53 protein-coding genes (1 of these 53 running past the window's edge) are annotated in these 56,321 nt (G+C 70.1%); 22 read left to right on the top strand and 31 right to left on the bottom strand.

Annotation, left to right across the window (positions count from 1 at the left end):
- The 3 genes from ACYVD1_RS18965 to ACYVD1_RS18955 form a co-directional block, all read left to right on the top strand.
- On the top strand, positions 1-421 hold the 3' end of the coding sequence (locus ACYVD1_RS18965) for a glycosyltransferase family 4 protein (RefSeq protein WP_460774420.1). 608 nt of this gene lie to the left of the window's left edge; the window shows 421 of its 1,029 coding nt (coding positions 609-1,029); its start codon lies beyond the left edge, outside the window; it ends in the stop codon at positions 419-421.
- Positions 422-636: 215 nt separating this feature from the next.
- Entirely contained in the window at positions 637-2,256 is a 1,620-nt protein-coding gene (locus ACYVD1_RS18960) for an MDR family MFS transporter (protein ID WP_460774462.1), read from the top strand.
- An 8-nt stretch (positions 2,257-2,264) separates the two neighbouring features.
- Complete coding sequence (locus tag ACYVD1_RS18955; protein WP_460774417.1) at positions 2,265-3,077, top strand: SAM-dependent methyltransferase; 813 nt, start codon at positions 2,265-2,267, stop codon at positions 3,075-3,077.
- Positions 3,078-3,450: 373 nt separating this feature from the next.
- On the opposite strand, the gene ACYVD1_RS18950 is transcribed toward ACYVD1_RS18955, so the two are convergent.
- Both ACYVD1_RS18950 and ACYVD1_RS18945 read right to left on the bottom strand, forming a co-directional pair.
- The gene (locus ACYVD1_RS18950; protein ID WP_460774414.1) at positions 3,451-3,666 is read right to left on the bottom strand and encodes a DUF397 domain-containing protein; all 216 of its coding nucleotides are present in this window, start codon (positions 3,664-3,666) and stop codon (positions 3,451-3,453) included.
- Entirely contained in the window at positions 3,663-4,526 is an 864-nt protein-coding gene (locus ACYVD1_RS18945) for a helix-turn-helix domain-containing protein (protein ID WP_460774411.1), read from the bottom strand. The genes ACYVD1_RS18950 and ACYVD1_RS18945 overlap by 4 nt, the downstream gene beginning before the upstream one ends.
- 429 nt (positions 4,527-4,955) lie before the next feature.
- On the opposite strand from ACYVD1_RS18945, the gene ACYVD1_RS18940 reads away from it, so the two are divergent.
- Complete coding sequence (locus ACYVD1_RS18940) at positions 4,956-5,810, top strand: SAM-dependent methyltransferase (protein ID WP_460774409.1); 855 nt, start codon at positions 4,956-4,958, stop codon at positions 5,808-5,810.
- Entirely contained in the window at positions 5,807-6,793 is a 987-nt protein-coding gene (locus ACYVD1_RS18935; RefSeq protein ID WP_460774407.1) for a lysylphosphatidylglycerol synthase transmembrane domain-containing protein, read from the top strand. The genes ACYVD1_RS18940 and ACYVD1_RS18935 overlap by 4 nt, the downstream gene beginning before the upstream one ends.
- Here ACYVD1_RS18935 and ACYVD1_RS18930 read toward each other — a convergent pair.
- On the bottom strand, positions 6,704-7,417 hold the full coding sequence (locus tag ACYVD1_RS18930) for a creatininase family protein (RefSeq protein ID WP_460774404.1): 714 nt from the start codon (positions 7,415-7,417) through the stop codon (positions 6,704-6,706). The genes ACYVD1_RS18935 and ACYVD1_RS18930 overlap by 90 nt on opposite strands.
- A 473-nt stretch (positions 7,418-7,890) precedes the next feature.
- On the opposite strand from ACYVD1_RS18930, the gene ACYVD1_RS18925 reads away from it, so the two are divergent.
- Positions 7,891-9,378, top strand: coding sequence for an MDR family MFS transporter (locus tag ACYVD1_RS18925; protein ID WP_460774402.1), 1,488 nt, complete (start codon positions 7,891-7,893; stop codon positions 9,376-9,378).
- 85 nt (positions 9,379-9,463) lie between these two features.
- Here the strand turns inward: ACYVD1_RS18925 and ACYVD1_RS18920 are convergent, their stop codons facing one another.
- The 9 genes from ACYVD1_RS18920 to ACYVD1_RS18880 all read right to left on the bottom strand — a co-directional run bounded on the left by ACYVD1_RS18920 (position 9,464) and on the right by ACYVD1_RS18880 (position 22,305).
- Positions 9,464-11,728 carry an FtsX-like permease family protein gene (locus tag ACYVD1_RS18920; RefSeq protein WP_460774400.1) on the bottom strand — a complete coding sequence of 755 codons (2,265 nt, stop codon included), beginning with the start codon at positions 11,726-11,728 and terminating at the stop codon, positions 9,464-9,466.
- Positions 11,725-12,516 carry an ABC transporter ATP-binding protein gene (locus ACYVD1_RS18915; RefSeq protein ID WP_460774398.1) on the bottom strand — a complete coding sequence of 264 codons (792 nt, stop codon included), beginning with the start codon at positions 12,514-12,516 and terminating at the stop codon, positions 11,725-11,727. Before ACYVD1_RS18915 ends, ACYVD1_RS18920 begins: the two co-directional genes overlap by 4 nt.
- Positions 12,517-12,688: 172 nt before the next feature.
- On the bottom strand, positions 12,689-14,641 hold the full coding sequence (locus ACYVD1_RS18910) for a serine hydrolase domain-containing protein (RefSeq protein ID WP_460774395.1): 1,953 nt from the start codon (positions 14,639-14,641) through the stop codon (positions 12,689-12,691).
- Positions 14,642-14,757: 116 nt separating this feature from the next.
- A complete protein-coding gene (locus ACYVD1_RS18905) occupies positions 14,758-17,925 on the bottom strand; it encodes a BTAD domain-containing putative transcriptional regulator (RefSeq protein WP_460774393.1) in 3,168 nt (1,055 codons plus the stop codon).
- Between the two features lie 93 nt (positions 17,926-18,018).
- Entirely contained in the window at positions 18,019-18,684 is a 666-nt protein-coding gene (locus ACYVD1_RS18900) for a LysE family translocator (protein ID WP_460774390.1), read from the bottom strand.
- A gap of 25 nt (positions 18,685-18,709) precedes the next feature.
- Complete coding sequence (locus ACYVD1_RS18895; protein ID WP_460774387.1) at positions 18,710-19,297, bottom strand: hypothetical protein; 588 nt, start codon at positions 19,295-19,297, stop codon at positions 18,710-18,712.
- A 13-nt stretch (positions 19,298-19,310) separates the two neighbouring features.
- On the bottom strand, positions 19,311-20,213 hold the full coding sequence (locus ACYVD1_RS18890; RefSeq protein WP_460774385.1) for a dioxygenase family protein: 903 nt from the start codon (positions 20,211-20,213) through the stop codon (positions 19,311-19,313).
- Positions 20,214-20,230: 17 nt separating this feature from the next.
- Positions 20,231-21,043, bottom strand: a complete 813-nt coding sequence (locus tag ACYVD1_RS18885; protein ID WP_460774382.1) for a citryl-CoA lyase — start codon at positions 21,041-21,043, stop codon at positions 20,231-20,233.
- Positions 21,040-22,305, bottom strand: coding sequence for a CaiB/BaiF CoA transferase family protein (locus ACYVD1_RS18880; RefSeq protein ID WP_460774380.1), 1,266 nt, complete (start codon positions 22,303-22,305; stop codon positions 21,040-21,042). Before ACYVD1_RS18880 ends, ACYVD1_RS18885 begins: the two co-directional genes overlap by 4 nt.
- A gap of 254 nt (positions 22,306-22,559) precedes the next feature.
- On the opposite strand from ACYVD1_RS18880, the gene ACYVD1_RS18875 reads away from it, so the two are divergent.
- The 4 genes from ACYVD1_RS18875 to ACYVD1_RS18860 all read left to right on the top strand — a co-directional run bounded on the left by ACYVD1_RS18875 (position 22,560) and on the right by ACYVD1_RS18860 (position 27,833).
- The gene (locus ACYVD1_RS18875; RefSeq protein ID WP_460774460.1) at positions 22,560-24,002 is read left to right on the top strand and encodes an amidohydrolase family protein; all 1,443 of its coding nucleotides are present in this window, start codon (positions 22,560-22,562) and stop codon (positions 24,000-24,002) included.
- 83 nt (positions 24,003-24,085) lie between these two features.
- Positions 24,086-24,889 (top strand): IclR family transcriptional regulator domain-containing protein, encoded by an 804-nt coding sequence (locus ACYVD1_RS18870; protein ID WP_460774379.1) that lies wholly within the window; start codon positions 24,086-24,088, stop codon positions 24,887-24,889.
- Positions 24,890-24,914: 25 nt separating this feature from the next.
- Positions 24,915-25,874, top strand: a complete 960-nt coding sequence (locus ACYVD1_RS18865) for a quinone oxidoreductase family protein (RefSeq protein WP_460774376.1) — start codon at positions 24,915-24,917, stop codon at positions 25,872-25,874.
- Between the two features lie 123 nt (positions 25,875-25,997).
- On the top strand, positions 25,998-27,833 hold the full coding sequence (locus ACYVD1_RS18860; RefSeq protein ID WP_460774373.1) for a translation initiation factor IF-2: 1,836 nt from the start codon (positions 25,998-26,000) through the stop codon (positions 27,831-27,833).
- Here the strand turns inward: ACYVD1_RS18860 and ACYVD1_RS18855 are convergent.
- Positions 27,767-29,947, bottom strand: coding sequence for an NB-ARC domain-containing protein (locus ACYVD1_RS18855; RefSeq protein ID WP_460774370.1), 2,181 nt, complete (start codon positions 29,945-29,947; stop codon positions 27,767-27,769). The two genes, ACYVD1_RS18860 and ACYVD1_RS18855, sit on opposite strands and share 67 nt — an antisense overlap.
- Positions 29,948-30,139: 192 nt before the next feature.
- Complete coding sequence (locus ACYVD1_RS18850) at positions 30,140-31,054, bottom strand: UTP--glucose-1-phosphate uridylyltransferase (protein WP_460774367.1); 915 nt, start codon at positions 31,052-31,054, stop codon at positions 30,140-30,142.
- Positions 31,055-31,263: 209 nt separating this feature from the next.
- On the opposite strand from ACYVD1_RS18850, the gene ACYVD1_RS18845 reads away from it, so the two are divergent.
- Both ACYVD1_RS18845 and ACYVD1_RS18840 read left to right on the top strand, forming a co-directional pair.
- Positions 31,264-31,902, top strand: coding sequence for a TetR/AcrR family transcriptional regulator (locus ACYVD1_RS18845; RefSeq protein ID WP_460774365.1), 639 nt, complete (start codon positions 31,264-31,266; stop codon positions 31,900-31,902).
- Entirely contained in the window at positions 31,902-32,510 is a 609-nt protein-coding gene (locus tag ACYVD1_RS18840) for a GNAT family N-acetyltransferase (protein WP_460774362.1), read from the top strand. Before ACYVD1_RS18845 ends, ACYVD1_RS18840 begins: the two co-directional genes overlap by 1 nt.
- A 77-nt stretch (positions 32,511-32,587) precedes the next feature.
- Here the strand turns inward: ACYVD1_RS18840 and ACYVD1_RS18835 are convergent, their stop codons facing one another.
- The 9 genes from ACYVD1_RS18835 to ACYVD1_RS18795 all read right to left on the bottom strand — a co-directional run bounded on the left by ACYVD1_RS18835 (position 32,588) and on the right by ACYVD1_RS18795 (position 39,985).
- On the bottom strand, positions 32,588-32,917 hold the full coding sequence (locus tag ACYVD1_RS18835; protein ID WP_460774360.1) for a hypothetical protein: 330 nt from the start codon (positions 32,915-32,917) through the stop codon (positions 32,588-32,590).
- 200 nt (positions 32,918-33,117) lie between these two features.
- Positions 33,118-34,068 (bottom strand): serine hydrolase, encoded by a 951-nt coding sequence (locus tag ACYVD1_RS18830; RefSeq protein ID WP_460774357.1) that lies wholly within the window; start codon positions 34,066-34,068, stop codon positions 33,118-33,120.
- A 235-nt stretch (positions 34,069-34,303) separates the two neighbouring features.
- Positions 34,304-35,182, bottom strand: coding sequence for a VOC family protein (locus ACYVD1_RS18825; protein WP_460774354.1), 879 nt, complete (start codon positions 35,180-35,182; stop codon positions 34,304-34,306).
- A gap of 242 nt (positions 35,183-35,424) precedes the next feature.
- Positions 35,425-35,586, bottom strand: coding sequence for a hypothetical protein (locus ACYVD1_RS18820; RefSeq protein WP_460774352.1), 162 nt, complete (start codon positions 35,584-35,586; stop codon positions 35,425-35,427).
- Positions 35,568-36,386 (bottom strand): hypothetical protein, encoded by an 819-nt coding sequence (locus tag ACYVD1_RS18815; protein ID WP_460774349.1) that lies wholly within the window; start codon positions 36,384-36,386, stop codon positions 35,568-35,570. Before ACYVD1_RS18815 ends, ACYVD1_RS18820 begins: the two co-directional genes overlap by 19 nt.
- A gap of 173 nt (positions 36,387-36,559) precedes the next feature.
- Complete coding sequence (gene fmdA / locus ACYVD1_RS18810; protein WP_460774346.1) at positions 36,560-37,807, bottom strand: formamidase; 1,248 nt, start codon at positions 37,805-37,807, stop codon at positions 36,560-36,562.
- A gap of 88 nt (positions 37,808-37,895) precedes the next feature.
- Positions 37,896-38,522, bottom strand: coding sequence for an AmiS/UreI family transporter (locus tag ACYVD1_RS18805; RefSeq protein WP_460774343.1), 627 nt, complete (start codon positions 38,520-38,522; stop codon positions 37,896-37,898).
- A gap of 10 nt (positions 38,523-38,532) precedes the next feature.
- A complete protein-coding gene (locus ACYVD1_RS18800) occupies positions 38,533-38,808 on the bottom strand; it encodes a transcriptional regulator (RefSeq protein WP_460774341.1) in 276 nt (91 codons plus the stop codon).
- Between the two features lie 91 nt (positions 38,809-38,899).
- Positions 38,900-39,985 (bottom strand): substrate-binding domain-containing protein, encoded by a 1,086-nt coding sequence (locus ACYVD1_RS18795; RefSeq protein WP_460774338.1) that lies wholly within the window; start codon positions 39,983-39,985, stop codon positions 38,900-38,902.
- A 145-nt stretch (positions 39,986-40,130) separates the two neighbouring features.
- Here ACYVD1_RS18795 and ACYVD1_RS18790 point away from each other — a divergent pair, with 145 nt between their 5' ends.
- Positions 40,131-40,577, top strand: a complete 447-nt coding sequence (locus ACYVD1_RS18790) for a MarR family winged helix-turn-helix transcriptional regulator (RefSeq protein WP_460774334.1) — start codon at positions 40,131-40,133, stop codon at positions 40,575-40,577.
- Here ACYVD1_RS18790 and ACYVD1_RS18785 read toward each other — a convergent pair.
- A complete protein-coding gene (locus ACYVD1_RS18785) occupies positions 40,543-41,028 on the bottom strand; it encodes a hypothetical protein (protein WP_460774331.1) in 486 nt (161 codons plus the stop codon). The genes ACYVD1_RS18790 and ACYVD1_RS18785 overlap by 35 nt on opposite strands.
- Before the next feature lie 245 nt (positions 41,029-41,273).
- The gene (locus ACYVD1_RS18780) at positions 41,274-41,822 is read right to left on the bottom strand and encodes a M23 family metallopeptidase (protein ID WP_460774329.1); all 549 of its coding nucleotides are present in this window, start codon (positions 41,820-41,822) and stop codon (positions 41,274-41,276) included.
- Positions 41,823-42,372: 550 nt separating this feature from the next.
- On the opposite strand from ACYVD1_RS18780, the gene ACYVD1_RS18775 reads away from it, so the two are divergent.
- Entirely contained in the window at positions 42,373-43,053 is a 681-nt protein-coding gene (locus ACYVD1_RS18775; RefSeq protein WP_460774326.1) for a glycoside hydrolase family 11 protein, read from the top strand.
- A 180-nt stretch (positions 43,054-43,233) separates the two neighbouring features.
- Positions 43,234-43,662 (top strand): DoxX family protein, encoded by a 429-nt coding sequence (locus ACYVD1_RS18770; protein WP_460774324.1) that lies wholly within the window; start codon positions 43,234-43,236, stop codon positions 43,660-43,662.
- Positions 43,663-43,737: 75 nt separating this feature from the next.
- On the opposite strand, the gene ACYVD1_RS18765 is transcribed toward ACYVD1_RS18770, so the two are convergent.
- The 3 genes from ACYVD1_RS18765 to ACYVD1_RS18755 all read right to left on the bottom strand — a co-directional run bounded on the left by ACYVD1_RS18765 (position 43,738) and on the right by ACYVD1_RS18755 (position 46,703).
- Positions 43,738-44,421, bottom strand: coding sequence for a TetR/AcrR family transcriptional regulator (locus tag ACYVD1_RS18765; protein ID WP_460774321.1), 684 nt, complete (start codon positions 44,419-44,421; stop codon positions 43,738-43,740).
- Between the two features lie 118 nt (positions 44,422-44,539).
- Positions 44,540-45,772 carry an NAD(P)H-binding protein gene (locus tag ACYVD1_RS18760; RefSeq protein WP_460774317.1) on the bottom strand — a complete coding sequence of 411 codons (1,233 nt, stop codon included), beginning with the start codon at positions 45,770-45,772 and terminating at the stop codon, positions 44,540-44,542.
- Between the two features lie 127 nt (positions 45,773-45,899).
- Positions 45,900-46,703, bottom strand: a complete 804-nt coding sequence (locus ACYVD1_RS18755; protein WP_460774314.1) for an SAM-dependent methyltransferase — start codon at positions 46,701-46,703, stop codon at positions 45,900-45,902.
- A gap of 186 nt (positions 46,704-46,889) precedes the next feature.
- Between ACYVD1_RS18755 and ACYVD1_RS18750 the strand changes: the two genes are divergently transcribed.
- The 7 genes from ACYVD1_RS18750 (at position 46,890) to ACYVD1_RS18720 (ending at position 53,331) form a co-directional block, all read left to right on the top strand.
- Positions 46,890-47,594, top strand: coding sequence for a GntR family transcriptional regulator (locus ACYVD1_RS18750; RefSeq protein ID WP_460774312.1), 705 nt, complete (start codon positions 46,890-46,892; stop codon positions 47,592-47,594).
- Positions 47,595-47,616: 22 nt separating this feature from the next.
- Positions 47,617-48,705: an ABC transporter substrate-binding protein gene (locus tag ACYVD1_RS18745; protein WP_460774308.1), complete on the top strand. Its 1,089-nt coding sequence runs from the start codon at positions 47,617-47,619 to the stop codon at positions 48,703-48,705.
- A gap of 1 nt (position 48,706) precedes the next feature.
- Positions 48,707-49,876: an ABC transporter ATP-binding protein gene (locus ACYVD1_RS18740; RefSeq protein WP_460774305.1), complete on the top strand. Its 1,170-nt coding sequence runs from the start codon at positions 48,707-48,709 to the stop codon at positions 49,874-49,876.
- Positions 49,877-50,038: 162 nt separating this feature from the next.
- Positions 50,039-50,713: an RraA family protein gene (locus tag ACYVD1_RS18735; protein WP_460774301.1), complete on the top strand. Its 675-nt coding sequence runs from the start codon at positions 50,039-50,041 to the stop codon at positions 50,711-50,713.
- 10 nt (positions 50,714-50,723) lie between these two features.
- Positions 50,724-51,611 carry an ABC transporter permease gene (locus ACYVD1_RS18730; protein WP_460774296.1) on the top strand — a complete coding sequence of 296 codons (888 nt, stop codon included), beginning with the start codon at positions 50,724-50,726 and terminating at the stop codon, positions 51,609-51,611.
- Between the two features lie 18 nt (positions 51,612-51,629).
- Complete coding sequence (locus ACYVD1_RS18725) at positions 51,630-52,487, top strand: ABC transporter permease (protein ID WP_460774293.1); 858 nt, start codon at positions 51,630-51,632, stop codon at positions 52,485-52,487.
- A gap of 28 nt (positions 52,488-52,515) precedes the next feature.
- Positions 52,516-53,331, top strand: coding sequence for a carbon-nitrogen hydrolase family protein (locus tag ACYVD1_RS18720; RefSeq protein WP_460774290.1), 816 nt, complete (start codon positions 52,516-52,518; stop codon positions 53,329-53,331).
- 71 nt (positions 53,332-53,402) lie between these two features.
- Here the strand turns inward: ACYVD1_RS18720 and ACYVD1_RS18715 are convergent, their stop codons facing one another.
- From ACYVD1_RS18715 to ACYVD1_RS18705, 3 genes are all read right to left on the bottom strand, one after another.
- Positions 53,403-54,194 (bottom strand): SAM-dependent methyltransferase, encoded by a 792-nt coding sequence (locus tag ACYVD1_RS18715; protein WP_460774288.1) that lies wholly within the window; start codon positions 54,192-54,194, stop codon positions 53,403-53,405.
- 132 nt (positions 54,195-54,326) lie between these two features.
- Positions 54,327-55,820 (bottom strand): xylulokinase, encoded by a 1,494-nt coding sequence (locus ACYVD1_RS18710; protein WP_460774285.1) that lies wholly within the window; start codon positions 55,818-55,820, stop codon positions 54,327-54,329.
- 85 nt (positions 55,821-55,905) lie between these two features.
- The coding region (locus ACYVD1_RS18705; protein ID WP_460774281.1) for an MDR/zinc-dependent alcohol dehydrogenase-like family protein at positions 55,906-56,321 on the bottom strand (416 nt) is incomplete at its 5' end.

The following is a 56,321-nucleotide window of genomic DNA, read 5'->3' as shown; positions in this document are numbered from 1 at the left end:
CGTGTGCGCCGGGCCCGGTACCCCTCCCCCGTACCCGGGTCTGGCGGACCGGATCCGGTTCACCGGCCCTGTGGTGGGCGCGGAGCTGGCGGGGGTGTACGACTCCGCCGACCTGCTGGTGCTGGCCTCGCGCGCGGAGACCTACGGCATGGTCGTCACCGAGGCGCTGGCCCGGGGTGTGCCGGTGGTGGCCTCCGGGGTGGGCGGGGTCCCCGCGGCCTTGGGGCGCACCGCGGACGGGCGGGTACCGGGGCTGCTGGTACCGCCGGAGGACTCGGAAGCGTTGGCCTCCGCGCTGCGCGGATGGCTCAGCGAACCGCGTCTGCGGGAGGAGTTGCGCGGTGCGGCCCGGCAGCGCCGCGAGGAGCTGACGGGGTGGCCGGAGGCCGCACGCGCGCTCGCCCAGGCACTCGGGCTCTAGCCCTGTTTCTTGGGTCATTCCGCGCGCCTGGTGTGGCGCGCTTCTCCCCCTGACCGCCTCGCCTCGCCCTACCTCCGATGTTATCGTGCACGGAGTGCAAAAATTCGTTCCCTGTATTTTTGCTCCCGCAGCAGGCTTTCCGCTCCTGCACGTTCTTCTCCAGAGGTCAGCCCTTGAGTACTCCTCCGCCCCAGGACGCGGCGCGCCCTCCGGTCCTGCGCAGCCTGAGCGGGCTGCTGATCGTCCTCGGCGTGACGATGCTCAGCGGCACGATCGTCTCGGTCGCCCTGCCCCAGATCGTCGGCTCCCTCCAGGGGACCCAGTCGCAGTACACCTGGGTGGTGACCGCGACCCTCCTGGCGTCGACGGCCTCCACCCCGATCTGGGGCAAGCTCGCCGACCTCTTCCCCAAGAAGCGGCTGCTCCAGATCTCCATCGTGCTGTTCATCGTGGCCTCGCTCCTGTGCGGGTTCGCGCAGACCACAGGACAGCTCATCGCCTTCCGCGCCGTGCAGGGACTGGGCATGGGCGCCTCCCAGGTCCTGGTCCAGGCGACCATCGCCGCCCTGGTCAGCCCCAAGGAGCGGGGCCGCTACAACGGCCTGATCGGCGCCATCATGGCCGTGGCCACCGTCGGGGGCCCGCTCATCGGGGGCGCCCTCACCGACATCTCCTGGCTGGGCTGGCGCTGGTGCTTCTTCATCGGTGTGCCGTTCATGCTGGTCGCACTGGTCGTGCTCACCCGCACCCTGAACCTGGCGGAGGAGGGCCGCGAGGACGTGCGCATCGACTACGTCGGGGCCACGCTCATCGCCGCTGGCGTCAGCACGCTCCTGCTGTGGGTGACCTTCGTCGGGGGAAGCTTCGCCTGGATCTCGTGGCAGTCCGGCGCCATGGTCGTCGGCGGACTCGTACTCCTCGCGCTGGCCGTGTGGGTGGAGGCGCGGGTGGCCGAGCCGGTCATCCCGCTGCGGCTGATCGTCCGCAAGGAAGCCGCGATCGCGATCGTGGCGAGCGTCGCGGTCGGCATGGCGATGTTCGGCGGGGCGGTCTTCCTCGGCCAGTACTTCCAGCTGGCCCGCGGCTACTCGCCGACCGCGGCGGGGCTGCTGACCACACCGCTCATGCTCGGCATGATGGCCTCCTCAACCGTCTCGGGCTGGATGGTGTCGCGCTCGGGTCGGGTCAAGCCCTACGTCGTCACCGGACTGGTGTCGCTGACCCTCGGCTTCCTGGTGCTGTCCACCATCGACGAGAACACCTCACTGCTCGTGGTGTCCCTCGGCATGTTCGCGGTCGGCGCCGGTGTGGGCATGTCGATGCAGAACCTGGTCCTGGTCGTACAGAACTCGGTACCGCTGCGCGAACTCGGCGCGGCCAGCGGGGCGATCACGTTCTTCCGCTCCCTGGGCGGCACCATCGGGGTGTCCGTGCTCGGCGCGATCCTGGCGAGCCGCGTGAGCACCAATATCTCGGACAGTGTGGCCGCCTCAGGCGCCGACATCCCCGCCGGAGGGGCCGACGGCAGCACCCTGGACCTGGCGGGCATGCCGCCCTTCCTGCGCGAAATCGTCGAGAGCGCCTACGGTTCCTCCACCGGCGACATCTTCCTGGTCGCCACCGGCATCGCGCTGGCCGGTCTGGTGGTGGTGTGCTTCCTGCCGAAGGTCCAGCTGCGCGACACCATCGATCTGGCCGAACCGGAGGACCCCGACCAACCGGCCTCCGAGCGGGAAGCCCTGGGAACACAGGGATCCGGGTTGCGCGCGGAGGGCGGAACCCAGCACAATTCGGGTGCTGTCCCGCCCGGATCCCCCCGATCCCCCCACCCCTGAGAGGTCCCATGACGGACGCCCCCGACGACGCCGCCATCGACACGACCGTCGCGCACACAGCGCGCGTCTGGAACTACTGGTTGGGCGGAAAGGACAACTACCCCGTCGACCGAGCAGTGGGAGACCAGGTCAAAGACCTGTTTCCCCAGGTCGCGGAGGTCGCCCAGGGAGACCGGCTCTTCCTGCGCCGCTGCGTCAGCCACCTGGTACGGGAAGAGGGCATCACCCAGTTCCTCGACATCGGAACCGGGCTACCCACCGCCAACAACACCCACGAGGTGGCCCAGGCGCTCAACCCCGAGACCCAGGTGGTCTACGTCGACAACGACCCGCTGGTGCTGGCCCACGCGAGGGCCCTGCTCAACGGAACGGACGCGGGCAAGACACAGTTCGTGGGCTCGGACCTGCGCGACGTCGAGAAGGTCCTGGCGGCCGCCAAGGAGACCCTGGACCTGGACCGGCCGGTCGGCCTGACCCTGATGGGCACCATGGGCCACTTCGAGATCGAGGAGGCGCTCCGCCTGGTACGCGCCTATGTCGACCGGTTGGCCCCGGGCAGCTTCTTCGCGGTGTGCGACGGTGTGATGGCCCATATGGAGGTCGATGACGCCGAGCGCGCCGCCGAGGGCATGCGTATCTGGGAGGAGCAGGTCGCCCAGAAGTACCACATGCGCACCGTGGCGGAGTTCGAGCGGTTCTTCGAGGGATTCGAACTGGTCGACCCCGGTGTGGTCTCCGTCTTCCGCTGGCGCCCCGAGCCCGCCGAGGTGGGAACGGTCCGGGACGTCCCCCAGTACGCGGGCCTGGCTAAGAAGGCCTGACCCGGGAGCTCACCGCAGGGCCGGTGCCCCAAATACGTGCACCGGCCCGTAAGAGGTGGCTGGCTAGAGCCAGACCAGTTCGGCCCGCAGCCTGCGCGCGATGCGTTCCGGCTCGCCACCGTTGAAGATCGACTGGTCCAGGATGTTGTAGACGACAGTCGCGCCGTCGGGCAGCTCCATCCCCCAGGCGAACGCCTGCCGATGTGTTCGCCCCGGGTCAATCGCAGCTCGAAGAACTCGGCCCCGGGGTCGTCGTGGTACACAGAGGTAGTGCCGTTGGTGTGGTCCTCGTCCATCGTGGATCTCCCTTCGGTCGTACTGCCTGGGGCGGCGAGCGCCAACTCAGGACGCCCCGGGCAGTGGCTTTTCTCGGTTACCGAGCGGGCCGGGCGAACTCGCCCTTGTGTGCTCCGTCCAGGAAGCACTCCCACTCTTGGGAGGTGAAGAACAGCGCACCGCCCTCCGGATCCCGCGAGTTGCGCACGGCAGTTCCTTCAGCCAGATGCGCCACCTCCACACAGCCCTGAGCGGTCTCGCTCGCTTGGGCCTTGAACCAACGGACTCCGGTGAGATCGGGAACAGCGGTCATTCGGTCACGTCCTTCGCGATGTCATCAACGAGTGCCTCCACGTCTTCAGGGGCGAGAGCGGAGGCACTCATCAGAGAGAACCTCTCCCGGAATTCTTCCACCAGTGGCTGCTTCTGGAGAAAGAGGTTCCCTGCGGGCGACTCGATATAGACGTGGTCGAGGTCTTCGGGATTGGAGAACTCGATGAGCGTGAACGAGCCGATCAGCCCGATGTGGGGGCCTCGTGAGAAGGGCATGATCTGTACGGTGATGTTGGGATGGCTCGCCATCTCGACGAGGTGGGCACACTGCTCCCGCATGACTTCGGGACCACCGATCGGCCGACGCAGAGCCGCTTCATCGACGATGGTCCACAGCCTTAAGGGCTTGTCACGCTCCAGCACGCGACGGCGCTGCATCTTCAACGCCACCAGGCGGTCGATGTCCTCCTGCCCCATCAGCGAGCGGGCGGGCAGTGTCGCACTGACCACCGCCCGTGTGTAGCTCTCCGTGGCGATCAGGGAGTGGATGACATTGGGGTGGTACGTGCGCAGCCGGTCAGCCTCGGCCTCCAGACCGACATAGCTGCCGAGCCCGGAGGGAAGGACGTCGTCGTAGTCGTCCCACCAGTTGTCCTCGGCGGTCACCTTGGACATGGCCGCGAACCGCTCGCGCTGCTCAGCGTCACAGACCCCGTAAAGGTCCATGAGCCGGTTGAGTTCGCTGGGCTTCACCACACGCTTGCCAGTCTCGATCCGGCTGAGTGTGGCTTCAGAGAGCCCAGCTTCCCGAGCTACCTGGGCGTTGGTCAGCTCGCTCTGCTCACGCTGCCTGCGCAGATCGATCCCCAGGCGGCGGCGTCCCACAGTCGCGTCTCCCATGCCCCACCTCCCTTGTGAGCAAGAGATTAGACGGCTCACCAGGGTCTTTCAATAGCTTTCAAGAAAGTGCCATAATTGTCCGAGAATGTCGCTTAGAGGCTCTGTCGCACGCTGCTGCAACGGCTCCGGAAGCGATGACGGCGGGGAGAGGGTCGGGGGCGCGGAGTCTGTCCAACACCCACACACCTGACCCCTGGTTCCGGCCGCACAGAGCGGCGCAGCAGCACCGACCGGAATCTCCTTGCCCCCTGACCGGGAAACCCGCCGGTCAGCGGGTAGGTGTCTCCGCAAGCACAGAAAACACTCCTAGCGCAGGGGCGAAGCACAAGCTAATCTTCGCGGATCCCCCAACAGAGCAGTGGTCGCACTGTCAGGCTGAAGACGGCAGCATCGTCCCCTGGCGGCCGCACTCCACTGGGAGGAGATCCGTTGAGTTCACTGTCCGGGAACCCCGCTCCGGAATTCGCGCCTGACTGGCTGGCGCTGCGCGAGGAGGCCGACACCGACGCCCGGGCCACCGCACCGCTGGACCCGCTCCGGATCCACCTGGCCGCCCGGGGCGCGGGGCCGGGTGCGCGGACGGTCCAGATCGCCGACCTCGGGTGCGGCACCGGCTCCCAGGGGCGTTGGCTGGCCCCGAAGCTGTCCGGGTCCCAGCAGTGGATCCTGTACGACATCGACTCCGCGCTGCTATCCATGGCGGGGGCCTACACCCCCGCGCGGTCAGCGGACGACTCCCCGGTGACGGCACGGATGTGCCTGCGGAATCTGGGCTCGATCACCGCCGACGACCTCGAGGGGGTGGACCTGGCGACCGGGTCCGCCCTGTTGGACCTGCTCACCCGGGACGAGTTGGCTGCCGTGGCCGCGGCCGTGACCGAGGCCAGCTGCGCGGCCCTGTTCACCCTGTCCGTAGTGGGGCGGGTCGAGCTCTTCCCCAGCGACCCGGCCGACGCGGCTGTCACCCGTGCTTTCAACGAACACCAGCGACGTGACGACCGACTGGGACCGGACGGGGTCGCGGCGGCGGAAGAGGTGTTCGCGGGACTCGGAGCGCGCACCCTGACCTTTCCCAGCCCTTGGCGGTTGTGCCCCGAGCGTGTCCCGCTGACCCTCGCGTGGCTGCGCGGGTGGGTCGCGGCCGCCCAGGAGCAGGATCCGGACTCTGTCCCGAACGGGTACCTGGAGCGTCGGCTCGGCATGTGCGAAGAGGGAGTGCTGGGCGTGGTCGTGCACCACACCGACCTGCTCGCGCTTCCCGGGGAGGACCCTGGCAGGTCATGAGAGGTACCGCGTGGCTGCGCCCGCTGATCGGGTTGGCCGTACTGGCCGGAGTGCTGTGGTGGTACCCGGTGGAGGCCGTCACCGACGCCTTCGTGTCGGTCGACGGCCGCGCGGTGGCGGCCGCCTTGGGGATCGGTCTGGCCACGACCGTGCTGTGCGCGGCCCGGTGGGTGCTGGTGGCACGCGGGGTCGGGCTGCGTCTGCCCTGGGTGCGTGCGGTGGGCGACTACTACCGCTCGGTCTTCCTCAACGCCGTCCTTCCCGCCGGGTTCCTGGGTGACGTGCACCGGGCTTTCAGCCACGGGCGCTACGCGGGCGACGTGGCCCGGGGTGTGCGCGCAGTGGTGCTGGAGAGGATGGCCGGACAGGTGGTGCTCGCCCTGACCGGTGCGGCCTTGCTGTTCACCCTGCCCGCGGCGCTTCTGGGTCCGGGCCTGCTCGCGGTCACGGCGTCGCTCGCCGTGCTGGTCGTGGTGGTCCTGGTGGTGGCGGTCGGCTGGGCAGTGGGGCGGCAGCGCGGTGCGCGCTGGTGGCGGGCGCTGTCGGCGACGGTGGCCGACACCCGGGCCGGCCTGTTCACGGCGGAGACCGGCCCGGGGGTCCTACTGCTCTCGGCGGCCGCATTGGGCGGACACGTGACGCTGTTCCTCGTGGCGGCACGGGCGGCGGGGGTCACCGCGCCCGTGCTGGCCCTGCTGCCGCTGTTGGTGCTGGCACTGGTGGCCATGAGCATCCCGGCGAACGTGGGCGGCTGGGGTCCGCGTGAGGCGGTGACGGCCCTGGCTTTCGGGGTGGCAGGTCTGGGGTCTGAGGCTGGTCTGACCGCGTCCGTGGTGTACGGACTCCTCGCCCTGGTCGCCGCGCTACCCGGAAGCCTCGTCCTGGTGTGGCGGCTACTGCGGGTCGAGCACCGCAAGGTACCCGGCGAAAGCCTTGACCAGGAACGCCAGGAGGTCGCGGCCCTCCGCCGCGGTGGCGCGTGAGGGTTGGCCCACGACCCCGGAACGGGTGTAGCGGGCCAGGCCGCTGGTGAGCATGTGGTCGCGCCGGTCGGCCAGGTGGTCTGCCTCCCCGTAGCCGGGACGGACGAGGTCGGGACGTACGTGCAGCAGCACGGAGGTCTCCAGTTCGCCCGCGTGCATGTCGCGGTCGTTGGTGGTGTTCATCCCCGACGCCTTGCGGGCGGCCTCCCAGTCGTGTGGTCCGGGGAAGAGCGCCATGTCACCACGGGAGGCCTGGACGAGGTTGGCCAGGACGTGGTTTCCTCCGTGGCCGTTCACCAGGACCAGCTTCCGGGTGCCCGCCCGGCGCAGGGAGTCGGCGATGTCGGAGGCCATCGCGTACAGGGTGGGTGCCGAGACGCTGACCGTGCCGGGCCAGGCCTCGTGCTCGTGGGAGCAGCCGAAGGTGATCGGCGGCAGCACCCGTGTCGAGGGGTGGGCGTCGGCGAGGGCGTGGGCCAGCGCTGAGGCGACGACGGTGTCCGTGGTCAGCGGCAGGTGCGGGCCGTGCTGTTCGAGGCTGCCCACGGGCAGCAGGGCCACCCGGGCGGCGCGTTCGCGTTCGTCCGCGCTGGTAGTGGTCGGCAGGGGATCGGTGAAGTCCATGGGTGCCATTTTTCCCGATGCTCCCCCTTCTGACGAACGCCCTGGTACCGGTTGCCGTATGGCTGGCACTCAAAAAGGGAATGACTGGAATCGCCACCTTTACGTCGTAGATTTCTCTTCGCCGATAAAGCGCGGACCCGATACCCCGCCCCTGACCCCACGTTCACCCGCTGGCATCACGGCCTCCGATGTGTCCTCAGACACGGGGCTCCAGGGAGGAGCGCAGTGCGTGACGAAGCGCACGTTGGCGGTTCTGCCAGGCGCAAATCCGGGCGAGACGGGACGTTCCGTCACCTAAGCTTGCTAGGTGGTGCTTCTCCGGCAGAAAACCGCTTTCCTCCGGCTCTGCCGGGCCGGAATACTGCCATGAGCAGCCGGGTTGGTCCTGTTTCGGGACCAAACGGTCCCGCTCCGGCCACCGCAGCCACCACTCCCCCACGACCCAGGCCACTCTCAATCGCGCAAGGAAGTACGTGACCAGGCAATCCACCGCAACACCCACGGACGAGGCCGGACCGGCCGGGGGCGCCGACCCGCGCGCCAGCCGCCTCGTCATCCCACTACTCCTGGTCTCGGCCTTCGTGGTCATCCTGAACGAGACGATCATGGGTGTGGCCCTGCCTGCACTCAACCGTGACCTGGGCATCTCCGTCTCCACCGGCCAGTGGCTGACCTCGGCCTTCATGCTGGTGATGGCCGTGGTCATCCCGGTGACCGGCTTCCTGCTGCAGAGGTTCCACCTGCGCCAGGTATTCATCACCGCGATGAGCCTGTTCAGCCTCGGCACCCTGATCTGCTTCCTGGCGCCGAACTTCGCGGTCCTGCTGACCGGCCGGATCGTGCAGGCCTCGGGCACCGCAATCATGATGCCGCTGCTCATGACGACCGTCCTGAACCTCATCCCGGCCGACCGCCGGGGACGGGTCATGGGCAACATCTCCGTCGTCATCGCCGTGGCGCCCGCCATCGGCCCGACCCTGTCCGGCTTGGTCCTGAGCGTCCTGGACTGGCGCTGGCTGTTCGGGCTCGTCCTGCCGATCGCCCTCCTCGGGCTGGCGCTGGGCACGGCCTTCATCCGCAACGTGACCGAGCCACGCGCCGCCAGGATCGACGTGCTCTCCGTGATCGTGTCGGCCTTGGCCTTCGGCGGTCTCGTCTACGGCTTCTCCAGCCTGGGCAAGGCTGCCGACCCCGACGCGGCCATCCCGCCGTGGGCGGCGATCGTCGTGGGCGCCGTGGCGCTCGTGTTCTTCGTGTGGCGCCAGATCCGGCTCCAGCGCGAGGACCGGGCTCTTCTCGACCTGCGGGTGTTCTCGTCCAAGCAGTTCTCGATCTCGATCACCTTGGTCCTCACCAGCTTCATGTCGCTGTTCGGCCTGGTCATCCTGCTGCCGCTGTACATGCAGAACATCCTCGGCTACGACACCCTCGTGACGGGGCTGACCCTGCTTCCCGGCGGTCTACTGATGGGGCTCCTGGCTCCGTTCGTGGGCCGCTTGTACGACCGGTTCGGGCCAAGGCCCCTGGTCACACCGGGCGCCACCCTCGTGGCCGCGGTGATGTGGTCGATGTCCCTCTTCGGCACGGAGACCCCGGTGTGGCACATCGTGGCCGCGCACATGGTGCTCAGCGCCGGTCTGGGTCTGATGTTCACCCCGCTGCTCACCGGCGCCCTGGGATCACTGCGCTCCGAGCTGTACTCGCACGGCAGCGCCGTGGTCGGCACCGTGCAGCAGGTGGCCGGGGCCGCGGGCACCGCGGCGTTCGTCGCGGTGATGTCCGCTACCGCGGCGAGTCGCATGACCGAGGGCGTCGAAGCCGTCGCCGCGGAGATGGGCGGCATCCAGGTCGCCTTCTCCGTAGGTGCGATGGTCGCGACCGTAGGGTTCTTCGCGACCTTTTTCGTCCGGAAGTCGACGCCCCCGGAGGGTGCACCGACGAACGCACCCGCCGTGCACTAGGGCACGAAGAAGCCGTGCGACGGAAACAGGGAGTGGGCGGTGCCTTCCGGTCCCGAGCCCACCCCACCGGGTGGCCCGCGCTCGGCTACGGGGCCACCGCGGCCCCGACCGGCGGGCGCCTGGTCGCCCGCCAGCCGGGCACCAGCGAGGCCAGCAGGGTCAACGTGACCGCGAAGCCCACCACGCCGACGTAGATCAGCGGTGACCCGGTCGGATAGAGGGTGTCGGCACGACCGATGGTGTAGGCCACGAGTGTCACGACCGCGGAGATCGTGCCGAGCACCACGCCGATCACCGCTACCAGGAGTCCCTCGACGGCCAGCATCCGTAGCACCTGTCCTCGCGTGGACCCGGTGAGCCGTTGCAGAGCGAACTCGCGGCTGCGTGCGTTCGTGCTGGAGGCCAGCGCGTTCACGCCCGAAATCGCGCTGTAGCCGACGATCATGGCGACGATCGCGTAAATGGCGAAGAACTCGACGTCGTGCCCCCAGGCCAGCTCGGCGACCATCGCCTCGCTGTCGACCACCGTCAACCCGTCCTCTCCGGCGAGCTGCTCCCGGATGTCGGCCACCATTCGTCCGGCACTGGAACTGCCGTCACCGGCCACCAGCATCTCCGTGACACGGCCCTCCGTGGTGTGCGTGGCGAGCACATCAGCGGGCAGCAGCAGCGTGTCGTCGTCGGCCGCGGCGTCGAACAGGGCGACCACCTCGGCTTCGAGGACGGCGTTGTCACCCATCCGTACCGTGATCGGATCTCCCAGCCCCACCCCGACCTCTGCAGCGTTCCCTGCGTCCAGGGCCACGGCCGCGCCGTGCAGGTCATTCAGAGTGCCCTGGGTGACGGCTCCGGGGACAACCGCCTCAGCACCGTCCGCGGTCGCGCCCTCCAGGTGCCAGCCGGCCCAGCGGTCCGTCTCCTCCTCCCAGTTCTCCGGGTCGTCCCTCGGCTCCTCCAGGAACCCGGTGCTGTCGACGTACCCGGAAGCGGCGGCTACGCCCGGCAGCGCATCGACCCGCTCGACCAGCTCTGGATCGATGCCGTCGTCGGCCGTGATCAGCACCTCGGCGGTGAGGCCGTCGATGAACTCCTCCTGGGCGGCCTTCACCCCCGATAGGTGCCCGTACACCAACCCGGTGGCGATTCCGGTAAGCAGGATGACCGGCATCGCCACCGCGGCGGTGCGGTCGATCCCGGCCCGTACATTGAGCACCGCCAGCCGACCGGACTGGCCGGTCAACGCGCCCAGCGGCCGGAGCAGCTCGGCGAGCGGCCGGACCAGAACCGGGCTGAGCACCGCCAGCGCGATCGCCATCAGGACCATCGCCGGGGAGCCGGTGGTGGAGGCGTTGAGCCCCCTGAAAACGGTCATCGTCACCACCATCAGCGCGATGGCACCTGTCATCAGGGCCAGACTGAGGAGGACGCGCCACAGGCCGATGGGCCGACGCTCGGGCAGCCCGGAATCGGCCAGAGCCTCGGTGGGCCGGGTCTTGGCCGCCCTTGCCCCGGCGACCAGTGCACCGCCGATCGCCGCCAGCAGGGCCGAGCCGATCGCGATCGCCATCGGGATCCAGCCCATGCGGAACTCGATGCCCTCGATGATGATGCCGCTGCTGACCATCTGGTGGAGGAAGAGCTCCCCGAGCCACCGGCCGGGCAGGACCGCCAGCCCGGTGGCGAGGACGGACAGGATCACCGTCTCGCCGAGTACCAGCTTGCGCAGCTGGCCGGGCGTACTTCCGACCGCGCGCAGCAGGGCCAGCTCGCGGTGGCGCTGCTGGATCGAGAGCGCCAACATCGAGGCCACCCCGAATACCGCGATCATGATCGCCCACGAGCCGAACAAGCTGGGCAGCACGATCAGGCCATCCGCGGTGAACAGCACCTCGGGGTTTTCGGCGTACCCCCGCTCGTCACCGGTGAGCGTCACGGCGGTGTCGGGCAACGCGGCCTCGATGCGTTCACGGAGCTGGTCGACGCCGGTCCCGTTCTCGGCCACCACTGCGATGGCGTCGACGGTGCCCGTAGGTGCCGGGTGGTCGAAGACGTGGTCGGTGGTGTCCTGGACGCCGGGCAGTGCGGCGACGGTGTCCACCAATGCGGCGTCGACGCGTACCCGCTCGGTCAAGGTCTCCGTGTGGTGGAACTCGGGGACGTGGTGGCCCTGGTTGCCCGCGACGACGATGTCGGCACCGGTCAGCTGTTGAGGTGGCGCGTCCGCGCGGATACCGGACTCCATGAGTCCGCCGCAGGCCATGACGATGGCCGCGCCGAGGAACATCGTGAGGAAGGCCGCGACGAAGCCGCCCTTGCGGTGGCGCAGGGTCCGAAACGCGAGCCGGATCATCGCCGGCCACCCCCGATCGGCGCGGTCGCGGAGTCGTCGGCCCAGGCGCCCAGGTGAGTCATCCGCTCGGCCACGGCTTCGGCGGTCGGGGCGTGCAACTCGCCCGCAAGTCGGCCGTCGGCCAAGAACACGACCCGGTCGGCGTAGGCGGCGGCGACCGGGTCGTGTGTGACCATCACGATGGTCTGCCCGGCCGCTTGGACGGCCTCACGCAGCAGCCCCAGCAGGTTGCGGGCGGAGCGGGTGTCGAGAGCGCCCGTGGGTTCGTCGGCGAAGACGACGGCCGGTTCGGTGACCAGGGCGCGGGCGATGGCCACGCGCTGCTGCTGGTCCCCGGACAGCTCGGCCGGGCGGTGCCGTCCCCGTTCGGCGAGGCCGACCCGTTCCAGGATCTCGGCGACCCGGCCGGGTCCGGGACGGCGCCCGGCCAGCTCCAGGGGCAGCGCTACGTTCTGTTCCGCTGTCAGGGCCGGGAGCAGGTTGAACGCCTGGAAGACGAACCCGATGCGTTCGCGCCGCAGCATGGTCAGCTGCTTCTCGTTGAGGTCGCCGAGGTCTTGGCCGTCGAGGTGGACCGAGCCCGACGTGGTGCGGTCGAGTCCGGCCGCGCACTGCAGGAGGGTGCTCTTCCCGGAGCCCGACGGCCCCATGACCGCGGTGAACGTACCGCGGTGGAAACCGGTCCCCACCCCGTCGAGCGCGGCGACCGCGTTGTCGCGGCGGCCGTACACCTTGCGCACGTCGGTCAGCCGCACGACGGCCGCCTGATCGATTCCTGTCTCTGTCACTTCCCGTATCCCATCCGCTCGTTCCCCGTGTGCGACTGCCCTGGCCCAAGAGTTCGCGGGCCCTGGTCAGCAATCGCCGAACCGCTCGTGCGACCACCTTCGGCGCCCGCTCTGACGCCGACCTGTCACACCCCTGACACGACCGCCGTCGCGGCGTTCCCTCGAGGACCGGTCACCCCGGGCTCCACACGAACCCGTAGGTCCCGCCCACGGCGATGACAGCAATTGCGGCCAGGGGCAGGAGCGAGTAGTGGATGCGGCCGACCGGCCCCCACCAGCCGCGGACCCACGCGGTCACGGCCGCGGCCAGGGTGAGCGCGGTCAGCGGTACGGCGGTGGTCAACGGCAGGAGGAGCGCCGGCGACTCGCTGAAGATCATCCACTCGTGGAGCCGGTTGAGGTCGAGAAGCGCGTACACCACCAGTCCGACCCAGACCAGGCAGCTCAGGCCGGTGAGCGAGGCGATGACCCTGGCGGAGGCCGGTCCGGGGCCTCTCGGGCGGCGCAGGGGCACCAACCCGGTCAGCAGCACGAGCAGGCCCGCCGCCGCGATACCGAGGTGCAGAAGTGGATCAGAGAGCGGGCCGGCCCGGTCGAAGCCCATGGTGGGGTTGTCGTCCAGATACAGGACGACGGTGTCGTCCTCCGCGACGAACACCAGACTCGCGTCGCCGTCCTCCGCGACGAAGAGGCCGTCGCCCGCCGGGATCCAGCGTTCATTGGGTACGAGCACTCCACTGATTCGCAGTGCACCGTCACCGTCTTCGCGCACACGTACGTGGGTGCCGATTCGGGTGAACTGTTCCAGGCCGCTGGTGGAGCGCTTGGTGTTGATGTAGGTGCCGACGTACCGGGCCAGGTCCGTGTCCGGGTCAGCCCGCCCCGGCGGCGCCGGCTCAGCGGGGCCGAACTCATCGGCGAAGCCGTGCAGCACGGACATGCGCAGGTCGTGGACGAAGCTCCCCCCGGCCTCCGGGTTGGCGTCGGTGCCGTTGACCGCGACGAACACCCCGGCGTCCAGTTCCGGCAGGAGCAGGTAGCCCGTCTGGAGCCCCTCCCCGCCTCCCGAGTGGCCCACGCCTCGGGGCGGGCCCGCTCGCCAGTCATGGGTCCCGTAACCCACGGCGGTGGTCTCCGGGTGGTGTTCGACCTGCCGGTCCAGCATCATCTCGACCGACTCCGGTGAGAGAACACGCTGACCGCCCAGTTCACCGCGGTTAAGCAGGGCCAGCATGAACCGGGCCATGTCACCGCTACTGGTGACCGCGGACCCGGCCGGGACGAACGGGTAGTGGTGGTTGTTGACCTCGTTGCCGTCTGCGCGATGGAGCGTGACGACCTCGTCCCGCGCCTCGATCTCGGGGACGGCGCCGAACTCGGTGGCGTGCATGCCCAGCGGCCCGAAGACGTGCTTTTCGGTGTAGTCCTCGAAGGGGAGGCCGCTGACCTCCTGGACGACCATCCCCGCCAGCGCGTACCCGTAGTTGGAGTAGGCGGCCACCCGGCCGGAAGGGAAGATGCGTTCGGGCGTCGTCCCGCTGAGGTACTCCGCCAAGGTCCGCCAGCTGTCCGGGTCCTCCGGTGCGTCGTAGTCGGCCACCTCCTCGAACCCGGCCGTGTGCGTGAGCAGGTGGTGCAGGGTGACCGCCTCACCGGGTACGCGCATGCCCTCGGGAAGGTAGGTGTTGACGTCCTCGTGCAGGTCGACCTCGCCGTCCTCGGCGAGTTGGAGGACGGCCATGGCAGTGATTGACTTGCCGATCGAGGCGCTCGGGACGGCGTGTTCGCTCTCGTCCAGGAGGGTTCCATCGGCGAGGTCGGCGTAGCCGTGGGCGGCCGATGCGACCTGTTCGCCCTCGGCGACGACGGTGGCGGCGACGCCCGGTGCCCCGTGTTCGTCGAGGAGTTCGGCTACACGGGTGTCCAGGAACTCCTGGGCGCTCTCCGGGGTCACGGGGGTGCCGGATTCGGCCGGTGCGGCCGCGGCCGCACGGTCCGCAAGGGCGTTGGCCGGGGTGGCCCACGCCCCGGGGACCAGGGTGGCGGCCAGCAGGGCCGGTACGGCCAACAGTGTGGTGAGGCGGCGGGCGCGGGGGACCTCGGCATCGTGCGCTGAACGTGTCATGCGGCCACCTTCGGCCCGGGGCCTGACACCGGCCTGTCACGCCTATGACACGGCGTTCCACCCCCCACCGCCGCTGTTCGCGAATGACCGATCGCGTCAGCGCCTGGGTGCTCCGGTCAGATGGCGAGCGCGGTCTTCACCAGCTCGGGCCAGTCCTCCTCGGTGCCTTCCCGCTCCGCTGCGGCGAACCGCGCGTCGCCCAGGTGGCGGCGTGCGGCCTGCTCGATCCGGGCCACGTCCGGGTGGGAACGGTTCGGCAGTCCGCGCACGCCGACGCTGGCCGCGAGCAGCCGCGCGGCCAGCTCGTACTGTTCGAGTCGGAGTGCGAGATCCGCGACCCCGACGATCACCTGCGCGTACAGGGGTGCGTTCACCTCCTCGGCGGAGACCGACTGCCACGCCGCCACGCGGTGCTCACGGGCCTCATCCGGATCGTCGGCCAGGTAGCCGAGCAGGTCCTGCACCTCCGCACGCGTGTTGGACCACTCCGCGTCGTCACCCAGCAGGGCCGTTGCGACGCCGAGCTGCCGGTGGGCCTCTGCGTCGTCGCCGCTCCAGCGGGCGAGTTCGGCAGCCGCCAGAGCCAGCTCAGCCAGCGTGTGCGGCCAGGTGACCCGTTCCGCGCGGCGCCGCGCCTCGGCGATGGCCGCCTCGCAGGCGTCCTTGTCGCCCAACAGCCAGTGCAGCTGGGCCAGTCGCGCCCGCATGCGGATGACATCGTCGAGGGCACCCATCTCGGTGACGACCTCGACCGCCTGGTCGTAGTGCTCGCACGCGGCCGCGAACTCGCCGCGCACGGCGATCCGGTCCGCCAGTTCGGTCTGGGCGAACGCGATCCCGAACCGGTCGCCGAGCGAACGGAACTCCACGAGCGCCCTTTCGAGGTGGGTGTCCGCGTCACGCCCACCCTGGCCGAGCATGATGCGCGACTTGCCGAGGTGTAGACGGGCCAGGGCACGTACCCACGGCTCGTCGTCGTCCAGCAGTGCCTCATACGCGGACAGGAACGTGTCCGGTGCCCGCAGCATGCGCTCCAGCGGATCCACCAGGCCCAGAAGCGGGTGGCGCCGGTCGCTGTTCCGGCTGAGCTGACTGAACCGGTGCGCCTCGCTGATCCACTCCGCCGCCTGGCGCTCACCGCCCCGCCCGGCGTTGACGAACATCACGCCCAGCGCGTACACCATGGCCCGGATCTCGTCGGGCACGCGGCCGGGGGTTTCCGTCGCCGCGACGATCAGTTCGAAGCCTTCGACCTTGTGCCCGCTCAACCACCAGTACCAGCCGGCGCCGCCCGCGAGCCGCATGGCCGCATGGGCCTCGCCGGCGGCGAGTGCGCCGCGCATCGCGGAAACGATGTTGTCGTGCTCGGCCTCGAGCAGGGCAAGCCACTCCAGTTGTTCGGCGCGGCGGAGCCGGGGTTCGGCGGTCTCGACGAGTTCGGTGAAGTGGGCGAGGTGGATACGGCGTGCCAGATCCGCTTCTCCGGCGTCGGAGAGCCGGTCCGCGGCGTACTCCTCGATGGTTCCCAGCATCCGGTAGCGCGGCGCACCGTTGCCCTCGGCGCGCAGAAGCGACTTCTCGGTCAGCGCTGTGAGCAGGTCGAGTACCTGTTCCTGCCGGACCCCGTCTGCCTGCCCGGCCCCGGCGTCGGCGCAGACCCGCTCGGCGGCTTCCAGGCCCGCCCCGCCCGAGAACACCGCGAGCCTGCGCAGCACCGTCCGCTCGGACTCGCTGAGCAGCTCCCAGCTCCAGTCGACCACCGCGCGCAGCGTCTTGTGCCTCGGCAACGCGGTTCTGCTGCCCCCGGTCAGCAGGCGGAACCGGTCGTGGAGCCGGTCGGCGAGCTGGTCGAGGGAAAAGGTGCGCAGCCGGGCCGCGGCCAGTTCGATCGCCAGCGGCATTCCGTCCAACTCGCGGCAGATGCGCACCATCGTCGAGGCCGTGTGGTGGTCGGAAGCGAGATCGCCGCGCACCGCACCGGCCCGGTCCCGCAGCAGCCGGACGGCCGGCGAGGACTCGATCTCGCCGGGGTCGGTGTCCCCCTCCGGCAGGGCCAGCGGCTCGACCGGCCACAGCGCCTCACCGGTGATACCGAGCGGTTCCCTGCTGGTCGCCAGGATGCGCAGTCGCCGGCACTCCCCGAGCACGCGGTCGGCGAACGCCGCCGCCGAACCGATCAGGTGCTCGCAGTTGTCCAGGATCAGCAGCGCTTCCCGGTCGCGCATCGCTGCGATGACACGGTCCGTCAGCTCCGCGTTGGATGTCTCGCCGAGCAGGTCATCCCGCAGTCCCAGCCCGGAGAGCGCCGCCTGTGCCACGTCGCCGCCCCTGTCCACGGGCGCGAGCTCCACCAACCAGACCCCGTCCGGTAGGTCTCCGAGCATGGTGCGCCCGGTTTCCGAGGCCAGTCGGGTCTTGCCCGAGCCGCCCGGTCCGGTCAGGGTGATGAGCCGGTGCTCTTCGGTGAGTGCGCGCACCCCGGCGGCATCGGCCTCCTTGCCGACGAAGCTGGTCAGCTCCGCGCGCAGGTTGGTCTTCCTGTCCTCCTCCCGCCGGCCCAGCTCGCCCCGCAGCAGCGCGACGTGCAGCGCGGACAGCTCCGGTGCGGGATCAACGCCCAGCGCGTCGGCCAGGTCCGCCCTCGCGCGCTCGTACACGAGCAGCGCTTCGGACCCGCGGCCAGCATCGGCCAAGGCGCGCATGAGGGCGGCGACCAGCCGTTCGCGCACCGGATGCGCCGCCACCAGGTCGGTCAGCTCCGCGACCAGATCGGCGCCCCGGCCCAGGCCGAGCTCCGCGTCGAACCGGTCCTCCGTGGCCGTCAGCCGCAGCCGCTCCAGCCGCGTCACCGCCGCGCCGAAGGCAGCGCTGTCCTGGAGTCCCACATCGGCCATGGCCGGACCGCGCCACAGCGCAAGGGCTTCCCGCAGCAGGCGGACCCGCCCCGGGCCCGCTTCGCGGCGAGCGCGTTCGACGAGGCGCTCGAACTGCACTGCGTCGACCGCGTCGGGGGCCACCGTCAGCCGGTAGCCGCCGGGGCCTCCTTCGATCGTCCCCTCCGGCAGAGCCTTGCGCAGCCGGGAGACCAAACGTTGGAGGGAGTTCGCGGCCCCGGACGGCAGGTGTTCGCCCCAGATCCAGTCCACCAGTGTCGGCTTGGCGACCACCCGGCCCGGTTCAAGCGCCAAGGCGGCGAGCAGCGCCCGCAACCGGGCGCCCGGCACGTCCGCGACGACGCCGCCGTCCGAACACACTTCGAGTGGTCCCAGTATCCGAATCCGCACCCGGACAGTGTCCCACGGTGGCACGCAGCCGCCGCTGGCCCGAACCCTGCTTCTGAACCCTCACCAGCGACCGCGCTCACTCTCGCGCAGCCCTCAACGACGGGACAGGTCCGCCAGCGCCAGGCCCCCGCCGAAGGCGATCAGCGCACCACCTGACGCCTGGTCCAACCGGCGCAGAGTCACCGGCCGCAGCTTGCGCCCGGCCAGCACCCGCCCTGCGGCCGCCCACCCCAGCGCCGTGAGCGCCTCGCACACGATGTAGAGCACGCCCAGCGCGACCAGCTGCGCTCCGACCGCGGCCGCCCCGGGCTGGGCGGAGACGAACGGCGGCAGGAAGGCGGTGAACAGCAGCAGCGCCTTGGGGTTGGCGGCCGCGGTCACGAACTCCTGGGCCGCCAGTTTCCACGCCGCCACACCACTCGAAGGTTCGCTCCCCCGCTCCGCGGAGTGTCCGTCAGATGCCGGTGTGGCGCGTGCCGACCACACCACCCACACGCCCAGGCCGATCATGACGGCCGCACCGGCGACCCGCAGTACCTCGAAGGCCGTCTGGGAGGTGTGCAGGAGCGCCCCCAAGCCGGTGATGACCACGCCGAGCATGATGGCGAACGCGGCGAAGCGTCCGGTGAGCGCTAAGGCGGCCGGACGGAGGCCCCGCCGCAGGCCGTTGCGGAACGCGAGCAGGTTGTTGGCGCCCGGGGAGACCGCCACGGCCAGCGCGGCGGGGACGAAAACGGCGAGTTGCGCCGATGAGAGCATGCTCCCAGCCTAAGCCGCGCACGGATCACGGGCTCGGGGCGAGTTCCGGGAGCCCTCGGAGCACGCCCTCCGCGACCTGCGGCGGGCTCAGCTCGCTGGTGTCGATGACCAGGTCCGCCCAGTCCGCGAGCCATTCCCGGTGGGCCCGGTAGTAGGGCTCGCTCTTGGCACGGCGGAACGCGGTCGCCGAGGCCGAGCGCTCGGGGTCGTCCGGGACGAGGTCGTCCCCGGCGATGCAAGTCTCCAGCACCTCCCGATCGGAGTGGAGGACCACTCGCCGGACCTCCAGGCCCCGGGCGCGCAGGCCGTCCAGGATCTCCTCGGCGTAGTCCCGGCGCAGAATACTCATCGGGGCGATGAGGGTCTGCCCGGTGAAGGCGTGGATCTCGGCCGCCGCGGCGTGGAAGAGGGCCCGCCACGGCGGCAGGTCCTGGAAGTCACCGGGGTGGTCGGCCAGGAAGTGCCGGAGGACCAGCCCGACCAGCTCCGGGGCGAAGAGGCGGCTGTTCGGCACCTGCTTGACGAGGAGTTCGGCGGTGGTGGTCTTGCCGCCTCCGAACGGGCCGTTGACGAGGACGATCACCCAGGATCCCTCCGCTAGCCCCCGGTACATGTGGGGGCAGAGTCTACCGGGGGCCGGGCACGCCGGGTGTGTGGCCTACCTGCTGCTGTTCCCGGCGGTCCAGGACGAAGTCGTACTCGGCGCGCAGGAAGGGCTCCGCGGACTCGCCGCCGTCCGGGGCCGGGCCCGCGGGGTGCTCGGTGAAGGGCACGACCAGGGCGTCCTTGGTGCCGAAGACCACGTCGGTGGAGAGGAAGTCCGTTCCCTCGCGGAACAGGTGCGTGATGAGCCGGGCGTAGCCGGGTTCCTCGATGAGGAAGTGGATGTGGGCGGGGCGGTAGGGGCTGATCTCGGTGCGCTTGACCAGGTCGCCGACCGGCCCGTCCAAGGGGATCGTGTAGCCCGTCGGCGCGATGGTGCGCAGGCAGTAGGTCCCGTCCTGCCGGGCCCGGTACTTGGCGCGCAGCCGCGCCTCGTCCACTTCCAGCTGCGCCTCGTAGGCCCCCTCGGCGTCGGCCTGCCACACGTCCAGGACCGCTCCGGGTACGGGCCGCCCGTCGGTGTCGACGACACGGCCGGTGACGTACAGGGGCGTGCCCTCGATCCCTTGGGCCATGTCGTGGCCGAACTCGGCGGGCGGTGACCCGTCGATGTGGAAGGGGCCGAGCACGGTGGCGGGGGTGGCACCGGAGGAGAACCGGTTGTTCAGCTGGACGACGAGCGTGCTCAGTCCGAGCACGTCCGAAGCCAGGATGAACTCCTGGCGCTTGTCGTCGCAGGCGCGTCCGGTGGCGGTCAGCCACTCGACGGCGGCCATCCACTCCGCCTCGGTGAGGTCGACCTCGCGGGCGAAGTCGTGCAGGTGGCGGACGAGCGCGGTGAGCAGCTGTCCGGTGCGGGGATCGTGGGCGCTCCCCCAGCGCTCCTCGGCCAGGTCGGTCAGGTTCTCCTCGGTCACGAACGCCATGGGGATCGTCCTCCGGATCAGATCTCGTCGGGGGTGTGCGGAGTGGGCCCGATCGGCCTGTTGTTGCGGTCGACGGACAGGAAGACGTCGTTCGCCACGGGTGCGCGCATCTCTTCGGCCAGCTGCCCCACCAGCCCCGCGGTGCGGGCCAGGAGGGCGAAACCGCGCAGCAGTTCGATGGGCAGGCCCAGGTCGGCCAGGGCCGCGCCGCACACACCCGCGCCGTTGAGCGGCAGCTTCTTGCCGAGGACCTCCGGGTGGACGCGGCCGATCGCCTCGAACAGCTCCAGGTGGGGTCCGAACTGCCCTTCCTCCCGGGCGATGCGCATCAGCGCCGGGGTACGCGGATCGCCCTGTTTGTGCACGTGGTGTCCGAGCCCCGGGACCAGCCTGCGGGCCTCGCGTTCGGCGCGGACGGTCCGCAGCGCGACCTCGTCCCAGCCCTGTTCCCCTTCGGGGAGGTGGCCATCCAGGGAGCGCAGCACCTCGTCCAGGAATCGACCGGTGTCCTCGGTGACGCCGAGGAACCGGGATCCGCCGCCGAGAAGCCCCGCCGCGAGCGCCCCCTGGATGGAGTCGGGCGCGGACAGGTACGTCAGCCGGGTGACGATCGCGGTGGGGGTGAAGCCGTGGTCGGCCAGGGCCGCCAGGACCGCCTCGAAGACACGGGTCTCCCCGGGGTCGGGGCGGCGTTGGGCGGCGAGCCAGAAGGCGAGTTCACCGAACCCGACCTTGCCCATGACGTCCTCGGCGAGGTCCTGGCCGAGGAGTGTGATGGTGGTGGGGTCGGCCGCGCCCAGGGCGGTGGGGTACTCGGTGCGCTCGTTCACGGCTGTCCCTCCCCCTCGGAGTCGGCCAGCCAGGCCCTCAGCCCGTCCCCGTGCTCGTCCAGCCCGGGTGGGGGCAGCCGGTAGGAGGCGGGGGTCGCGGAGAAACGGATCGGGTTGCGCGTGGTGGGTACCTCGCTGTCGCCCTCACCGACCCGTACGACCGGCTCCAGCCCGAAGCGTTCGGCCATCGCGAACCCCTTGTCGATGGTCTGGATCGGGCCGCAGGGGACCCCGGACTCCACCAGCAGCTCGAACCACTCCAGTGCGCCCCGTTTCGACAGCCTCTCGACCAGGAGGGGCCGGAGTTCGCCGCGGTTGGCGGTCCGTGCCGCGTTGGTGGCGAAGCGCGGGTCGTCGGCGGTCTCGGCGATGCCGAGCACTGCGCACAGGGCACGGAACTGGCGGTCGTTGGCGGCGGTGACGATGAGGTCGTCGTCGGCCGTGGGCAGCGGTTCGTAGGGGAACACGCTGGGGTGGGCGTTGCCCATCCGGGTGGGGACGGTGTCGCCCGCCACGTGGGCCGAGCTGTGGTTGACCAGCCCGGTCAGGGCGGAGGACAGCAGGTTGACCTCCACCAGCTGGCCCTCCCCCGTGGCGTCGCGGTGCCGCAGCGCCGCGAGGATGCCGATGACGGCGTGGTTGCCCGCCATGACGTCGAACACCGAGATGCCTGCCCGGTAGGGCGGCCCGTCCGGGTCCCCGGTGAGGCTCATCAGCCCGGAGACCGCTTGGACCATGAGGTCGTAGCCGGGGACGTCCCGTCCGGCGCCGGTGCCGAAGCCCGTGATGGAGCAGTAGACGACACCGCCGTTGGTGGCCCGGACGCTGTCGTGGTCGAGTCCGTAGCGGGCCAGCCCGCCGGGCCGGAAGTTCTCGATCACCACGTCGGCGCGCCTGGCGAGTTCGCGCGCGGCCCGGCCGTCCTCCTCCTGTTTCAGGTCCAGCACGACCGAGCGCTTATTGCGGTTCACGCCCAGGTAGTAGGTGGACGTGTCACCGCGTACGGGCGGCTTCCAGGACCGCGTGTCGTCCCCGGTCGGCCCTTCGACCTTGACGACCTCGGCCCCCAGGTCGGCCAGCAGCATGGTGGCGTAGGGGCCGGCCAGGATCCGGGAGAAGTCCGCGATCAGCAGGCCTGACAGCGGACCGCCCGAGGCCGCGCTCTCCGCGCCTCCGGGCGGTGTCCGCCCCGCTGCCCCGCTCGGTGCCGCGACCGGTGGTCCGCCCGGTGCCGTGACCCGCGCGTCTGGGTCCCCCGTCATTCCTCCCCCTCCATGTCCGCTTAACGGACAAGCGTCCGCATCAGCGATTCTGTACGTGAGGGCACTACGAGTCAACCCCCTGGACAAAACTTCACCAGCGCAAGGAAAAACCTTGGGATGCCCGTCTTGACAGGACTTCCAACCTGAGCGACAAGGGAAGTCTCTACTGGTGACCGCTAAGCGGACCTTCGTCCGGAAAATGTACGATGGCGCTGCGAACCGGCCGGTACAACGTCGACATCGAGGAGTCCCCCATGAACCGGAACAGCGATTTCCCCTCCGACCGACCGGTGGTGCTGCGCGGCGGCACCGTTCTGACCATGGACGCCGAACGCTCCGTCCTCCACGACACGGACGTGCTGGTCGTCGACGACCACGTGGCCGCGGTGGGGGTGGACCTGGACGTGCCGCAGGGCACCGTGGAGATCGACGCGGCCGGAGGCATCGTCATGCCCGGCATGATCGACACCCACCGCCACATGTGGCAGACCGCCATGCGCGGCTACGGTGCGGACTGGACCCTGACCCAGTACTTCGTCTGGAACTACCTCGCGCACGGCAAGCACTTCCGCCCCGAGGACATCCACGCCGGCAACACCCTCGCCGCCCTCGAGGCGCTGGAGGCCGGAGTGACCACGGTCGTGGACTGGTCGCACGGGCTCCAGACCACGCAACACGCCGAAGCCGCCGTCGAGGCGCTGGGATCGGCGCCCGGCCGACACGTGCTCGCCTACGGCAACATCCACCAGGCGCCCGCGGAGTGGACCGCCTCGCCCGAGTTCCGCGCCTTCGTCGAGCGCCACCGCGACGACGACATGCTGGACCTGCAGGTCGCCTTCGACGTCACCGGCGACCCCGACTTCCCTGAGAAGCCCGCTTTCGAGGCGGCCCGCGAGCTCGGGCTCCCCGTGACCACCCACGCGGGGGTGTGGGGTGCCACCGGCGACAACAGCATCAAGCTCATGCACGAGAACGGCTTCATGGGCCCGGAGACCGTCTACGTGCACGCCGCCTCCCTTTCGGAGGACTCCTACCAGCGCATCGCCGCGACCGGCGGTTCGGTCTCGGTGTCCACCGAGAGCGAGCAGAGTGCCGGACAGGGCTACCCGCCCACCTGGGTACTCCGCAAACACGGGATCCCGGTGTCGCTGTCGATGGACACGAGTGTGTGGTGGAGCGGCGACCTGTTCAGCGCCATGCGCGCGACCCTGGGCGCCGACCGATCCCGTGAGCACCTGGAGGCCCAGCTGGCCGGGAACACCGTCACCCACTCGGCGCTGCGCGCGGCACAGGTCGTGGAGTGGGCCACCCTCGGCGGCGCGTCCGCTCTGGGCCGCGACGACCTGGGCCGCGTCACGCCCGGGGCCAAGGCAGACCTCGTACTGATCCGCAACGACGCCTCACCGGTGTCGTTCCCGATCCTGCACCCCTACGGCCACGTGGTCTTCCAGGCCCAGCGGGGCGACGTGCACACGGTTCTGGTGAACGGCCGGGTGGTCAAGCACGAACACCGGCTCGTGGACACCGACCTGGCCTCGGTGCGGCGGAACGTGGACGCCACGATCGAGCACCTGCGCTCGACCATCGGCGACGAGGAGTGGGAGGCGGGCATGAACCCGGACATCCCCGCATCCAAGGTGATGGACAACCCCTACACCTACACCGAGTACCGCGACGCGAGTACCCATGGCGGGTGAGGGGTGCGCGCCCTACCGGGGTGGCTGTCATCCGGACGGCCCCTCGGTATGCTGGCGCTTCCCCGACACCGAACGGAGAGACCATGCCGCGCGAGGGCGCCGGTCCCGACTTCATCGAGGCCCTGGCACGGGGCTTGGACGTGATCCGGGCCTTCCAACCGCACCGGCCGACGATGACACTTGCCGAGGTCGCCAAAGAAGCCGACCTGGCCCGGCCCACCGCACGACGGGTCCTCATCACCCTGCGGGAGTTGGGATACGTGCGCTCCGGCGACGCGGGCTTCACGCTCACACCCCGCGTGCTGGAGCTGGGTATGGCCTACGTGCGCTCGACCGGCCTGTGGGAGGTCGCCAGACCGCACTTGGAGGGGCTCTCCGAACGCACCGGGGAGTCGTGTTCCATCGCGCAACTGGACGGTTCGGACATCGTCTACGTGGCCCGGGTGGCGGTTCCCAAGATCGTCACCCTGGCCGTGCAGATCGGAACGCGCTTCCCCGCACTGCAGACCTCCCTGGGCAAGGTGCTGCTGTCCGCCAAGACACCGGACGAGGTCGAGCGGGTCCTGTCCGAACCCACCCGTTCGGGGCTGGTTCCCCGTTGGCAGCCCGATCCGGAGGAGCGCTGCGCCGCGCTGCGCGAGGTCGGCGCCCGGGGATGGGCGCTCACCGACGAGGATCTGGCCTTGGGGATCCGGTCGGTGGCGGCGCCGCTGAGGGACGGCCAGGGCAGGGTCTTCGCCGCGGTCAACGTCAACACCCACGCCGCCGAGACTTCCCTGGAACACCTCACCCAGCACCACCTGCCGTTGCTCCTGGCCACGGCGGGAGAGATCAGTTCCGACGTCGCCAGGTTGGAGTCCGTGCCGCAAGTGACGCGGACCCCCTGAACCCGTCGGGTGAAGGAGGCAGGCCGTGATCGCCGCGAGCATCGACACCCCCGGACACGCCCCCGCAGTGCGGGAACGACCCGACCCCGAACCCGCTCCCGGGCAGGCCGTGGTGCGGGTACTGGCCGCCCCGGTGTCCCCCTTGGACCTGCTGTGCGCGGGCGGGCGCTCCTACTTCGGGGTACCCGCCACCCCCTACGTACCGGGGGTGCAGGGTGTGGGGTTCTGGAAGGGGCGGCCCGTGTGGTTCCCCACCCCGGCCGGGATGGCGCCGGGCGACGGGAGCATGGCCGACCTCGCCCGGGTACCCGAGGAGCACCTGGTGGCTCTACCCGAGGGTGTCGACCCCGTGGCCGTAGCGGCGCTGGGCCTGTCCGCGGTGGCGGCCCACATGGCGCTGACCTGGCGCGGGGGCCTGGAGCGCGGGGAGGACGTGCTGGTCCTCGGTGCCGGCGGGGTCGTGGGACTGGCCGCGGTCCAGCTGGCGCGCACCCTCGGCGCGGGCCGGGTGGTCGCTGCGGCGCGGTCCCGGGACGGCCGTGATCGGGCTGACCGGGCGGGCGCGGACGCCGTCGCGGCGCTGGACTCCGACGACGCGAAGATCCTCGCCGAGCGACTCACCGAGGCCGCGGAGGGCTCCGTGGACCTGGTCGTGGACCCGCTCTTCGGCGCCCCGGCCGCGGCCGCGATCCGTGTCCTGCGTCCCGGCGGGCGCCTGGTGCACCTGGGTTCGGCCGCCGGCGAGCAGGCACCCCTGGACTCGGGAACCCTGCGCAGCCGGTCCCTGCGGTTGCTTGGCTACACGAACAACGCACTCACCCCGGACCAGCGCGCGGACTCGGTGGAGACCGTGGCGGGCGAGTCCGCGGCCGGTCGTCTGAGCGTGCCCCACGAGCGAACGCCGCTGGCCGAGGCGGCACAGGGATGGGAACGCCAGGCGCGGGGTGCGGCGACCGGACGGGTGGTTCTGGTCCCCGGCGGCTGAGGTGCCCGCCCACCGGAACCGGGGCGGCTCCGGTGGGCGGGTTTCGGTACCGGGGTTCGGTTCCCGTAGGCTGACCTGCCGAACCTGGATGATCCGGGCGAAGCGACCTTAGAGAACTACACCGTGCAGCGCCGAACCGATGAGTGGGCCACCTTCTCCCCCGACCGCGAAGTGCTGGCCGTCGTGCGCAGTGTCCCCACGGCGGGCAGGCTCTTGGACGTGACCGCGCTCCTCGCCGACGACCGGGTCGGAGTCACCTTCACCGTCACCCCCGGTTCGGCCTCCGAGGCCGGTGTCAGGCCGATGCTCCGGGCCGCGGGTATCGACCCGGTCCCGTGGGAGAAGGCCGTGGCCGAGTCGGACAGCTTCGACCTGGCCCTGGCCGCCAGCACCAAGGGCGGCCTCCACAGACTCGACGCCCCAGTGGTCCTCATGCCGCACGGCGCCGGGCACAACCGCAGGGTGGGCGGCCGACCGGGGTCGCTGGCGAGCGCCTCTGGGTTGGACCCAGCCGAACTCCTGCATGAGGGGCGGCTGATCGCCGACCGGTTCGTCCTGTCCCACAGCGAGCAGGCGGACCGGCTCCACGAATCCTGCCCCGAAGCCAAGGGGCGGAGCGTGGTGGCCGGGGACCCGGCTTTCGACCGGATGGTCGCTGCCCTGGGGCGCCGCGAACGCTACCGTGAAGCGCTCCACCTGCGGGGGCGCCGCTTGGTCGTGGTCTCGTCCACCTGGAACCGGGACTCCTTGTTGGGCTCCCAGCACGAGGTCGTGCAGGCGCTCCTCGCCGAGCTTCCACAGGACGAGTACCGCGTGGCCGTGGTCGCCCACCCCAACGTCTGGAGCCACCACAGCAGGGCCCAGCTGGAGCTGTGGTTCCACGAGGAGATCGAGGCCGGGTTGGTGCTCGTCCCACCGGCCGAGGGGTGGCGGGCCGCGCTCATCGCCGCCGACGCCGTTCTCGGGGACGTCGGGTCGGTGACCTACTACGCCGCGTCCCTTGGGCGCCCCGTTCTCCTCGCCGCCTTCGCGACCGCGGACCTGGACCCCCGTTCGCCGCTGTTGGAGTTCGGTTCGGCTCTGCCGAAACTCGAACCCGGCCGCATCGCCGAACAGGTGGACCGGGTGGCGCGCATGCCCGTGGCCCCTGTCGCCGACCTGCTCATCGAACACCAGAACGAGTCCGCGACCCGCCTGCGCGCCCTGCTGTACACATTGTTGGAGCTCACCGAACCGCCACTGGCCGCCCACTACCGCCCCTTGCCGGACCTGCCCGAACACCCCGAGGACGTGACCGCCTGGCGGGTGGCGTTCGACCCGCCGGAGGACCTCTGCCACGACGGGCAGGGAGCGGCGGCGCGGCTGCGCCGGTTCCCCGCCGGTGCGCCCGCGCCGCACACGCACAGCGCACCCGTGCGCCCCTTGGTCGTGGACGCCGAGGACGCCGTCATGCCCCGATGGGGCTCGGCGGACGCCTGGTCGTACCGGCGCCGCAGCACGGAAGAGGACGCGAGCGCTTGGTTGAAGGAGCGGGTCAGCACGTACCCGAAGACCCTCCTGGCGGTCGCCTCCCTCGACGAACGGTCGGCCCTGCTCATGCACCGCTCCGGCCTGGCCATGCGGGTGCACGACGAGAGCGGGGCACAGGACCGCCTCGACGCCTCGGTCGTGGCGGCGGCCGCGATCGGCTGGGCACGGCAGTGCCTGCCATGGCGCAGATGGCACACAACGGTCCGGGTCCGCCTGGGTGACCGGACCCTGCTGCTGCGGGCCTCCCCCCCCCGCCGGAATTCGGTTTCTTGGGAAGTTGAGGTGGGCTCTGACCAGGGATCATCGGTACAGGTCGCGCGGACGGCACAGGTGGCACGTAACGTCCGGGCGACACGAACCGTTCATCCCTTGCCCGGCACCTCCGCCAGCTCGGCGGCGATCTTCCGGACGTCCCCTTCGAGGTGGTAGTACTCGGCGACCCGGCCGGCCCAGGCCAGCCACGCCCGCGCCTGGCCACCGTCTCCCCTCTCCCGCGTGATCCGGGCGAGGAGTCGGGCGGCCTGGACCTGCTTGACCGGTTCGGCGAACTCGTCGAAGACCATCATGGCCCCGTCGGCCGCGGCCTCGGCCCGGTCGCAGCGGCCCCGGTCGATCAGGACCCGCGCCAGGGAGAGCCGTACCTTGGCGAGCAGCAGCCTCCAGTCGTCGATCAGCCAGCGCCGGTCGCTCCGGTCCGGCACGCGGGAGAGCTCGGACAGCCGGTTCTCGGCCAACCGCTCGGCCTCGCGGAGTTCGGCCTCCGCGGTGGCGAGGTCGCCGCGGTCCCGGGCGCCGTTGCCGAGCTGGTACGTCTGCAGGGCGTCGCCGCGCGGGCGGCCCAGCCGTCGGTGGATGTCCCGTGAACGGGTCAAGAGCTCTTCGGAGGTGGCCTGAGAGCTCCCCGGCAGGTCGGGAAAACGTTCCCGGAGCAGGCCTTCGGTCTCCAGGACCACCGCGCGGTCCAGCTCGGTCCCCTCGGCGGCCTCGGCGGCCTCCGCCACCAGCGCGGCGGCCCGCTCCGCCGAGCCCAGCTCAGTGAGGATGCGAGCGAGGTAGACGGCGCAGCGCACTACGGCGCTCCGGTGCTCGGCCTGCCGGGCCACCTTGAGGGCGAACTCGTAGATCCGGGTACCGATCTCCAGGCGGCGCCTGCCGTGGCAGACCGGCCACACTGCATCGGCCAGGACGAGGGCCGCCACGGGGTTGCCGATCTCGTATGCCATCCGCATCAGTTCGGGCACGTGTGCCAGGTACTGGTCCTGCCAGTCGGCGGCCTCGCGCCGCGTGGTGAACGGTGGGCGGTAATCGGCGGGTGCGGTGGTGAGTTCGGCGGTGTTCAGGCCGGTGGTCAGGCGGTGGCGTTCGCCGAGGCCGACCCGGTCTGCCAAGTGGTGGGTGACGGTGAAGAAGCGCAGGACGGCTGCCGCGTCGAACCGCCACCGTTCCGCGGCACCCTCGCGGACCCGGCTCCGAACGAGCTCGACCATCCCCCTGCCGCTGCCGCTGCCGGTCGCCGGGTGCAGCAGGCTGGCGTCGGCGAGTCGGGCGATGACCTCCGGTGCCCGGTCCCCCAGTTCCGAGCGCCCCAGTTCGTCGGGGATGGATCGGCCCGGGCACACCGAGAAGAACTGGAGGAGGCGCAGGCCTTCGGAGCCCAGGCCGGACAGTGCCACGTCGATGACGGCCTCCGCCCCCGACAGCGGAGGGACCGACGAGCGCTGGCGGGACCGTACGGCCGCCACCAGTTCGGTCACGCTGAGGTCCTGGGCACCCACGTGCCCGGCGGCCATGCGGATGGTCGCGGGGAGGCCACCGCACAGCCGGACAAGCTGTGTGGCGCTGGCGTACTCGCGGCGGTCGGACAGGCGCTGGTCGACCGCGTGGAACGATCGGAACAGCCGGAGCGAGTCCTCGTCGGCCAGGGCCCGCAGGGTGAGGGCCTCAGCGCCCTGGGCGATGGCGTCTCCGGCTCCGCCGAAACCCTGCGCACAGGCGGCCAGGACCAGGTGCGGCCCCGAGCCCAGGGGGAATTGGTCGAGTTCGCTGTCGCTGACCACGTCGTCCAGGAGCAGGAGGAGGCTCTTCCCGGCGGTGACACCGCGCAGCCGGCCCATCAGGGCACGCACGTCGGACTCCTGGTCGGCGTCGCGCACGTGCAGATCGTACAGCAGGCCGCGCAGGACACCGGTGACGTCGAGGTTGCCCTCGCGGTCGCGCCACTGAGTGAGGTCCCGGTGCAGTACCCCGTCGGCGAAGTACCCGGAGAGCCGGTCGGCCGCCTCGGCGAGGGTGGCGCTCTTGCCGATGTCGGCTTGGCCCAGGAGCAGGGCGACACAGCCGCGGCGGTCCCGCGCCACGTCCCCGGCCAGGGATTCCAACCGGACCAGGTCCTCGGCGCGGTTGGTGAACTTCCGGTCGGCCTTGGGCACCTGGTGCGGAGGTGGCGGGGGTGTGGGCGCGCCGATGTGTACGTCGCCGAAGCTCCGTCCCTGCAGGGCCGTGCCGGAGTTGTCCGTCAACTCGTTCCGCTGGGGGTCGGACACCGCTGGCCTCCTGGGGGTTTACGCGCGTACGCGCCGCGTGGTCATGGCCTCCCAAGATCCTAGAGCCCCGGCACCACAGGGGAATCGGCACACCCGGCGTTGACCGCTACCGGCCCCGAGCGCGGTTCGACCGGTGCGGATTCGCCTCTTTCGGGAGTGGCCTTCGCGGCTGCCCGCGTCGGTCTCCGGCGGTCAGGTGGCCGCCCGGCCCTCGGGATGGTCCGGGTTCTGGGCGAGTTGGCGCAGGAGCGGGCCGTACTCGGGGTGGTTCAGAGCGGAGGCGAACTGGGCGACCAGATAGTCGGCCGGGTTGCCGGTGTCGTACCACCGGCCCTGGATGACCTGGCCGTAGACCGGGTGGGCGGCGGCGCGGGCGTTGATGGCGTCGGTCAGGTAGATCTCGCCGGTGCGGTGGGTGTACCAGCGCTCGGTCTGGGCGCGGAGCTCGTCGACGATGTCGGGGGTGACCACGTAGCCGCCGATCGCGGCGTAGGCGGACGGTGCGTCTGCCGGCTTGGGCTTCTCCACCAGGCCGATGATCCGCAGGAGGCCGTCGGCCAGGTCTTCGGCGACCTGGGGCACCCCGTAGCGCCGGGAGTCGGCCGGGTCCATGGGCATGAGGGCGAGCACGGGGTGGCCGGTGCGCTGGTAGGCGCTGATGAGCTGCTGGGCGCGGGGGGCCTCGGCGACGAAGACGTCGTCCGGCCAGAGAACGAGCATCGGTTCGTCGCGCACCCCGCGGGCGGCGTTGAGGACCGGTGTTCCGTTCCCGTAGGGGCCGTGCTGGTCCAGGTAGGTGATGTGACCGCGGCGGGCCAGCTCACCGACTTCGGCCACGGCGTCGGCGTAGTCGTGCTTGCCGTCGGCCCGCAGGCGTTCGACCAGGGCGGGGTCGGGACGGAAGTGGTCCTGGATGAGGGACTTGCCGCCGGAGACGACGATCGTGATGTCGGTGATCCCGGAGGCCACGAGTTCACGGACGGTGTGTTCGATGACGGGCTTGTCGCCGACGGGGAGCATCTCCTTGGGGGTGGCCTTGGTGAGCGGCAGGAGCCGCGAGCCCATCCCCGCGGCGGGAATCACCGCGCGCCGGATCGTCGTGGTCATGTGTCTCCCCTGGTGGTGGCGCCGTGAGTGTCGGAGACCGACACTATCGGCGCGGTGGCCGGCACGGGCGGCAATGCGGGGGAAAGTCGCCGTCCGGGGTTCAAAGGCTCCGGGGTACAGGGGCTCAGCGGCGGGAATCCCTGGCGATCCATGCTCGTCCCTATAGAATGAACACCTGTTCATTCAAAAGATGGGGAGTGGGCGAACCGATGCCGCGCAGTCCGGAGCAGCACGAGGCGATGCGGGCCGCCACCCGGGAGAGTGTACGGTCCGCGGCGGTACGAATGTTCGCGCAGCAGGGTTACGCGGCCGTCAGCATGCGTCAGATCGCTGCCGAGGCGGGCATCAGCACCGGCCTGATCTACCGTCACTTCGCCACCAAGGATGAGCTCTTCGGCGGTCTGGTCGCCGAGGCCGCCACCGGCCTGGGCGCGGTCGCCGAAAGGTTTCGCGGCTCCGAAGACCCCGCGGAGTCCCTGCGCGCTTTCACCGAGGAGTTCCTGGCGGACCTGTCCCACGAGGGCGACTTCGCCGAATTCTTCCTCCTTATGAACCACGCCTACACCCAAGGGGTCGGCGAGGGGCGGGAGGTCCCGGCGGCCGTCCGGGACCTGATCGGGCGAAGCGCGGAATTGCAGGGAGTGACCGTGGGTCTGATCGAGCAGGGTCAGCGGCGGGGTGTCTTCCGCGCCGGTCCTGCCGATGAGCTTGCGGCGTGCTATTTCGCGGTGTTCGGCGGGCTGGTGTCGATGCGTTCGGCGACGGGTGCGGGGTTCGCCGTGCCGACCACTGCGACGGTACTGAGCTTCCTGCTCAGGGAGCACAGCGGTGACGAGGGAGAGCAGTGATGACTGAGGAGACGGTCAACATCGAGGTCAGGCGCGGCGACCTCCTGGGGGAGGCGTACCGGCGCGGGATCGCGGAGGTGTTCGTCGACGGGTTCGGTGCGGACCTCGCCTACTTCGCCAAGGACCCGGTGAAGCTCGCCGAGGCCATCGGACACATGCTGGTGTTGGAACGGTTCCACGTGGCCCAGATCGACGGCGAGCCCGCGGCGCTGGCCAGCCTCACCGAGGGCGACCAGGAGTCCATCGACCACAACGTGCGTACCCTGCGCGCACACCTCGGCCTGGTCAGGGGCACGATCGCGGACCGGGTGTTCCGCAAGCACTTCCAAGGGGCGAACTCCTCGTCCCGGGAAGGTCTTGCCGAAATCGGTTTCGTCGCCACCGCGGAGCGGTTCCGCGGCAGGGGCGCCGCGAAGGCCGTGCTCAACCACCTCCTCGCTCTTCCCGAGTACGACACGTTCGTCTTGGAGGACATCAAGGACACCAACGCACCCGCACTGCGCCTTTACGAGCGCTGCGGCTTCCACGAGTACCAGCGGCGCGAGGTCAAGCACACGAGGTGGAGCGGCTTCCACGCCTACGTGTCGATGAAGCTCACCCGGGACTGAGCCACGCGGGTCAGGTGACCGGGCAGCCACGGAACTGGCGGCTGGGGCCCTGGGACCAAGCGCTTGGCACCCGGGGCCTACAGGACCGTGACGTCCACCCTGCGGCCGTCGGGGTCGGTGAGGGTGTGCTTGCCGCGCGTGAGCGGCGGGTTGGTCTCGGTGATGTCCAGGGCCAGGTTGAGGCGCAGGTCGCTGGCCCGGCGCTCCTCGGTCGCGGGCTGGATCTCGATGAGCGGCCCGAGGGGCAGCCGACAGGAGTAACGGGTGGGCCCGCCACCGAGCGGGGCGTGCTCGGCTCCGAAGGCCAGACCGAGCGTGCTGTAGAACTCGCGGCACTCGTCGGCCCTGGTGGAGTACAGGACGAGGGCGTCGAGGCAGGCGTGCGTGTCGAAGATCGATTCCTGCATGGCCGTCCCTACTGCTCGAAGGGTGGGGATGGAGGGCGGGCTCGGCCGACCCTCCCGATCCCAGTGTGAACAGCGGCTTCTGCGGCGGCAAGCGGTGCTTTCCCGGCTGTGGACAACCCGCCGCCCCACCGTTCCCGGTATGCGGGGCACCGGGAACGGTGGGGCGTCCGGAGCCGGGGTGCACGACGGCACGCCCGGTGTCAGGCGCGGTCGGAACCGTCGGAGACGATCTCCGGAAGCTCCGTCAGGGGCGCCCGCACCGGGGCGTCCTCACCCGTGAGCACGGCATGCGCCGCCACCGCCACGGCTTCGATGGTGTCCACCCCGTGCTGCATGCCCGGGTTGTCGTCGGTGAGCACGACCAGGTCGTAGTCGCCGATGGGCGTGTCCTGGAACCCGCCCACGCTGTTGACCCGCCAGACGTCCGTGTCCGGGTAGGGCAGCCAGCCGTGCTTCAGGTACACCCCAGCGTCGTCGGGCGCCCCCACCGGCACGCCCCACCGCTGTTCGTCGATGACGTCGCCCATGAGCCCGCGCGCGTACTCGCGCTGGTCCGCGCCGAGCACGTCGTTCTCCGTGCGCAGCACCTCCAGCAGGCTGAGCTGGTCCGCGGTGTTGATCTTCATCAGCCCCACGGAGCCGTCGGGGTGCAGGATCGTGTCGTCCATGCCCACCAGATCCAGGAAGCCCTGAATGCGTTCGGCACCCAGCTGGTTGCGGAGTTCCACGGTGGAGTCGTTCCCGGACACCGTGATCATGTCCGTGGCGAGCTCGTCCTCCCGTTCGGTGAGCTCGCGGTCCCCGTCCATGGCGGTGCGCAGGAGCGCCCCGAGGATGACGACCTTGCCGACGCTCGCGGCGTCGAACTCGGCGGCGGGGTCGAGCCCGCAGACGAGGTCGCCGTCGTGGGCGGAAACCCCCACGGCGACCCGGCCGTCGCGCTGGTCGGCCTGTTCCCGGATCTCTTCACCCAGGCGTTCCGCGAGCTCGGGGTGGGCCTCCGACGTGCAGATCGCGTCCTGCTGTTCGTCGGCGTAGGCATCTGGAGTGGCGCTGGCGACCGCTGGGGCGGCGGTGAGTCCAAGGGCGAAGGTGAGGGCGGCGGGGAGGGCCCCGGAACGGTATCCGGGGCGGGTTCGGCTGCTGGGCATGCGCGGTGTCTCTCCTCACGGATGGAGCAGCTGTGCAGACACCGGCCTCGACCAGCGAACGCACAGCGTGACCTGATGATGACTCTTCGATCATCGCTGTCCGTCCGCCGCCGTACACCGACGACGCTCCGCGCATGTCCGATCCACCGCACCGCGCCCCGCCCCACTCATCGCCCAGCCCGGGCCGTACGAAGTTTTCGGGGCGCACGGGGACTCCGGGGCGGCCCGGCCCGGGTCACTCGGGCGGGTGGTGGAACTCGTTGACACCCATGGCCGCACCCCGCGCGTCCTGGAAGGCGCCGTAGCGCATGCCCCCCATATCGGCGAGCGGCGTGACGACGGTACCGCCGAGCTGGGCCGCCCGGTTGAGGACCGATTCGGCGTCGGACACGGTGAACTCCACGCCCCACTGCGGCACAGTGTCCGCGAGGGCCTCGTACGGGACCGCCGACAGCCAGCCGACCGCGTCCGAGAAACCGTCGGGAGCGCCCGCCTCCGTGTGCGCGTCGCGGGTTCCCGGGTTCCGCCCCTCGAGGAAGTCGCCGTACCCGGGCAGGCGGAACATCGTCACCTCAGCGGCTCCTCCCCCGAGCCGCACGTTCTGGGTCTGCCAGCCGAAGACCGTGCCGTAGAAGGTCGCCGCGGCCTCGGGGTCAGAGGTGACCAGGGTGCTGAAGTTCCACGTGCCGGGCTCGTTCACCAGGTGGGCACCGCCGCTGCCTCGCGGTTCCCAGAGCCCGAACCTGGCCCCCGCGGAGTCGGCGCAGAGGGCCACCCGGGCGGTGCCCTTGATGTCGGTGGGTCCGCTCAGCACGTTCCCGCCGGCCGAATCCACGCGCTCGGCCGCGTCGTCGGCGCTGTCGACCCGCACATAGGTGGTCCAGACGGGGACCGCGGGTTCGGCGATCAGCGAGCCGACTCCGGCTACGTCGCCCTCCCGGTCCCGCAGTCGCGCCACGAAGTGGCGGTTCCGGGCACCCTCCGGGGTACGGTCCTCGAAAAGCCACCCGAGCACCTCACCGAAGAACGCGATCGCGTGCTCGGGGTGCGGTTCGGAGAGCTCGACCCAGCAGGGTACGCCCTCCGGGTACCGGGCCTGTTCCGGACTGGCCATGCTGCCCCCTCGCTTAGAGACTCACTGCTCTCCAGCCCTTCCCGTCATGTCGGGACTCGAACCGGTCACGGCTTGGCCGGGAAAGGAGTTAGGGGCCCGGCGAGTGGCGGACCGGGCCCGATGTGGACCGGGCAGGGCGAAAAACGCGGTGTGGGCAGCCGGAGGTGGACGGCGCGACTCGGGCACCGCCAAGGGAGAGCCGGGGTGAAGGTGGCGAGGGCAGGGCCGTCGTCGGCCCGCGGTCAGGCCGGGCGTACGACCGTGTCGGCGCGCAGCAGGGCCCTGTCCCGCTTCTTGCGTTCGGAACGGACTTCCGCCAGGGCCTTCTCCAGCGCTTCCTCGGGTTTCTCGGAGTCCTTGGCGAGGTAGCTCTTCCTCGGTTTGGTCAGTTTGATCTTCCCCATGGCACCCATTTCGATTCTCCGGGATCAGGATCCCGCCGTGCCGCTTCCGCAAACAATATACCCAGGGCCGCGGCGAACAATGCGATGGTCGACCCGTGCCGGTGGTCCAGGCTTCCCGGAACGGGGGCGTCGATGGTCACCATTCCGAAGGCGTCCTCGGTGGACCGGATCGGCGCGGAGATGAAGGTCCGGTAGCTGGTTCCCGTGCCGGCCCAGTAGGGACTGCGGGAGCCGTTCTCGCCCAGGTCCTCCATGATGTAGAAGCGTTCGGGCAGTTCGTCGATGATCCTGAACGCGCTGTCCCCCCGCTGTGTTCCGCGTTCGAAGTCTCCGGGGCGGTCCGAGCGCCCCGCGGGGAAACGGGGCGTCATCCTCTTCCCGTCGGGCGTGATGACGAACACGACCGCCCGCACATCGGGCACGTCGCTGAAAGCGGAGCGCAGATCACCCGCCACCCGCATGGCGGCCCCCTGCGCGACCTCGTTGCGCTTGTCCCGCGGTTGGAAGGTCGTGGTGGCGGCGAGCTCCAGAAGAGGGGCGAGCGCCTCCTCGAGAACCTTCTCCCGGGCCGAGGTGAGGGCGTCGTTGCTTTCGCTCCTGCGCTCCCAGTACAGGTCCAGTGCGGGGATCGTCACGCCTAGGAGGATGGGTGGGACACCCCACCAGACGCTCATACCGGCCAGGACGCCGCCGAAGGCGACCAGCAGCCCCGAGGCGAGGAGGGCCAGGGGCTTGTAACGGTGGGCGACGTAACCCAGCCACGACACTGTGGCCAGTAGGGGGTTGACTGGCTTCTTCACCACGCCAACTGTAGTGCGACCGTCCCCCAGAGTCACCCGCGGCCCGGCCTTTGCGGAACTCGGCCGCCCCCGGCGAACCTGAGGCGCCCTGGCGCCCGTCCGGGCGGAACCCGGCCTCGCTCCCGCGCGGCCCGGGGTCGGCCGAAGCCGGTCCCGGGCCACCGGGCCGGGAATCAGGAGGTCACGGCGACCTGTCCCCGGTCCTTGCGTACCGGACCGGCCTTGCCCGGTCGGATGTCGTCGGCGAAGATCTCGGTGGGCAGGTAGAGCGCGCAGCAGGCGTTCGGGATGTCCACCACCCCGCCGATCCGCCCCTCGATCGGTGACGTGCCGAGGATGAGGTAGGCCTGCTCCCCCGTGTAACCCCATTTCTTGAGGTACTCGATGGCGTTGAGGCAGGCGTTGCGGTAGGCCTCGGTGGCGTCCATGTACAGGTTGGTGTTGTCGCGGTGGTCAACGGAGATCCCGATGAAGGTGAGGAACTCCGAGTACTGCGGGGCGACCCGGCCGGGCCGGAAGACGGGGTTGCGGTGCACCCCGTAGGTCTCCATGCCGTTCTTGATCACGTCCACGCGCAGGTCGATGAAGCCGCCCATCTCGATCGCGCCGCAGAAGTTGATCTCGCCGTCGCCCTGGCTGAAGTGCAGGTCGCCGACGGAGAGGAGGGCTCCGGGGACGTGCACCGGGTAGAAGATGCGCGACCCCCTGGTGAAGTTCTTGATGTCGTGGTTGCCGCCGTTCTCCCGGGGCGGCACGGTCCGTGCGCCCGAGGCGGCGATGCGGGACAGGAGGTCGCCGTCGGCGTGGCCGGCCAGGGTCTGGTCCACCAGGGGCGGCAGTGCCAGCGGCGGCACCCGCTCCGGGTCGGTGTCGATGAGCGCCTTCTCGCGGCGGTTCCAGGTGTCGAGCAGTTCGTGGGAGGGCGCCACACCCATCAGGCCGGGGTGGGTGATGCCCGTGTACTCCACGCCGGGTACGTGGCGGGAGGTGGCCGCCTGGCCGTGGAAGTCCCAGATGGCCTTGTAGGCGTCGGGGTAGTAGTCGGTGAGGAAGCCGCCGCCGTTGACCTTGGCGAAGATGCCGCTGTAGCCCCACCCCTGGCCGCAGACGGGGCCCTTCTCCTGTGGGATGGGACCGAGGTCGAGGATGTCGACGATGAGCAGGTCTCCCGGTTCCACCCCCTCCACGCTGACGGGTCCGCTGAGCATGTGGCAGCGGTTCAGGTCGACGTCGCGCACGTCGTTGGCGGAGTCGTTGTCACCGATCTGGCCGTCGGTCCACTCCCGGCACTCGATCCGGAACTCCTGGCCCGGCCGCACGCTGGCGGCCGCGGGGACCTCGGGGTGGAACCGGTTGTGTCCGGGGACGGCCTGCTGGGCCATGGGCTTCGAGGGGTCGTGGCTGAAGATGACGTCGGGCATGACGGGCTCACTTTCCGGGTGCGGGCCGCTCGGGCCCGGGTGCTTGGCGGGTGAAACAGGTCGGGCTGAACGGGGCAGACAGGACAGGTCAGACGGGGCGCACGGGTTCGGCGGGCACGGCCTCCTCGGGTTCGGCGCGGGCGGTGGCCAACCACAGCCCGGCGAGACTGAGCACTCCGACGCAGGCGAGCGCGACGGTGACGGGCGTGGTGGTGGGCCAGAAGCCGGTGGCGAGCAGTGCTCCGGGGATCGCGGCGGTCACCACACCGGTGACGATCGCGAACCCGCCGGTGAAGCGGGCCAGGTGGGTGAGCTCGGCGCCCAGCACGCAGAAGAAGAGGAACCAGAGCACGGCCCAGTACAGCCAGATCACCGTGAAGGGGCCGTCGCCTCGGATCAGGCCGGTGTAGGCCGCGACGGTGACTGCCGTGACGGCGACGAAGAGCGAGAACCAGCCCAGGCCGCGCTGGTCCCAGCCGGTGACGGCGTTGATGCCGACCCACAGGTAGGTGAACCCGAACAGGTAGAGCGGGGCGGCATCGGCGACGGCGAAGGTGTCGGGGGCCTGGACCAGCAGGACGGTCGGCACGACCACCTGGAGGGATCCGACGAAGAGGTTGAGGGGGGCGGCGGCCTTGGCTGAGATGACGCCCAGCAGGAGGAGGCCGTTGATGATCAGCACGGCTCCGACGTAGAAGAGTCCGGCGGCGCTCATCGTCGCCCCCTCAGGCCCGCGGCAGGAGCGCGTGTCGGGGGTCGGCGAGCGGCGGCGGTGCCGGAACCGGCACCGGTCCCGTGGTGACCAGGGGTGTGTCCGCGCTCTGTTCGGCGGCGTCGCGCACCTGTGCGTGGGCACGGGGGACGGCGCTCACCATCGGCGCGGTGAAGGCCCTGCTGGCCCGGCTTCCGCAGGCGCAGTCGGCCTGTGCGGGTGCCTGCCCCATGGGCGCGGCCAGGTCGGTCTCGTGACGGTCCGGACAACGGTACAAGTAGGTGGCCATGATCACTCCTTTCATTTGAAAATAATTCAAATAGAAGCAAGTGGCAAGGGGGCGAGCGGTGGCCTTCGGTGGCAGACAGGCCGCGGGGGCCTCAGAGGCGGGCGAGGATCTCGAAGCCAAGCCCTTCGGCACGGGCCATGTACACGCGCTGGTGGACGTTGCCCGACCTGAGCTGCATGGCCCCGCGCGGCCCGTCGTAGCCGACGGAGTCACCGACCCTGGAGAGGAGTTCGGGGCGGGTGGTTCCCGCACGGTGCACGAGCGCGTCGAGCGCCATCAGCCCCTCGTAGCACGACTCGGCCATGTTGTTGAGCGGCGGTGCGTCCGGACCGTGCATGCGCGTATAGGAGCCGGACAGGTCGAGCGCCGACTCGGTGGGAAGGGACCGGAAGTAGGCGGCGGCCACGTAGAGGCCCTCGGTGCTGTCGGCGCCACTGCCGAGCAGCATGTTCTCCTCCATGAGGGGCGTGAGGCGGCGGACGCGCTCTTGGAGTCCGTACGCGGCGAACAGCCGGTTGAAGGCCACGGCGTCCTGCCCGACCAGAAGCATGAGCACGGTGTCGGCACCACTGCCCCGGACCAGGTCCATGGTCGGCCCGAAGTCCTCCGTGCCGAGCTCGACGAACGACTCCCCCACCACCCGCATCCCGAGTTCCTGCGCGTACGCGTGGATCGAGCGCGCGGTGCTGCGCGGCCAGACGTAGTCGTCGCCCACGACGAAGAGGTCCCGCGCGCCCTGCTCGTCGCGCATCCAGCGCATGGCGGGAGCGATCTGGTCCGGGGGCGTCTCCCCGGAGCAGAAGACGCCGGTGGAGTTCTCACCGCCCTCGTACAGGGACGTGTACACGTAGGGGACGTGGTCCCGCAGCACGGGGACGAGGTGCTGGCGGACCTGCGAGATGTGCCAGCCCGTCACCGCGTGGATGTCCCCGGAACGCGTGAGCGCGCCCACCTGGGCAGCGACGTCCCGCACCGGCTGACCGCCGTCGATGACGACCGGGCGCAGGCGCCTGCCCAGGAGGCCCCCGGCGGAGTTGATCTGCTCGATGGCGGTCTCGGTGACGGCCTCGCAGGAGGGACCGAAGATCCCGGCGGGTCCGCGCAGCGGGATGACCACGCCCACAGGAAAGTCCTCGGCGGGCTGCCGTTCTCCGTGTTCGGGACAGTGACACAGCATGAGCGCTCCCTTCCTGGGTTGCCGCGTCCCCAAGCGCTACAGAGCGTTACTCCCGGCATCGGGTGTGCTAAATTTACACCCGGATGAAAACTTCTCGAATGAAGATGTTTGTCAGACACCGTACGCGACACGAGATGGGGTGACCATGGGTGAGGCGATCTCCGGTGAGGGCCTCCAACCCTTGTTCCTCCGCAAGGTCGTCGCTCGGCTGGACGCCAGCGCCGCCGCGAGCGTGCGCGAGCACGGACTGACCGTGGACCGGTGGCGCATGCTGGAACTCCTGGTGGCACGCGGCCCGCTGCCCATGACGGCACTGTCCGAGGAGCTCAGCCTGACCGGACCGACCGCCACCCGGGTCGCGGACCGACTGGTCAGCGACGCCCTCGCCTACCGGAGTGTCGACGCCGCCGACCGCAGGCGCGTGGTCCTCAAGGCCGCCAAGCGCGGCCGTGCCCTCCACGACCGGCTGTCCCCCTCCGTGGCGGAGGCCCAGGAGCGCGCACTGCGCCTGCTCGCCGAAAGCGAGCACGAGGGGTTCGCCCGATTGCTGCACACCCTCAGCCCCGCGCCCCTGACCGATCGGTCAACCTAGGCCTGGTCGCCCGGGCGTAGGAGCGCGTGGTGACCACGAGGAGCGCCAGGACCCCGATGGCGAACACGCCCTGGTACCACTGCCAGCCCGGGCCGATGCCGAGGAAGCCGTCCGCGGCGACGATCAGAGCGCCGGCCCCGACTCCGAGCAGGGCCGCGCCCAGCAGGGCCAGCATCAGCGGCCGGGGCACTCTGCGCCCCCATCCGGTGACCGTGGCCAGCATGAACAGCGCGGCGATCAGGCCGGTCACGACCGCGGCCCACTGCATGGCGGCCACGTCCAGGCTCTGGGCCGCGTACCGCGCGTAGTCACCGGCGGGAACCGCTGGACCGCCCGGGAAGCCGAGGCGGCCCTGCACCGCGTAGACGGCCTTTCCCACGGCGTAACCGAGCAGCAGCGCCGCCATCGTGTAAGCGGGCCAGCGCGCCTGACGGGACATCCCCTCCACCATGCTTAGCTCCCTGGGTTCGGGCCCGCCCCGCGACGGTCGCGGGGGGCGGGCCGCGTCGGCCTGCGCCGACCTTGTTCCAGGATGCGCGGGTCAGTGCCTCCCGGACCTCCCCCTGGGGAGGGACGGCTCTCCCTCCCCGGGGTGGACGTCGGGGGCCTGTCCCCTCCTGTGCGTCAGGTCGGCCAGAACAACGGCTGACCAGGACCGACTCCGCGTCGGCCCTGGTCAGGAGCGCAGGACAGAGATCAGCAACCGGTGCTGCTGGTGACCGTGGTGTCCCCGTAGTAGGCGATCTCCAGACCGTTGAGCACCGCGCGGACCACGGTGCCGTCGACGATCTGCTCGTAGTGCAGGTGGGGCCCGGTCGAGCCACCGGTACTGCCGACGGTGCCGATGACGGTTCCGGTACTCACGGAGTCACCGACCGAGGCCGACTGGGTCTGCAGGTGGGCGTAGAGGGTGGAGACCCCGCTGCCGTGGTCGATGACGATGTATCTGCCGTAGCTCTCGTCGCCCAGGTCCTCGACCGTGGTCACGGTCCCGGCGGCGCTGGAGCGCACGTTCTGGCCCTGCGCGTCCGAACGCTGGAAGTCGACGGCCAGCTGGGGATGGTGATTGGTGCGGGTATTGGCGTTCCAGACCTGGCCGCAGTCGAAGGGGGTGCGCAGATTGACCGAAGCGGCCGACCGTTCGTCGGCGACCGCGCCGACCGGCGCCAGTACCGACAGGAGCAGGGCCGTGGCCAGGAGGATTCCGAGTTTCCTCAGGAGGGATGGGGGACGGCGAAGTCTCATGGGTGTCCTTTCCTCGCAAGAGCGGGGGCGCGAGAACTTCGCGGCCTGGATACCCGCAGAAGCCGCCCCGACTCGACCCCAGAGCCCTCTGTGCCCCTCCTTTCTCAGGCGTGGCGCTGTGCAGCTGAAATGCGCTCACACCAGAAGAAAAAGGAACGCGATTCCGCGGGAGACGCCATGCACTCCGCAGCGCGAGGCCGTCATCCAGCGTGGCTCCGAACCGACCGCAGGCCGAAACTTTTCGGAATCCTGAACTGGACTAGGCCAGCTACTTTCATCGAAACCGACCTTTGTGTCACCCACTCGCGACCGGAAAACGCACTGAACTGCGCAGATCTTCACTTAATGGCGGTTAATTTTCCGAAAATATTCCGGAAATTATTGACAACATGATGGGAACGCTCAACGATGGTCCTCCACGGCAACCCGCCTACCCCGCCGCGTCGCACAACACCGACCCGCGGGTGACCGCTCCCCCGGCCACCCGCGGGCTCCTGAGCGTGCCACGCCGCCTGGCCCCCACCAGGCCCCGCATGGAGGAGACAAGTCCATGGAACACACCCCCGCCCACTCCATCAGCCGCAGAACCCTCATCGGCGGCGCCAGCACGTTGGCGCTGGTCACACCCATGCTGATGCTGCCCGGTACCGCCCACGCCCAGACCCTCACCGAGAACGAGACCGGCACCCACGACGGCTTCTTCTACTCGTTCTGGACCGACGGCGGCGGCTCGGTCTCGATGACCCTGGGCTCCGGCGGCAGCTACAGCACCTCCTGGACCGACACCGGAAACTTCGTCTGCGGCAAGGGCTGGAGCACCGGCGGCCGTAGGAGCGTCAACTACTCCGGCAGCTTCAGCCCGTCCGGCAACGGCTACCTGTGCCTCTACGGTTGGACGTCCGACCCGCTCGTGGAGTACTACGTCGTCGACAACTTCGGCACCTACCGCCCCGAAGGGGACGACATGGGCACGATGGAGAGCGACGGCGGTACGTACGACATGTACCGCACGATGCGCTACGACGCTCCGTCCGTCGAGGGTGACGCGACCTTCCCCCAGTACTGGAGCGTCCGCCAGTCGCCGCGCACGGGCGGCACCATCACCAGCGGCAACCACTTCGACGCGTGGACCGACGCCGGCTTGGAACTGGGCAGCTTCAGCCATTACATGATCCTCGCGACCGAGGGCTACGAAAGCAGCGGGAGCTCCGACCTGACCGTGAGCGGATAACTCCACTACGGCCGACGGCTCCCCTCCGGAGCATCTGACCCGGCATACAGAACACCTCGCCCGTGGCGCGGCGGCGCACAGCCGCCGCGCCACACGTGTGCGACAGCCCCGACCGATGATTCTCCCCGCCGCTCCGAGTCAGTCCAGGGAAACAGCCCACCCCTGATTCTGGAGCCGACCATGACCAGGCAGCAAGTGCCCCGTACCGCCACCGCTGGCCCCGGGCGGGGCCTCAACATCACCCTGTGGGTACTGCAGGTCCTGCTCGCGGTGTTCTTCGCCGGGGCGAGCGCCCTGCCCAAACTGATCGCCCACCCGTCCGCGGAGCCGACCTTCGACGCGATCGGCTACGGGGACTGGTTCATGTACCTCATCGGCGCGCTGGAGCTGGCCGGTGCCATCGGCCTGCTGATCCCGCTGCTCTCCGGGTTCACCGCCCTCGCCTTCATCGCCCTGATGGTGGGCGCCTTCGTCTACGAGGTCACCGTAATCGGCGCCGGGGTCTGGTTCACCCCGGTCATCCTCATCGTCCTGTTCGCCTTCATCGCCTGGGGCCGCTGGGACCGGACCGTCGCGCTCTTCAGCTGGTTGAGCGGGAGTCGTCGCTGAACCGGTGGGTTGGTTCGCCTCCGAGGAGACCCGACCCCTTGTGGGGCGGGGACCTTCGTCTCTCCCCTGTGCGTGTCAACGCACCAGCCCGGTGAGGACGCCGCGGATCATGCGCTCGAAGACGGCGTCGGGCTCGTCGTCCGGTTCCTGTGCCACGGCCACGGCTTCGGCCAGGAACGGGTGCCGACCGTCCGCGGCCGTCTTCGCGAGAAAGGCGGCGTGTGCGGCCTGCCGGTCGGTGGGTGAGTTCCGCCGGTCGATCTCGGTCCGGGCGAACAGGGTCACCAGGCCGTTCAGCAGCCCGAAGGTCTCCAGCCGGGCCCGCTGCGACAGCGTTGTGGGGGCCATCGCCTGGAGCGCGTACTCGACGAGGTCGGCACCCCTGGGGCCGATCCGGCCGGGTTCCGGGGGCAGGTCCAGCAACCAGGGGTGGGCGAGGTGCACGGCCTTGGACCGTCGAGCGAAGCCGGTCAGGTCTGCTACCGGGTCGCCACTGAGCGGTACGGTCACGTCGATCTCCGCGGCGACGCTGTCCGCCATCAGGTCCAGGAGTTCGGCCCGGGTGGCGACGTAGCGGTAGAGGGACGAGGGGCCCGTGCCGAGCCGCGACGCCACCTGGCGCATCGACACGGACGCCAGGCCGCCCTCGTCCGCCAGGGTGACGGCGACCCCCGTGATCTGGTCGCGGTCGCGTTCGGGCGCCGGCCCCCGCTCTCCTCGTCGGCGGCGTTCCCACACGGTCACCGGCTCGTCGGCCACAGAACCCTCCGTCACTTCCCTCCGGATGCGCCACCCATCCTCATCCGGGAACAGTAGTCGCAGTATCGGTGGTCGGCACACCGGAGCGGTACTCCCGCAAGGCAGCGGACAGTGACCCTCACGTGGCCTGCGGTTCGTCGAAGTAGTGCACCTCCTCGCGCACGAGGCTGCCGTCCCGCACGGTGAGGAGGCTGATCTTGGTGGTCGTGCCGCGCACACCGGTCGGCAGGTGGGTCTCGTCGAAGGTGAAGCGCAGGGCGAACTGGTTCTCGGCCAGGAACGGGCCCTCGATGTGCACGGCGTGGAACTCGTAGTCCGCCCCCAGCCTCTCGGCGTTGGCCAGGATGTCGTCGGTCCCGCGCACTTCGACGGGTGCGCCGCCGGTCTCGAGCGGTGCCACCCGCACCATCTCCGGCGCCATGAGGCGCAGGGCGTCCCCGATCTCCGCCTCGCCTTCGAAGGCTGCCTTGTAGCGGTAGGCGAGCTGCGCGGTCGTGAGGGGGCGGAATTCGTCCACGTGGTCGTCCACCCATGAACGGAAGGTGCGCCCCGGGTTCCCGGTCACCTGCCGGACCCCCGGCCGGACCGGTTCGGGGTTCTCGACCAGGGTCTCCCAGTAGCGCAGTGCCACGTCGACGAAGGCCTCGTCACCGATGGCGGCGAGGGTCTCCTCCCGGGCCTCCGTCACCGGCTGCTCCTCCCAGCGCACCGGGCGTCCGACCGCCTCCCCGATCACGCGCACCTGTTCGGCCTGGGTGAGGACCTCGGGACCGGTGATGTCGTACACGGCGCCGAGGTGTCCCTGCTCTGCCAGTACCCGCGCTGCCACCTCCCCGACGTCCCGTTCGTGGATCAGGGTGCGTCCGGCTCGGCCGAAGGGGGCCCGGACCACGCCGTCCAAGCGGATCTGGTCGGCCCACTGGAAGGCGTTGGCGGCGAGTCCGCCCACGCGCAGGAAGGTCCATTCCAGGCCGGAGGCCTGGATCAGTGCCTCGATCTGGCCCCACACGCCGTTCTCCTCGGGGGTGGCGTCGTCGGTGACCGAGAGGGAGGAGAAGTAGACGACGCGCCGCGCGTGCCGGGCGATGACCTTCACGGCCTCGTCGGCTCCGTCGGCGGAGTACCAGGGCCAGAGGAGGAAGACGGTGTCCACGCCCTCGAGCGCGGGCTGGAGGGTTTCGGGTGCGGAGAGGTCACCGCCGAATACCTCGACCCCGGCGGGTGCGTTCGCGGTCTCGGGGGTGCGTGTGAGGACGCGGACCCGGGCGCCGCTCGTGTGCAGTTCGGGGACGAGGTGGCGGCCGACGTTGCCGGTGGCTCCGGTGACCAGGATCGTGTCTTGCCGTGTCATGGTGTGCTCCGTCCGAGACGTGGTCGTCCGGCACCGGTGCGGTGTGCCGGGGTGACTCACCAGCATGCGACCTAAACATTAGTTGAGGTCAACCCCCGGAGCGGTGAGCCCAACCCGACAGGCAGCATCAGGGCTTGCGGGCCACCGCGCACAGCTCCGCGATGTCGCGGACAGCGCCCACGTCCACGGGCTCCGGGCGCCAGCGGGTGCAGGCCACGATGCCCGGCTCGACCGGCTCCAGGCCGTCGAAGAACGCCCGGATCTCCTCCGGGGCGCGCAGGTTGTAGGGCAGCGGAGCATTCTCGTTGTACTGCCGGTGCGCTTCAACGGCGGACTGGTCGGTGTCGGTGCCGTCGGCCAGCGCGAGGTAACTGCCGGACGGCAGCGCGGCCATGAGCTCGGTGACGATCCGGCGCGCGGACTCGTGGTCGGGCAGGTGCCCCAGGATCCCCATCAGGATCAGCGCCACCGGCCGACCGAAGTCCAGGGTCCGCCGGGCCTCCGCCAGCAGCCGCTGAGGGTCGCGGAGGTCGGCGTCCACGTAGTCGGTCACGCCCTCAGAAGTACTGGTCAGCAGAGCCCGCCCGTGTGTGAGCACCAAGGGGTCGTTGTCCACGTACACCACGCGCGCGTCGGGCGCCACCCGCTGGGCCACCTCGTGCGTGTTGTCGGCGGTGGGCAGGCCCGTGCCGACGTCGAGGAACTGCCGGATGCCCGCCTCCCCCGCGAGGTAGGTGACGGCGCGCCCCAGGAAGGCCCGCTGGAGGCGGGCGATCTCGACGATGTCGGGGAAGACCTCTTTGACCTGGTCTCCCACCGAACGGTCGGCCGGATAGTTGTCCTTGCCGCCAAGCCAGTAGTTCCACACCCGCGCGGAGTGGAGGACACCGGTATCTATCCGGCGGTCGGCGGGGGGATCCGCGGGTGACATCAAGTGCTCCTTGTCAGCGCTGTCCGTACGCCCGCAATCCTAGGCACACGGGCTTCGAAGCTCCCCCACGGTCCACCGATGGGACTCGAACCCCCCAAATCCCATGGTGTGACTGTTGACACACGCCTTCACCTCGATACACACTCAATATATTCAAAGTACATCGAGACGTGAGGGCAGGACGGCATGGCGGGTGGCTCGAGGACCAAGGCGGACTACGCCTACCGGGTGCTTCGACAGATGATCGTCACCGGGAAGGTTCCGGCTGGCCAGCCCATCGAGGAATCCGAATTCGTCGCGATCATCGAGGTCGGGCGCACACCGATCCGGGAATCACTCAAGCGCCTCGCCCAGGAGCAGTTCATCCGCTGGCCCGCCCACCGGACGCCCTACGTCAGCAGCCTGTCCCTCGAAGACGTCCACAGGCTCTACGAATCCCGCATGGTCATGGAGGTTCCGGCAGCGGTGCTGGCCGCCTCCCGTGCCACACCCGATCAGCACCGGATGGTCCAGGAGCGCTTCGAGGAGTTGCAGCACGCGACGGAGGAGGGCGACGTGTACGAAAGCATCGAAGCCGACCACGCCCTGCACATCGCCATCACCCGGGGATCCAACAACAAGTTCCTCACCGAGGCCGTCGACCGGCTCAACTGCAGTTCCCTCCGCCTCTGGTACGTCGCCCACGAGCGCAGCGGCCTGGCGACCGTCGCCCAGCACCACGAGGACCTGATCAACGCGCTCTACGCGGGCGACCCGGACAGGACCGAGCAGGCCGTGCGCCACCACATCCGCACGTCCTACGAACGCCAGATCAGCCTCCACCTGGACGGACTCTCCGCGCTCCCGACGAGCAGCAGCCAACTCTCGCGCGATCTGCCCTTCGACGGGTAGGGATCAAAGGAATCCATTCGTCATGCACAAGAAGCGAACGCCGTCCTTGCCGTACACCTGCGCGGCGACGGCGAGCCTGTCAGTACTGATCCTCTCCTCGTGCGGAACACAGGAGGAGGTCGAGGACTCCAGCACCAGCGGCCAGATCACTGTCCTGGGCTACTCGGGCGTTGTGGAGGACAACTACACCGAGGCCGTCATCGAGCCCTTCATGGAGGAGTACCCCGACATCGAGGTGGACTACGTGCCCGGCGCCTCGGCCGCGGAAATGCTCGGCACCCTGCGCAGCGAACAGTCCAACCCCACCAACGACGTCGCCATCTTCGACATCTCCATCGCCAACACCGCGAACGACGAGGGGATCTTCGAGGAGCTCGACCCCGAGCTGGTCCCCAATATGGAGGACATCGGGGAGTCCGAATCGGAGATCGAGGGGAACTTCGGCCCGCCGGTCACCAACGACAACCTCGTGCTCATCTACAACCAAGAGGAGCTCGACCAGGAGCCGACCTCCTGGGACGAACTCTGGAACGAGGAGTACAGCGGCGACGTGGTCATCGAGGCGGCCCCGGACCTGCAGGGCATCGGCCTCATGGTGCTCCTCAGCGAACTCGAGGGCGCCGACTACCAGGAGACCATCGACCCCGGTATCTCCCGGCTGGCCGAACTCGCGCCGGCCGTGCAGTCGTGGACCCCGAGCCCGGACGCCTACACCATGGTCAACGACGGCACGGGAAGCATCGGCATCGGTTGGAACGCGCGCGGCCAGTACTTCTCCGAGGAGCCTGACTCGAACCTGGGCGTCGTCACGCCCGAAGAGGGCAGCCTCGCCCAGACCAACTCCATCAACCTGGTGAGTGAGTCGGAGTCGCCCCTGGCGGCACAGACCTTCATCGACTACGCCCTGAGCCCCGAGGCACAGCAGTCGTTCAGCGAGGCCATGTACTACGCGCCGACCAACGAAGAGGTCCAGCTGTCCGAGGACGTGGCGGAGCGTACGGCCGAGACACCCGAGCGCGTGGAGCGGGCGATCGAGGTGGACTGGAACTACATCGCCGAGCACAACGAAGAGTGGACCGAAGTGTGGCGCCGCGAAATCCTCGGAGGCTGAGATGGGTCCAGCGACCAACGGTGACACCCACGAACAGCGCGCGGACCACCTGCGCCTGGCAGACCTGACCAAGACCTACCCCGGGCAGTCGGTCCCCGCGGTCGACAACGTGTCCCTCTCCCTGGAGCGGGGCAAGCTGCTCGCCCTGCTCGGTCCGTCCGGATGCGGCAAGACCACCATGCTCCGGATGATCGCCGGGCTCATCCAGGCCACGAGCGGCCGGGTCGAGGTCAACGGCGCCGACGTCACCGAGGTGCCGGTCCACCGCCGGGGCATGGGCATGGTCTTTCAGTCCTACGCCCTGTTCCCGCACCTGGACGTCTCCCGCAACGTGGCCTTCGGGTTGGAGATGCGCAAGATTCCCAAACCGGAGCGCTTGGAGCGCGTGCGGAACGCCTTGGACATGGTGCAGCTCGGACACCTCGGCAACCGCCGGGTCAGGGAGCTCTCCGGCGGTCAGCAGCAGCGCGTCGCCCTCGCCCGGGCCCTGGTCGTCGAACCGGCGGCGCTGCTGCTGGACGAGCCGCTGTCGAACCTGGACGCCAAGCTCCGGGACGCGATGCGCAGTGAGATCCGCTCGATCGTCCACCGGTTGGGCGTGACCACGGTGTTCGTCACGCACGACCAGGACGAGGCGCTCTCGATGGCCGACGTGATCGCCGTGATGAGCGAGGGCAAGGTCGAGCAGGTGGGTTCGCCCGAGCAGATCTACGAGCGGCCCGCCAACCGCTTCGTCGCCGACTTCATCGGCCGGGCCAACCTGCTGACCGGCAAGATCACCGAGCGGGCCTCACAGACCGCCACCGTGGACGTGCCCGGGGTGGGGTCCGTACGGGCCACGCACCCCCGGGTGTCGGGACTCACGCCCGGTCAGAGCGTCACCGTGCTCGTCCGCCCGCACCACGTGGCCGCGACCTCCGAACCGGCTTCGGGAGAGGGAAGCCACCTGCGCGGGCGGGTCACCGACCGCTCCTACCGGGGCGAGATCCTCTCCTACACCATCGCCGTCGGCGACCGTGAGATCACCGCCGAGTCCCTGACCGGGATCGGCGGGAGCACCTTCGCGAACGGAGCCGAGGTGGACGTCGTGTGGGACCCGCTCGACGCACTGATCCTCGGCGAAGGGGCCGACGACGCCTCCCTGGACCTCGGAGCGGCCGTCAACCACTGACGCCTCCCCCGGCCGGGGCGCCAAGCCAGCAGTATCCGCGTGCCCGGTACCGGAACAGCTCCCCGGACACAGTCCGGTACGAGAACGCCGAGGCCTCCGCACCCGCGAACCCTGCGCGAGAACCGTTCTCGGCGCAAGTGCCCAACGAAAGGAACGTGCACCGTGCCCATCGTCATCAACACCTCCGCCCCTGAGCTACCGACAGGCCTGGCGGAGGCCGTAGCAGACATCGATCCGCCCACGCTGGGCCACTTCCTGGAGGAGGGATTCTGTGACTCCCGGATCTCCCGGCAAGCCGGCAGCGGGATGCTCGTGGGGCGCGCCGTCACCGTGCGCATCACCGCCACGGACTCGACGCTCGTGCACAAGGCGACCTCGCTGCTGGGCCCGGGAGACGTGATGGTGGTGGACACCGGCGGGGACGAGCTGCACGCACCGGTCGGCGGGGTGGTGGGCAACGCCGTGAGCGCGTCGGGGGCGCACGGCGTGGTCGTCGACGGGGTCTGCACCGACCGCGAGGCGCTCGCCGAGACCAAGCTCAAGGTCTACGCGAAGGGCACCTCCGTGCTGACCACCAAACTGCACGGCATCAACGCGGGGGGCATCAACGTACCCGTCTCCTGCGGCGGTGTCGCCGTGCGCCCCGGTGACATCGTCATCGGCGACGACAACGGGCTCATCATCGCCGATCCGGAGCAGCTGCGGTCCGTGCTCGACGCCGCCAGGTCCTCGGACGCGAACGAGCCGGAACTCCTGCGCCGCATCCACGCCGGGGAGAAGCTCCCGGCCCTGTCCGCCGCGGACGCCCTGCTCGCCAAACTCGATATCACGACCTGAGGAGCCGGTCATGGCGCTCGCCGACACCATCGAGGATGTGCGCCCGAGGCGCTCCCGCCCGCGCGCCTCCATGCCGTTGGTGCTGCTCCTGCCCGGACTGTTCGGTCTGGCGATCTCCTTCGTCATCCCGCTGCTGTGGGTGGCCCGCATGTCCCTGAACGAGGGCGGGGCGGCCGGAGCCATCGTCGAGACCGTCACCCTGGACACCTATGTCGCCGCACTGACCGACAGTTTCACGTGGCAGGTCACGTTCAACACGCTGTACATGGGCGTACTCGTCACCGTGCTGACCCTGGTCCTCGCCTATCCCGTGGCCCTGTTCCTGGTCAGGACACCGTCGAGGTTCCGCGGGCTGCTGCTGGCCCTGGCCGTCGCGCCCCTGCTGACCAGTCAGGTGGTCCGGACCTACGGGTGGATGGTGCTCCTGGGCAACGACGGGGTGGTGAACCAGTTCCTTCTGGGAACCGGCCTGACGAGTACGCACCTGCAGCTGTCGAACAACTTCACGGGTGTGGTGATCGCGCTGGTGGAGATCCTGATGCCCTACGCCATCCTGGTCATGGTCGCGGGCTTCGGCAGTATCTCCGTGGACCTGGAGCAGGCTGCCGGGTCCCTCGGAGCGAACCGCTGGCAGACCTTCTGGCGGATCACGTTCCCGCTGTCGCTGCCCGCGGTCCTCACCGCCGGGCTCCTGGTGTTCGTGCTGGCCATCAGCTCGTTCGTCACACCGTCGCTCATGGGCGGCGGACGGGTCTTCGTGCTGGCGACCGAGATCTACTCCCACGCCATGCAGACGCTCAACTGGCCGATGGCGGCGGCCATGTCCATGATCCTTCTGGCGGTGTTCTCGCTGCTGATCAGTATCTACCTTCGCGTAGTCCGGCGCTTCGAGCACTGAGGGAGCAGGTGAAGACACATGTCGGATACCGCGATCACACCCGATCGCCCCAGAGAACGAGCCGTCCCGCCGAGGCCCCGGCGGATTCCGCTGTGGATCCCCCGCACCGTGTGGCGAGCGGTCATCTTCCTGCTGTACCTGTTCCTCCTCGCGCCGGTGATCGTCGTCTTCGTCATCTCCTTCGACACCCAGACCTATCTCGGGTTCCCACCGGAGGGGTTCACACTCGAGTGGTACGCGGCGCTGGCGGACAACCAGAACTTCATGCGGGGGCTGCAGGTCAGCCTCATCGTGGGCGCTTGCACCGCGCTGGTCGCGACCCTGATCGGGGTACCCGCGTCACTCGCGCTGGCGCGCCACCGGTTCCGCGGGAACAACCTGGTCTCGGGCCTCTTCCTGGCGCCGCTCCTGGTTCCGACGGTCGTCCTGGGCCTGGCGCTCCTGCTCGCGCTGACACCGTTCGGCCTCACCGGGAGCTATCCGGGGCTGGTGATCTCCCACCTGGCCATCACGATCCCCTACGTCATCCGGACCACGATGATCGCGCTCTCCTCCGCGGACATGTCGTGTGAGGAGGCGGCCAGGGTCCTGGGAGCGGACTCGTGGACGACCTTCCGCAGGATCACGCTCCCCTTGGCCGCGCCGGGGATCCTCGCGGGCGCGGCGATCGCCTTCATCATCTCCTTCGACGAGGCGGTGATCGCGCTGTTCGTCGTGGGTCCGGAGGCGACCACGCTGCCGGTGGAGATCTTCCGGTACGTGGAGCAGCGGACGGATCCCCAGATCGCCGCGATCTCCGTGGTCGTCATCTGTATCTCCATCGTCTTCGTCGTCCTCATCGAGCGCCTTCTCGGGCTCAAGAGAGCCCTGCGCTGAAGCCAGCCAACCCACAGGGAGACCCGTCATGATCGTCACCGTCGGACAGTTCAACGCGACCACGGACAAGGCAGCCAACATCAGCGCGGCCACCGACCTGATCGAGCAGGCCGCGCAGCAGGGGTCATCCCTGGTCGTCCTGCCCGAGAACGCGATGTGGTCCGATCCCGATGTCGACGCCGACGCCGAAGGAGCGGCGGAGAGCATCGACGGCCCCTTCGCGACAGCGATCGCACGGCAGGCCAGAGCGAGCGGCATCACGGTCGTCGTCGGCATGACGGAGGCCCAGGGCGCCGCCGGGGGCCGGCCTTCGAACACCGTCTTCGTCGTCGACCCGAACGGCTCCCTCCAAGGTGCCTATCACAAGGTCCACCTCTACGACGCCTTCGGTTACCGGGAGTCGGACCGGATCAGGGCACACACGCCGGAGGCGGTGACGTTCACCCTGGGCGGGGTCACCTTCGGGGTCATGACCTGCTACGACGTCCGCTTTCCCGAGATGGCCCGCTTCCTGGTCGACGCGGGCGCGCAGGCGCTGATCGTCCCGGCGGCGTGGGCTGTGGGGCCTGCCAAGGAGGACCACTGGACGACGCTCACGCGTGCCCGGGCGATCGAGAACACCGTCTACGTCCTGGCCAGCGGCCAGACCGGGCCCACCTGCACCGGACGGAGCGCCGTCATCGACCCGATGGGCCACCTGGTGGCCTCCGCCGGCGAGAGTCCCGGTGTGGTGTCCGCGGTCCTGCACCCGGAGCGCGTCAAGGAGGTCCGGGCCAAGAACCCGAGTCTGGCCAACCGGAAGTTCTCCGTCGGCTACGGCTCCGCCGTTCCAGCCGCCGGCTGAGTCTCCTGCCCGTCCCCGGTGCGGCCCCGGTGAGGGGCCCGCGCCGGGTGCCCGCCCCTGCGGCGCGCTGGTCACGGCTTGTACGCCACACCGCAGTACTGGTCGGCCTCGGTGACCGCCCCCACCTCGGCCTGCTCCGGGCGCCAGAACGGAGCGGAGACCACGCCGGGTTCCAACAGCTCCAACCCGTCGAAGAAACCCGCGATCTCCTTGGGGGTGCGCAGGTGGTAGGGAATCGCCGCGGTCTCGTTCCAGCGGCGGGCGGCCTCGATCATCGGCTCGCTGGTCGCCGAGCCGTCGCACATGGCCAGGAAGCTCCCCTCGGGCAGCTCGTCCACGTAGGCCCGCACCGCAGCGTAGGCCTGCTCGTTGTCGGGGGTGTGCCCCATGGTGCCCAGGATGGTGAGGGCGATCGGCTTCGAGAAGTCCAGGTGCTCGCGGGCGGCGGACAGGACCGCGTCGGGCTGGTGCAGGTCGGCGTCGACGTAGTGCACCTGGCTCAGTCCGTCGCCGGTCAACAGGGCCCGGGCGTGGGCCAACACCATGGGGTCGTTGTCGACGTAGACCACGCGTGCCTCGGGGGCCACGGCGTGGGCGACCTCGTGGGTGTTGTTGTGGGTGGGCAACCCGGTACCGATGTCCAGGAACTGGCGGACGCCCTCCCGCTCGGCCAGGTGGGTGACGGCCCGGATGAGGAACTGCCGGTCGGCTCGGGCTGCGCTGACCATCTCGGGGTAGGCCTGGAGGACGTAGTCGCCGACCTCGCGGTCCACCGGATAGTTGTCCTTGCCTCCCTGCCAGTAGTTCCACACCCGGGCCGAGTGGGCCTTGGTGGTGTCGATCTCGGGGAGTTCCTGAGCCATAGGGGGTGCCTCTTCGCTTGGGGAGCGTGTGTCCGTATTCTTGCGTTCCCTCCGGTCTCGGGCAAGCCGCAAGCCCCGCCGGACAGGGCCTGAGGCAGCCGGTGGGAGGAATCCGCGGCCGGTCCGGGCGGATCAGCCGAACACCGGGCGCAGGCGCTCGGCCAGCAACCGGTAGGTGTCCAGGCCCTGGGCGTAGACCCGCGCGTTGGCGGGGTCGGGGCGTACCGGGGCACCGGTGGACTGCCACTCCTGGGCCGTGCGGCCGATGTCGGTGACGTGCCCCGTCGCCGCGGCGGCGATGAGCGCGTCCCCGAGCACGCCGCACTCCTGGCGCCGGGCCGGCCGCCAGGTCGCGTTCACGACGTCCGCCTTGATCCTGTTCCACAGTCCCGACCGCGCCCCGCCGCCCACCGCGCGGGCCTCGGTCACCGGTGAGCCCGTGCTCTCCTTCACCAGCCGCGCCCAGGCCGCGTATTCGTAGGCCACCCCCTCCAACAGCGCACGGTACAGGTGCGCCGTCGTGTGCCCGGAGGTCAGTCCGATCCAGGCGCCGCGCACGTTCGGTTCGGGGGGCAGGACGCGGCCCTGCACGTGCGGGTACCACAGCAGCCCGTCGGCTCCGGCGGCCACCTGCTCGGCCCGGTCGTCGAGGTCGGCGTAGGCGGGCACCGCTCCGCCGGCGGCGGCGACCTCGTCGCGGAACCAGCGCAGCGCCAGCCCGCCGCCGTTGATGAAGGCCAGCGCGACGAACGACCCGGGTACGACCGAGCGCATGGTCATCATGGTGTGGTGCTCGGTGTCGGGGTGGAAGCCGTCGACGCACACGCCGAAGACACTCGCGGTCCCGGCAAGGTCGAAGGCCTGGCCCGGGTGGACCACTCCGGCGCCGAGCGCCGCCGCCGCGGTGTCGCCCGCCCCGGCGGCCACCGGTGTGCCCGGTGTCAGACCGGTGGCCGCGGCCGCCTTACTGGTGACCTCGCCGATGACCGAGGTGGGCGCGACGACGCGGGGCAGCTTTTCCGCGTCCGCGCCGAACAGGTCGACGAGTTCGGCCGACCACCGTCCCCGCGCGGTGTCGGCGAGGTTGGAGAAGTGCAGGTGGGTGTCGTCGACGTAGGCGTCGGCCCCCGGTAGCCCGGTCATGCGTCCGGCGACGTAGGCGCTGGGCACCACGAACCGGGCGATGTCGGCGAAGCGGTCCGGGCGGTGGCGCTGCCACCACAGTATCTTCGGGCCGTGCGAGTAGGTCGGTGGGCAGCCGGAGAGTTCGACCACCCGGGCGGCGTGTCGGCCCATGGACAGGATCTCGTCGGCGCAGCGGGTGTCCAGCCACGAGTCGTAGTGGGTTGCGGGGGTGAAGTCGGCGGTGACCGCGGCGATGCCGGCCATCTGCCCGGAGAACGCCACCCCGTCGGTCCGGCCGACGTTCCCGGCCGCGGTGAGGGCGGCGGCGATGGTGCGCTGCGCGGAGCCCTCGATGTCGTTCAGGTCCTGCTCGACCAGGCCGGGCCGGGGGTAGCGCAGCTGTACCTCCTCGAACGCCTCACCGAGGATGGCGCCTTGTTCGTCGACGACAGCTGCTTTGGTTCCCAGGGTACCGAGATCACACCCGACGAATACGGGCACGGTGCACTCCGATGTGTTGGGGTGGACGGGGTCGGTGGCCAGGTCGGTGGTGGCCGACCGGTTCGGTGTTCGCGGTGGTGCGGGCTCACGTGGCACGGTCCCGCGCCGGTTCGCCGGGGGCGACGGTCACGCGCCGCTCGCTTCCGGCGGCCAGCAGGTCCGGCACATCTGCCAGCGGGTGGCGGGCGTGCGGAAGCCGGCGCAGGTCGAGGCCGTCTGTGACCGCCCGTACCGCCTCGCGGTAGTCGGCGAGGGTCGATCCGGTGCTTCCCACCACGGTCAGATGGCGGTAGTGGACGAGGTTGGCGTCGAGGTCGGCGCCCCCTGGTGTACCCGCGAAGGCGTGCACGGCCCCGCCCGCCGCCACGCGTTCCAGAGCCCAGGACAGGGGCGCTGTGCCCGGCGGGGTGACCACGGCGACGCGGGGCCGTCCGCCCAGGACCTCGGCGAGCCGCTCGGCATCGCCGACCGGATCGGCCACGGCGTCCGCGCCGAGGTCGC

This window comes from Nocardiopsis nanhaiensis, assembly GCF_054778635.1.
Note: the sequence above shows the minus strand (reverse complement) of the source record. Positions and strands in the feature narration are given on the sequence as shown.

What these genes read in the sequence shown, in the direction of transcription:
- ACYVD1_RS18955 (WP_460774417.1), top strand. Translation starts at nt 2,265, where the DNA reads ATGACGGACGCCCCCGACGACGCCGCCATCGACACGACCGTCGCGCAC.
- ACYVD1_RS18950 (WP_460774414.1), bottom strand. Translation starts at nt 3,666, where the DNA reads ATGACCGCTGTTCCCGATCTCACCGGAGTCCGTTGGTTCAAGGCCCAA.
- ACYVD1_RS18945 (WP_460774411.1), bottom strand. Translation starts at nt 4,526, where the DNA reads ATGGGAGACGCGACTGTGGGACGCCGCCGCCTGGGGATCGATCTGCGC.
- ACYVD1_RS18935 (WP_460774407.1), top strand. Translation starts at nt 5,807, where the DNA reads ATGAGAGGTACCGCGTGGCTGCGCCCGCTGATCGGGTTGGCCGTACTG.
- ACYVD1_RS18930 (WP_460774404.1), bottom strand. Translation starts at nt 7,417, where the DNA reads ATGGACTTCACCGATCCCCTGCCGACCACTACCAGCGCGGACGAACGC.
- ACYVD1_RS18920 (WP_460774400.1), bottom strand. Translation starts at nt 11,728, where the DNA reads ATGATCCGGCTCGCGTTTCGGACCCTGCGCCACCGCAAGGGCGGCTTC.
- ACYVD1_RS18910 (WP_460774395.1), bottom strand. Translation starts at nt 14,641, where the DNA reads ATGACACGTTCAGCGCACGATGCCGAGGTCCCCCGCGCCCGCCGCCTC.
- ACYVD1_RS18900 (WP_460774390.1), bottom strand. Translation starts at nt 18,684, where the DNA reads ATGCTCTCATCGGCGCAACTCGCCGTTTTCGTCCCCGCCGCGCTGGCC.
- ACYVD1_RS18895 (WP_460774387.1), bottom strand. Translation starts at nt 19,297, where the DNA reads ATGTACCGGGGGCTAGCGGAGGGATCCTGGGTGATCGTCCTCGTCAAC.
- ACYVD1_RS18890 (WP_460774385.1), bottom strand. Translation starts at nt 20,213, where the DNA reads ATGGCGTTCGTGACCGAGGAGAACCTGACCGACCTGGCCGAGGAGCGC.
- ACYVD1_RS18880 (WP_460774380.1), bottom strand. Translation starts at nt 22,305, where the DNA reads ATGACGGGGGACCCAGACGCGCGGGTCACGGCACCGGGCGGACCACCG.
- ACYVD1_RS18875 (WP_460774460.1), top strand. Translation starts at nt 22,560, where the DNA reads ATGAACCGGAACAGCGATTTCCCCTCCGACCGACCGGTGGTGCTGCGC.
- ACYVD1_RS18870 (WP_460774379.1), top strand. Translation starts at nt 24,086, where the DNA reads ATGCCGCGCGAGGGCGCCGGTCCCGACTTCATCGAGGCCCTGGCACGG.
- ACYVD1_RS18850 (WP_460774367.1), bottom strand. Translation starts at nt 31,054, where the DNA reads ATGACCACGACGATCCGGCGCGCGGTGATTCCCGCCGCGGGGATGGGC.
- ACYVD1_RS18845 (WP_460774365.1), top strand. Translation starts at nt 31,264, where the DNA reads ATGCCGCGCAGTCCGGAGCAGCACGAGGCGATGCGGGCCGCCACCCGG.
- ACYVD1_RS18840 (WP_460774362.1), top strand. Translation starts at nt 31,902, where the DNA reads ATGACTGAGGAGACGGTCAACATCGAGGTCAGGCGCGGCGACCTCCTG.
- ACYVD1_RS18835 (WP_460774360.1), bottom strand. Translation starts at nt 32,917, where the DNA reads ATGCAGGAATCGATCTTCGACACGCACGCCTGCCTCGACGCCCTCGTC.
- ACYVD1_RS18830 (WP_460774357.1), bottom strand. Translation starts at nt 34,068, where the DNA reads ATGCCCAGCAGCCGAACCCGCCCCGGATACCGTTCCGGGGCCCTCCCC.
- ACYVD1_RS18825 (WP_460774354.1), bottom strand. Translation starts at nt 35,182, where the DNA reads ATGGCCAGTCCGGAACAGGCCCGGTACCCGGAGGGCGTACCCTGCTGG.
- ACYVD1_RS18820 (WP_460774352.1), bottom strand. Translation starts at nt 35,586, where the DNA reads ATGGGGAAGATCAAACTGACCAAACCGAGGAAGAGCTACCTCGCCAAG.
- fmdA (WP_460774346.1), bottom strand. Translation starts at nt 37,807, where the DNA reads ATGCCCGACGTCATCTTCAGCCACGACCCCTCGAAGCCCATGGCCCAG.
- ACYVD1_RS18805 (WP_460774343.1), bottom strand. Translation starts at nt 38,522, where the DNA reads ATGAGCGCCGCCGGACTCTTCTACGTCGGAGCCGTGCTGATCATCAAC.
- ACYVD1_RS18800 (WP_460774341.1), bottom strand. Translation starts at nt 38,808, where the DNA reads ATGGCCACCTACTTGTACCGTTGTCCGGACCGTCACGAGACCGACCTG.
- ACYVD1_RS18795 (WP_460774338.1), bottom strand. Translation starts at nt 39,985, where the DNA reads ATGCTGTGTCACTGTCCCGAACACGGAGAACGGCAGCCCGCCGAGGAC.
- ACYVD1_RS18790 (WP_460774334.1), top strand. Translation starts at nt 40,131, where the DNA reads ATGGGTGAGGCGATCTCCGGTGAGGGCCTCCAACCCTTGTTCCTCCGC.
- ACYVD1_RS18785 (WP_460774331.1), bottom strand. Translation starts at nt 41,028, where the DNA reads ATGGTGGAGGGGATGTCCCGTCAGGCGCGCTGGCCCGCTTACACGATG.
- ACYVD1_RS18780 (WP_460774329.1), bottom strand. Translation starts at nt 41,822, where the DNA reads ATGAGACTTCGCCGTCCCCCATCCCTCCTGAGGAAACTCGGAATCCTC.
- ACYVD1_RS18775 (WP_460774326.1), top strand. Translation starts at nt 42,373, where the DNA reads ATGGAACACACCCCCGCCCACTCCATCAGCCGCAGAACCCTCATCGGC.
- ACYVD1_RS18770 (WP_460774324.1), top strand. Translation starts at nt 43,234, where the DNA reads ATGACCAGGCAGCAAGTGCCCCGTACCGCCACCGCTGGCCCCGGGCGG.
- ACYVD1_RS18760 (WP_460774317.1), bottom strand. Translation starts at nt 45,772, where the DNA reads ATGACACGGCAAGACACGATCCTGGTCACCGGAGCCACCGGCAACGTC.
- ACYVD1_RS18755 (WP_460774314.1), bottom strand. Translation starts at nt 46,703, where the DNA reads ATGTCACCCGCGGATCCCCCCGCCGACCGCCGGATAGATACCGGTGTC.
- ACYVD1_RS18750 (WP_460774312.1), top strand. Translation starts at nt 46,890, where the DNA reads ATGGCGGGTGGCTCGAGGACCAAGGCGGACTACGCCTACCGGGTGCTT.
- ACYVD1_RS18745 (WP_460774308.1), top strand. Translation starts at nt 47,617, where the DNA reads ATGCACAAGAAGCGAACGCCGTCCTTGCCGTACACCTGCGCGGCGACG.
- ACYVD1_RS18740 (WP_460774305.1), top strand. Translation starts at nt 48,707, where the DNA reads ATGGGTCCAGCGACCAACGGTGACACCCACGAACAGCGCGCGGACCAC.
- ACYVD1_RS18730 (WP_460774296.1), top strand. Translation starts at nt 50,724, where the DNA reads ATGGCGCTCGCCGACACCATCGAGGATGTGCGCCCGAGGCGCTCCCGC.
- ACYVD1_RS18725 (WP_460774293.1), top strand. Translation starts at nt 51,630, where the DNA reads ATGTCGGATACCGCGATCACACCCGATCGCCCCAGAGAACGAGCCGTC.
- ACYVD1_RS18720 (WP_460774290.1), top strand. Translation starts at nt 52,516, where the DNA reads ATGATCGTCACCGTCGGACAGTTCAACGCGACCACGGACAAGGCAGCC.
- ACYVD1_RS18715 (WP_460774288.1), bottom strand. Translation starts at nt 54,194, where the DNA reads ATGGCTCAGGAACTCCCCGAGATCGACACCACCAAGGCCCACTCGGCC.